Genomic DNA, 55,483 nt, shown 5'->3' with positions numbered 1-55,483 from the left:
ATGCCATCGGGTTACCCGTTGCTCTTTAATTGCATTAACGGTTTACCCGTCATTTCGTCTGGTTGCGGTAAGCCCATCAGGTACAACATGGTTGGTGCGACATCGGAAAGACGACCATTCGCCACTGGCGTAGCGTCGCGGCCAACGTAAATAAATGGCACCGGTAAGCTGGTGTGGGCGGTGTGGGATTGACCTGTATGGGCATCTGACATTTGTTCAGCGTTGCCGTGATCCGCGGTAATCAGACATTCGCCACCATTGCGTTGCAATGCGTCGACTACACGACCGACACAATGGTCGACGGCTTCACAGGCTTTAATCGCGGCATCAAGTTTGCCCGTGTGGCCAACCATGTCACCATTTGGATAGTTACAAATAACGACGTCGTATTCACCGCTATCAATCGCGTCGACTAATGCGTCAGTCAAGGCTTCTGAACTCATTTCCGGTTGCAAATCATAGGTAGCAACTTGCGGAGATGGGATCAAAACCCGCTTTTCACCGTCAAATTCTTGCTCACGTCCACCGCTAAAGAAAAATGTGACGTGGGCGTATTTTTCAGTTTCTGAAATACGCAACTGGGTTTTGTCATGTTGCGCTAACCAGTCGCCAAGCACGTTGTTCAGGCTTTCCGTAGGGAATGCCACGGGTGCTGGAATATCCGCTGCGTACTCTGTACACATCACGAACTTTGCCAGCGCTGGGTGTTGTTTGCGGGTAAAACGGTCAAAGTCGACTTCCACAAATGCGCGGGTAATTTCACGTGCGCGGTCGGCTCTAAAATTCATAAACACGACGCTGTCGCCATCGGCAATCGGCGTGCGTTCGCCGACCCAACTAGGTTGCACAAATTCGTCGCTTTCGTCCCGTGCGTAAGCGGCTTCAAGGGCAGAACTTGCATCGTCAAAGTAAAAGTCAGCCTGCGCTTCGGTCATTAATCGGTAGGCGCGTTCAACCCGGTCCCAGCGATTGTCACGATCCATTGCAAAATAGCGGCCGCATAGGCTCGCAATACGGCCTTTACCCAAACGCACAAACGCTTGTTCAAAACGTTCGATGCTGGCACCCGCAGACCTTGGCGGTGTATCACGGCCATCAAGAAAGCCGTGCACTAACACGTCGTTTGCGCCTTGCTCAATGGCCAGCTCGGCCATCGCTAACAGGTGTTCCTCATGGCTATGCACGCCGCCTGGGGATAATAAGCCCATGATATGTACGCGCCCACCTGCAAGCTTCGCCTGAGTGACGGCATCAACTAAAACCTCATTATTAAAAAAGCTGCGGTCATCGATGGCTTTACTGATCCGGGTGAAATCTTGGTAAACCACGCGACCGGCGCCCAAGTTAACATGACCAACCTCAGAGTTACCCATTTGCCCTTCGGGCAGGCCGACTGCCATGCCGGAGCCATCCACCTCGGTCCACGGGCGTGTTTGGTAGAGGTGGTCAAGCACTGGCGTGTTAGCGAGGCTAATCGCATTGTCTGGCGCGTCTTCGCGAAGTCCCCAGCCGTCCAGGATAAGCAATGCGAGGGTTTTCTTGCGTGCAGGCGTCGACGAATTCATAAGCAGCCTCTGTTGTGGGTCGATGAGTGAACTGATTAGACAGAATTTATATGATAGCTCAACATTTTACTGCAAAGTGGTTATTTAAGCACCCATAGAATCTGATATTTTACTGGTAACTAAGAATTGAGTCGGTATACTTTGGGGCTCGATTTTTTGCCCGCGGCATACACAAGCACGACAAGTTTCAACGGGAGTTGCAGCAGTAAAATGAATGAATTTATAGCCTTTGCCACAGACCACTACATTTTGAGCACTTTGTGGCTGTTAGCTTTCTTCTTATTGGTGAACAACTTGGTTAAGTACCGATTGTCATCTATTAAACTGCTCAAACCTCAAGAAGCCACTATCACCGTCAACCGCGGTGGTTTGTTCGTCGACGTTCGCAGTGACGAAGACTTCGCTCAAGGTCATATCCAGGGCGCACGTCACGTGTCATTGCAACAAATTAAAGCGGGCGAAATAAAAAGCCTTGAAAAGTATAAAGACGCCCCCATTGTTGTTGTATGCCAGCATGGTAACAGCGCTAAGCAGGCGGCTGGAGCCCTAGAGAAAGCTGGGTTTTCGCAAGCCTCAGTACTTCAAGGTGGCATGTTTGCCTGGAAAAACGCAAGCTTCCCAGTTGTGAAATCAAAAGCAACGGGTAAAAAATCTTAAAACAACTTTTAACAACATTTAAGCAGGAAATTATTATGGCTGACGAAAACCAACAAGCGCAGCAAAACGGTGCAGCACAAGGCGAACAACAGCAACCACAGTTCGCAATCCAACGTATTTTCGTAAAAGACGTGTCTTTCGAAGCACCTAACGCACCAGAAATCTTCCGCAAAGAGTGGACCCCACAGCTGTCTGTTGACATGAATGTGAACAACAAAAAGCTGGACGAAGGTGTATATGAAGTCACGTTGACTCTGACTGCCAAGAACACCGTCGGCGAAGAAACTGCATTTTTATGTGAAGTAGCCCAAGCCGGTATTTTCACTGTGTCTGAGGAGATGCCAGAGCCGAACAAAGCGCACACTTTAGGCGCATTCTGCCCGAACATTTTGTTCCCTTATGCGCGTGAAACCATCAGCAGCTTAGTGACTCGTGGTACTTTCCCACAGTTAAACTTAGCGCCAGTCAACTTTGACGCTGTGTTTGCACAACACGTGCAACAGCAACAAGCGCAACAACAAGCTGCTGAACAAAAGCAGGACGCGTAAGCGAGTATAATTGTGTCGAAATCGGTAACGAATGACGCAATTACCGTATTAGGGGCGGGGTCTTACGGCACCGCCCTTGCTATTTGTATTGCGCGCAAAGGTGTTCCCCTCACCCTATGGGGGCGGAACTCAGATGATGTCAGCCAGATGCAGCAAACACGTGAAAATTCACGCTATTTGCCAGGCATTGAGCTGCCCGAAAGTATTCATGTTGACGCAGATTTAGCCCACGCAGTGGCTGGTTCAGACACCATTTTGGTGGTGGTTCCAAGCTACGGTTTCGCTGAAGTGCTTGAACAAATTAAGCCGCACTTGCGCCCTACGGCGCGAATTGCGTGGGCGACCAAGGGGCTCGAACCCGGCACCGGACGTTTATTGTCGGACGTGGCGACTGACGTACTAGGTACCGAACGTGCGCTTGCAGTGCTATCAGGCCCGACATTTGCCAAAGAAATGGCACAGGGCATGCCAACTGCGATAGCGGTCGCGTCTAATCAGGAAGGCTTCGTCAACCAGCTTTCTGAGGTGTTGCATTGTGATAAGTCATTTCGGGTATATTCGAATGACGACTTTACTGGCATGCAGCTGGGTGGCGCGGTGAAAAATATTATCGCGATTGGCGCTGGTATGGCCGACGGTATTGGCTTCGGCGCAAATACGCGCACCGCGTTAATTACCCGCGGCTTAGCGGAATTAACGCGCTTAGGATTAGCCGTAGGCGGTAAACCAGAAACCTTTACCGGCATGGCAGGCTTAGGTGATTTAATCTTAACCTGCACCGACAACCAGTCACGCAACCGGCGCTTTGGCATGGCATTAGGCCAAGGTAAAAGCGTACAGCAGGCAATGGACGACATTGGCCAAGCAGTAGAAGGTTACCGCAATACCAAAGAAGTGTTTGAACTGGCTAAACGTTATCAAGTTGAAATGCCAATCGTCGAGCAAATCTACGCGGTGCTGTATGAGGGCAAAGACCCGATGCAGGCTTCGCAGGATCTACTCGCACGTTCGCGCAAGTCCGAAGGGCTGTAGCCACAGCCCTTCTTACGCTTCCTTGCGCCTACCTACAGCATGCCGCGCTCGGCAAATGACACCGTGCCTTCTGCCCCGATTACAAAATGATCTAACAGTGCCACATCGATAACTTTTAACGCGTCCTGAATGCGTTCGGTGACACGCTGGTCCGCGATACTAGGCTCAGCCACACCCGACGGATGATTATGCGCAATAATCACCGCAGCAGCGTTATGTTGCATCACCACCTTGACGATTTCCCGCGGGTATACCGGTGCCGCATTGATGGTGCCAAAAAACAGCTCCGCGTAATGCAATAAGCGATGCTGGCTGTCTAGTAGCAGTACTGCAAATACTTCCCGGGTTTGATGGCGCAATTGCGCGGCTAAATAGTCGCGCACAAGTTGGGGGCGGGTAAACCCTTCACCGCGCGCTAGTGTCGTGGCTAAATAGCGTTTGGCTAATTCCAGAATAACCTGAAGTTGAATAGCGCGCGCAGGGCCGATGCCGTGAATCCCCTTCAACTGCTGCTCGTTCATGGTCAGCAGGGCACTTAAACCACCACTTTGGTGCAGTATTTGGCGGCTCCAGGTGAGCACATCCTGGCCGTTGCAGCCGGTACCGAATAAAATTGCAATCAGTTCTGCGTCACTCAGTGCGCTGGCCCCTAATTGACAAAATTTCTCTCGTGGCCGTTCATGTAGCGGCCATTGCTTTAGTGACAATGTCATGGCAAACCATCCGTGGTTGTAGTGGGTGCTTACCAGCGCTGAATACGCTATTTAGCCCGCATATCAAGATAGTTAAGTTGCTGCCAAAATGCTGTGTTACATGCTATCTTAAGCGCAAAATACGACATATCAGCAAGGCTTTGAGGCTTAGGGCTCAATATGGAAAAACTACCACACAAGCGGGTGATACTGGCTGTTACCGGGGGTATCGCTGCATATAAGACCCCAGAAATAGTGCGCCGTTTAAAAGACCATGGGCTAGAGGTGCGCGTGGTGATGACCACGGGTGCTAAGGCGTTTATCCAGCCCTTAACCCTGCAAGCGGTGTCAGGACTGCCAGTTCATGATGATTTGCTTGACCCTGAGGCAGAGGCTGGCATGGGCCACATCGAATTGGCCAAGTGGGCAGATTTAATTGTGGTCGCGCCGGCGACTGCAAGTGTCATGGCGGCACTTGCCCATGGCCACGCACAAGACTTATTAGGCACTATTTGCTTAGCAACCGCGGCACCCATTGCAATTATCCCTGCAATGAACCAGCAAATGTGGGCTGCAGCGCCGACACAACGTAATCTGCAGCAATTAATGGCCGACGGCAAGCTGGTGTGGGGCCCTGGCGAAGGTTCACAAGCCTGTGGCGACGTGGGTGCTGGGCGTATGCTGGAGCCGGCCGAGATTGTCGCCCATGTGCTGCAACAACTGGAAACTCGGCAGCCGTTGTTGGCTGGTTGTCATGTCATGATTACTGCCGGGCCGACTCGCGAAGCCCTTGACCCGGTACGTTATATCAGTAACCACAGCTCGGGCAAGATGGGCTTTGCCATTGCCCAAGCAGCACAACAAGCCGGCGCTCACGTCACCTTGATCAGTGGTCCGGTGCAATTACCGACGCCGCTTGGCGTGACCCGCATTGATGTTGAGAGCGCACTCGATATGCAGCAAGCGGTAGACGCTCATATTGGCGAACAGGATGTATTTATTGGCTGTGCAGCGGTGGCTGATTACCGTGCGGCAGAAGTCGCCGCACAGAAAATTAAAAAGCAAGGCGAAGTCGATGACACGCTGACCCTGACGATGGTCAAGAACCCTGATATTTTAGCTAGTGTCGCCGCGCGTAAAGACGCCAATGGCCGACCGTTTACCTGTGGTTTTGCTGCTGAGACTCAGCGAGTCAGTGATTATGCCCAAGCGAAGTTGGTACGCAAAGGCATCGACATGATAGCGGCTAATGACGTGAGTCAGCCGGAGCAAGGCTTCAATAGCGAACTCAACCATATAGAGCTGTTCTGGCAGACAACGGATGGCACGGATGGCTACCGGGATTTAGGGCGTGCGACCAAAGTGGCGTTGGCACAGCAACTCATCGCAAGTATAAGTGAACAACTGAAGAAGTGAGACAAGCATGAAAAAAGCGGTCGAGGTGAAGCTTTTAGACCCCCGAATTGGACGCGATATTGAATTGCCTAGCTATGCGACCCCTGGTTCGGCAGGCATGGATTTACGCGCCTGTATCGACAGTGAACTGACTATTGCGCCGGGCCAAACCGTATTAATTGGGACTGGCTTAGCCATGCATATTAGTGATCCTAACCTAGCGGCGACAATATTGCCGCGTTCAGGGCTAGGGCACAAGCACGGCATCGTGCTGGGTAACCTTGTGGGTCTGATTGATTCTGATTACCAAGGCGAGCTAAAAGTGTCGGTATGGAACCGCGGCGATACCGCCTACAGTGTTCAGCCGGGTGAGCGTATTGCTCAGTTAGTGATTGTGCCTGTCGTGCAAGTTGAGTTTAATGTGGTTGAAAATTTTGCCGATAGCGAAAGGGGTGAAGGTGGTTTCGGGCATTCCGGTAGCCACTAAAGTATTGTTGGTGAACAGATAGCAAGACCTTGTGCGTACTACACAAGAGGGTCGTTAAGGGCCCCAAAACGAGCCGTCAGCAACGCCACGGCTAACGCATGAGCAACACGATTCAGGGATAACAAGGGACCACCAGATGTCACAACAAGCACGGTCAGAGCAAAAGACCAATCGTCGCGAGTCTATTTTACAAAGCCTCACTATGATGCTGGAAAAAAGCCCAGGCAAACCCATCACGACGGCGGCATTAGCAGCTGAGGTAGGGGTGTCAGAGGCCGCACTTTATCGTCATTTTCCGTCTAAAGCGCGGATGTTTGAAGCGTTATTGGATTATATTGAAGATATCGTGCTCGGCGGCATTAACCGCATTATGGAGCATGAGAAAGATTCGCTAACCCGGGTGCGCTTATGTGCGCGCTTGCTGCTTGATTTTGCGACCACCAGCCCAGGCATGGCACGTATATATACCGGCGATGCGTTAAGCGGCGAACATGAGCGGTTACGTCAACGCGTGGCGGGCATGGCCGATAAGGTTGAAGCACAATTTAAGCAAATTTTGCGAGAGCGACGGTTACGCGATGGTTTTCAAAGTGAGTTAGACGAGGGAATTTTAGCCAACTTGGTACTAGCTTTTGTAGAGGGTAAGATCGTACAATTCGTGCGCTCGGGTTTTACCCGCAAACCAAGCGATCATTTTGATCAGCAATGGTCACTAATTGAACAGCAACTAAAAAAATAAGCGGTTTTGCTTGCTTTTACCGCTCAAATTTTGTATAAATTGCGCCCTCGAATTTAAGGCAAGGCCACCGCGGCGAAAGGCGAGCTTGCAAGCAATTTTGGAGTAATTGAGAATGTCACGAGTATGCCAAGTTACAGGTAAGCGACCTGTGGTTGGAAACAACCGCTCACACGCGCGAAACGCAACGCGTCGTCGTTTCCTGCCAAACCTGCAAACTCACCGTTTCTGGGTTGAAAGCGAGAAGCGTTGGGTGAAGTTACGTATTTCTACTAAAGGAATGCGTATTATCGATAAGAAAGGCATTGATGCTGTATTGGCCGGTTTACGTGCCGATGGCGTTAAAGTCTAAGTAAAAGGAGCACATTACGATGCGCGATAAGATCCGTTTAGTATCTTCAGCTGGTACAGGCTTCTTTTATACCACTGATAAAAACAAACGCACCATGCCTGAGAAAATGGAGATCAAAAAGTTTGATCCTAAAATTCGCAAGCATGTGATTTTCAAAGAAGCGAAAATCAAATAAGCGATTGTTGAAAACCCGGCCCCGGCCGGGTTTTTTGTTTTGTGCGCACAATCAGGTATAAAAATTTGATGACCTCAGCAAATTTACGCTTTCAAGCTTACGTAAAACCGCTATTTCTATTAGCGATGCTAAGCTATGTGCCGCCATTCCTCTGGTTTCTTGTGACTGGGCAAGGCATTTATCAGCACGGATATCACGTGCTCTTAGTGCTGTTAGCGTCGGGACCGGCGACCGGTGCCAGCGTGCGTTCAGCGCGGTTAGCTACTTTCCTGATTGCATCATTATGTCTTAATTTCTTCATTTTATTGCTGGACGCATTTGGTCTGCGTTTAAATATGGCGATTTCATTTGGTGCGCTGGTGTTACTGGCCCTTAGTGTGATGACCTATTATGCGTTGTGGGGCATTGTGTTGTATTTACGCTGGAAGCATAAACGCTAACCTCACATTTAGCGGGGTGGGTCGATGACGCCACTAATCGATGCGTTAAGACGGAACCAGCCAGACACACTGTAACGATCACGCCTGCCAACTTTGACTTCATGTACAAAGCGATCACTTAAGAAAATCACCATAGTACCTAACGTCGGTAATATTTCCTCAAGCACTTCGCCACGCTCAGCATAGATAACCAATTCGCCGCCGTCACTGCGCTGCCATTCAGGGTTCAAGTACAAAACGGTGGTGAGAATTCGGTTACTGCGCCCCTTGAAAGCGTCCAAGTGCTTTTTATAGTATGCCCCGGGTTGGTAATGGGCGAGGTGCGCTTCGTAGTCAAACAGTCCCATAAAAAGCTCGCGGTTCAACCCTTCGCGTAAATCGCTCATTTTACTTAAGTAGGCATGTTCTAAGTCGTGTTGTGAGCTTAACCAGTGGATCCTGTCGCCCCGAACGTTAGTATTAATGGTCTGTTGCCCGCCGCGTCCAACCGCAGCAAGCTGCCACTGGGAATCGTGTAAGGTTTGCGCATATTGGTATAAGTTCAAAGCTTCCGCTGAACTTAAAAACTGTGGCACAATCAGATAACCACGCTCGGCAAGGCTATCTGCGATACTAACGATATTCAAAAGCGGTTTTCCTTTTGTCGAAACGGCGCACAATATATAGTGTTACGCGTACCAAGTGAACAGGCTTACTATGAAAAGACACCACGAACAGAAACGTACCATACTCGGCGTCACCTTGACTAAGCGTGGCTGGAATAACGTGGTAATCTACGCCGTGCTCATCATGATGTTTACCTTTTATTTTATGGGCAGCGACGAAGGCTCTGAAGAGTCTTTCCGGCCATTTGCGGTCTATAACATTGTCGAATTACGCGACCGTACCCACGACTTAGTGCGGGTGGGTAACCAATGGGAAATGCGCGAAGGTCAATTAACTAGCTCTGAGCAAAGCCGGTGGCTGGATGCGTGGCAAAATTTAACCTTGAAGCCATACGGTGGTTTACTGGCTGGTGACGAATATGCAGTAGAAGTTAGCGTGGCAGATCAGAACGGTAGTATGCGTATTGTTGTGTTCTACCAGCCTGACAAGGTACTGGTGGCACTGCCAGGCTATGACCAAGTGTTCAAAGCAACCCATGAAGCCGCACGTGATTTAAGACCTGCACGTTAATTCAAGCTCATAACGCCCAAACCGAATGTAGTAAAAACCAATGCCTGAGTTACCAGAAGTAGAAGTCAGTCGCCTCGGCGTGACACCACATCTCGCCCAACAAGTCATTCGCCGTGTCGAGCTACGGCAGCCTAAGTTGCGCTGGCCTATCCCCGATGCGGTGCAACTTGCGGTTGACCAACCCATCATCAATGTCCGGCGTCGCGCTAAATATCTACTGATTGACACGCCTGTGGGTAGTTTGGTGATTCACCTTGGTATGTCGGGTGCTCTGCGCGTGCTGCCAAGCGATCAAGCGCTGTTAAAGCATGACCATGTTGTCATCCACCTAAGTAACGGCCAATCGTTGCGCCTGAACGATCCTAGGCGCTTTGGCGCACTTTTATGGCAGCCTCCGGGTGAGCAGATTAGTGTGTTTGCTAAGCTAGGCCCTGAACCGCTCACCGATGAATTTAATGGCGAGCGTCTGTATTGCTTGTCACGCAATAGAAAAAGCCCAGTTAAAGCATTTATCATGGACAACGCGATCGTGGTGGGGGTTGGCAATATATACGCCACGGAAGCATTGTTTGCAGTTGGTATTGACCCGCGTAGGGCAGCAGGTCGAATTAGCGCGGCGCGCTATGCTGAGCTGGCTGAAGCGATTAAGGTTATCTTGGCGCGCGCTATCCAACAAGGTGGGACTAGCTTGCGCGATTTCACCCAAGCAGACGGTAAACCAGGCTACTTCAAACAAGAATTGCTGGTGTACGGGCGCAGCGGTGAACCTTGCGTGCAATGCCAAACTACATTATTGAGCGTGATAATAGGGCAGCGAACCTCAGTTTACTGCCCTAGTTGTCAGCGTTGATTCTCTTCGCGCCACGCCGCAAGGCGTGCAGCGAATTCTTCTTCAGTTAGGTAGCGCGGGTGATAGGGGCCAATCGGCACGCGCGCAAATGCGGTGCGGTTGAGTTCACGCGCAATCGGAATATAGTCTTGCTGGGCGGTATTTAACGCGGTTTCCAATAACGCACCTAACAAGCTGGTATTCTGGCTACCAGTATTTTCCGTAATACTACCTGAATACTCCCACAGGATATTCCCGCTGTGAGTCGACACCAATTCGTACTCAACACTGACGGTGACTGAGCCCGTAATCACCACGTAGGATGTATCCCAGCGTGTGACCCGCGTGCGCAATACCATGTCAGCACCGAACATTTGACGAAACAGAGCTAAATCAACATTGTCCAGCTGCGCGCCGTCTATAATCCCTTCGTTTTGCATAATGCGTTGGGTCAACAGTGAAGGGAATACATAAAACCCTGCCCGCGTTAGCGGTACAGCTAAGCTGGTGTAATACAGCTCCGAGGCTTGCGCCGCAGTGGTTTGGTTGGCCGGCGGCAAGATCAGCACGCTGCGCGTATAAGGCTCACTAAAGCGTGATTGATCGACAGGTGGCTGAGCACTAACGCAAGCATTTAACACCAATACCGTGAAGGCAACAGTGAACGTGCGTAGCCAAGACGTTCTATTGGTTAGCATTGGTGTCAGCATCTAGCGCCTCCTGTGCTTGATTGTCATCCGTGGCTTGCTCTGGTGATGTGCTCGGTGTGGGCATCGGAGGCACTACGACATCAGGAAACCAACGGTGTATATACACGCGAGACTCGGGGTAAAGCCGATATTCACGGATTACCAGTTCAACATACGCTGCTTGGTTACCGGCTTCTGCTTCCAGCACTGCCAGTTCAAGCATGGCCCCTGGTGGCGGCGCCCAACCACGTTGGTCGCTGACACTTACCACGTTGCGCAAATTGCCAATATGCTGCTGTGACACTCGATCAGTGGGGCTATTGGCCAAGGTGTAAAGCGAGGTTTCGTAGTTACCCCAATACATGCCAGTGCTTGGGGGTTGTGCCGCACACGCACTTAAACCAAGTGTAACAAGTGCGACTACGAAAACTCGCAGTTGCCTTGAGGGATTGTTATCCACCATATTAAGGCACCCGAATTGCAATAGTATTACCGCGTCCAACATACAATTCGCGGTTAACGACTACAGCACCATCTCGGGTAATGCGGATGCGTTGTGGGCCAGGCTGCAGTTCAAATACAGCAACGCGTTCATTATCAAGCCGAAACGTGCGGGTTTGACCTTCGCGCAGGCGAATTGGGGCTTGTTCATTAATACTCAATTCAGTGCCCATAAAGTTGCCGCTTAACCGAATGTAGGCGCCATCATCCGCTTGCTGCGTGGTGCTTTCATAACTGCTGGTGCAGGCTGCTAAGAACATGAGTAGGGCGCTGACTAAACTTACTCGTAACCAGGTTTTCATGACGTTGCTCCTTAGCTTCGCACTTATTCAGCGCGAATCACTAATTGGTCGTAGTTATCTACATTGACGCTGGTTTGAATCAGGGACAACTCGTTGTCGCCACGCCCGATAAAGCCAGTCACCCGCACGTCACCTAAGCGCTCAGGTGGCAGTTCAATGTCCAGACCCGTTTGCGGGTTGCGCACGCTTTCGCCACGACGATATAACACCAATTGGTCGCCAACGTTCAGGCCTTGGGCCTGGCCGCCAGTCATTAATAACGAACCGTTCTGCGAGCCAACAATGTATGCCTGCCAAGGACGGTCTAATAAGTTTTCCATCAGATTGCTAACCAATTGAGAAATGGCAGCGGACACTGCGCGGTCGGCTAACTGAGTATCAAAGGCTGCGCGCTCACCCACGCCAAAGGTTGTACTGGCTTCGGCGCGAGATTGCCCGGTGGCTTCTTGAGAGAAAACGATTTGACCATTCGTCGTGTCAACTAAGCGGACATTCACAGTCGCAGTTGCTTGTTGCACGCGATTGCGGGTAAATACTCCGGTTTCGCTGACGTTGCTGTGACCAAATTCAGATACTGAGCCCACAATCAAATAGTCAGCCCCGACACGATTGGGCTCTAAGTTGGCATAGTTTTGCTCGGCAATGACTTGGTTTAAGTCAGTGCGCTCAAGCATAATGAAGCGACCGGTTTCAGTTAAGCGTGCGGCCAGCATGTCGCTGGTTTGTTTGCCTATACGATCGAAATTGCTATCCACAAAGAAGCTGGTGCCGCGACGTGTTTCGTCGCTGAAGCGCGCAATCGCAACGCGTCGTTTCAAGCCCTGATAGGGTTCTTCCTGGGCTAAACTCGGGCTCACTTGTGGGCCTTGGTTGACGCCTGGGTTGGTACGCTGGTTGGTGGAAGTTGCACACGCACTAAGGGCGATACTGAGCCCAAGTACGCAACCGAGGCGTACAGTGCGCGACGCCATGGTTTGAGTGAAAGTCTGCATAGAAATGCGGCGCATAGAAAGTTTCCTCTTTAAATCAGAGCCAATCCGCTGGCGGTGCCGAAACACAGGGCGACGTATTAAACTCAAGCATAAGTTTGAAGTATAGAAAATGTAAACAAATTTTGTGGCCAAATTCGAGTATCTTTACCAGCCGATAACAAAATATATCGCGGCATTCGCGGTTATTTAATCACTCAGTCAGCTCATCACTTAGTCCTTCGCTTTTGAGCTTGGGTTCAATAGCCAAGTTAAAAATTCGTCTGGCTGATTTAAAAAGGGGGTATGTGCGCTTTGGGTAAAAACTTTTGCAGGCACAAGCGTATTTGGTTGCACACTATGGTCAATGGCAGCTGCGACGGCGATTGGAACTAAGCTATCAAGACGACCATAGGCGCGGTACCACGGTATTTGCAGCGTTGAGAACTGATTCAGTTGGTCGCGCAAATCCACTTCAGCGAGCCACCGTAAGCCTGCGGCCAATGCGTCAGGGGCTGCGTCAGGCTGGCTCAATATACGCTGCTGCAATGCCTTAATATCCTCTTTCGCACTTGGGCTTCCCATGGCTTGTACTGCCAGAAAGCGTTTCACCGTTTGCTGATAATTGCGCGCCAATTGCTGCTGAAACTGGACCAGCACTTGGGCATCAATACCCGGCCATTGTTGCTCTGGTTTGGCGACAAAGCACGGCGAACTAGCGACTGTATAGACACTTGCCACCAGCTGAGGATGACGAAAGGCGATGAAACTGGCAAGCAAGCCGCCGAGTGACCAACCAACCAGGTGCACGGGGGCGTCATTGGATGTTTCAATTTGCCGTGCCAAAGTGTCGGCACTGGCATTGATATCGGCGAGCTCGGCGCGCCAAGGTGCACCACCAAAGCCAGGAAGATTAAGTGCTATACCACTTACTTGTGGTGGCAAAGCCCCGATAGTCGGTGCCCAAACGGCTTGGTTCAGACCCCAGCCGTGTAAAAAAACAAATTTTTGCGTCATTCGCGTATCCCGTTATTGCTTAATCCTGATTAACCTCTAAGTAGGCTAATTCAACAAGAGCAGTGGGTATGGTACATGATTGGCGCGCCTTAGGCCGTGAATTTAGTGTGCGTATGCGGCGCACCGCACAAGGTTATTGCTGGCTATGTGGGTATGCTAACGCTGTAATCTGCGGGTGTTGTACTACTTGTTTTGCCGACTTACCGCGTTTAGCGCCGGCTAACCTTCGTCCCGCAGGCGCATCAGATCATTGTCTGTATTGGTTGGCGGCTGCTTCCTATCAGCCGCCTGTTGACCGCTGGCTGCAACAATTTAAGTTTCAGCAGCAGCCTGCATTAGCCAAACATTTCGCCGCGCTAATTGCCGCTCAAGCCTTGGCGTTTCACAAGCAGCAACGAATGCGATTACCACAATGTTTAACCAGCGTCCCGATGCCAAATCAGCGTTGGCGGCAGCGTGGCTATAATCAAGCTGCGCTGCTTGGCCGCGAAGTAAGCCGCATGCTGGGGATTCCGTATCAAGACTGCGTCAGTATTCAAGGCCACAAAGGCGAGCACTTTACAGCCCAGCATCGCCTATCGGCGTCGGCACGGGCGCAAGCGATGCAACAACGCTTCATCGTGCGAGAAGCGGATACCTTTGCGCACTTAGCCTCGTTAGAACACGTTGCGGTCATTGATGATGTGATTACTACGGGCAACACAATAAGCGCTGTGGCATTGGCATTGCTGGAGGCAGGGGTGGGGATGGTGAGCGGGTGGGCACTTGCGTACACACCCGCAGAACAAGTAAAGGGTTAGTGTGCGTGCGCTTCTTCAGCCGCTGCCGCTTCATCCTCTGAATTGACAGTGCCCATGGCGTACTGCGACCAGAAAATAGCGTTCGCCATTAACTTTGAAGTACCCCAGAAATAGCCACGGAAGTTTACGTTGTCGGCAAAGCCAACCACGCGTCCACTGCCAAGGCGGTGAGCGACAATGGCCGCACGCTCTTTAATTACTTCACGATTGCCTTCAGACACGTAGCCCGCAAGTACTGGTGCATCGGTGTAGCGCGCCACGTCGATAAAAGGTGCGCTGTCGGCGCGCATGGCCATCGTGCTGTCTTTAAACACTGGTAGGCTAGTGCGTGTAAAACCAGCAGCGAGTGGGTGTGACAGGTCAAGCTCAGTGGCAAAAATGGCGCCTGCCACACGTTGCTGAGCAAAATAGTCGTTACGGTCTGCGTAGCTCAAGCCACGCGCATTAAACTGGGCATCAAACTCAGCTTGTTCCACAAAGTGGGCGCCTAAGAGGCCGTTATTCGACATCCAGCGCGCACCGCCTTTTTGACCAATCAAGGTACCACCAGCGCGCACCCACTGTTGCAGCCTGGAGGCTAGCGCATCACTGAAGCTATAGCGTCCGTTGACCATAATAATGTGGGTGTAGCGACTCAGGTCGATACGGTCCAGGCGCTGTGTTTCTACTTTAGTGACCGGTAAATTGACGTGACGGTCAAGGTAGTACCAAGCTTCACCTGCTTCCTGCACAGGCACACCATCCCCGACCACAAGCAACACCTCTGGCTTATTCACTGGGTCGATGCTGCGACTGCCGATGTCCATACCGGTGCTCGGAGTTAAGCCACGACTAATGGTATGCACAGGGATTTGGCTTTGGTTGCTGTAGTTGGCAACCCACTGCTGCACTTGCGACCAGTCATGCTGTTGATAGGCACGGGTGATTAACACGGTTCCCGCTGGGAAGTGCTGCTCACCTTGGGGCGTACTAATGGTCATAGCTTCGGCGGCTAAACGCGCGTGCACACCTTGTTGTAGCAATTGATTGAGCAATCGCGGCGCGAAATAATGCTCCCAGCTAAACGCGTAACCTACGTTGGTGTTTTGTAATTCGCTTGGCTGCCAAGGCGAGTCGCCCTGATAGGCTTGCTCTGCAATTCTAAAGCGGCGGTTATGGCTCACTTGGCTGAACGGAATGTTGAAAGCCTTTGGAAGTGTCCATGCTGACACGTCGTAGAAGGTGTTGTCGGGGAAGTCTTGACGCGTGCTAAACGCACCTTCAAGCAGGCGGAACTGGCGTTGGCGCGCTGGAATATAAAAATCTCGACCAGCGACGTAATCTTCGCCGTTGGCGCTAAAGTCTTCACTGACCGCGTAAGCCTCAATGTTGTGCTGGCGCAAAATGCTTAATAATTCTTGCATGCGCGCTGGGTCAGCAGCGTCGCCTTGCAGCATGTAACCATCGAAACCGGCACTGCGTGCCATGTCCATACTATCGCGGTAAAAGCGCTGCATAAATCCATTCAAACGATCACGATTCTCAACGGAACCGCGTACTGTCGACAGCGAGGTTAAGAATTGATTGCGAATGGTGAACGGGAAAGAGATTTCACCATTGATTGATTCTTGTAAATGGCCACGTGATGACCCTTGCTCGAATAAAATGCCGATAGTGCCTTGAATGTCCGGGTAGCTTGAGCCTTTGCCATAGTAGAAATCATCAAATGATTCCTCGGTGTAATATAAGCTATGTACATCATCCAAAATATCGGCGTGATACTCTGCGAGGAGCTCGGTGAGCTCGACATTCTCGTCCGGTGTCATCGGGTTTTTCCGTGACGGAATACCTGGTTGGAAGAAGTAGGTCGAATCGGTGCCCATTTCGTGATGGTCGGTCAGTACATTGGGCATCCAGCGTTGATACGCCGCGATGCGTGCGCGCGACTCTGGGTGCTGCAGTAATAACCAGTCGCGGTTAAGGTCAAACCAATAATGATTCTGGCGACCACGCAACCATAATTGCTGCAATTCAATGTTTTGGCGGTCGCTCACCAGGTTTTGGCTTTTAAATTGGTTAGCCCACTGTGCAAAGCGGCCGAGGCCATCGGGGTTCATTGCCGGCTCTATCAGTATCACGGTATTGTCTAACCATGCATCAATTTCAGGTCCTTGAGCCGCAGCTAGATAGTACGCGGTTAATAATGCGGCATTTGCTCCAGAAGACTCGTCACCGTGCACGCTGTAACCCAGATATACCACCAAAGGCGCGTCTTCAGGGCGGACATCACTTTGTGCATCGGTCAAGCGCATGTGCTCGCGGCGCATATCTTCAATACGGTCACGATTTTCAGCGGCAGCCACCTTCACCAGAATCAGCGGGCGGCGCTCGTGGCTAAAGCCCATGGTTTCTACTTGAATGCGATCCGAGTGTTGGCTAAGCACCTGCATGTAATGCACAAGTTGATCATGACGTACATGCCATTCACCCACTTGATAATGAAGTACTTCTTCGGGTGTAGGAATACTCGGGTCAAGCACTGTACCTTCTGGAAGATAATAGTCTAAATCATATGTCTGCTGTGCTTGCGCGCTGACGCTTAATGTCAGCAAGCAGATGCTGACCAATGCCATCCAGCTGCTGCGTAGAAAGTGATGCATGGTTTCCCCCATGAAACGACGCCTAAGACAATTAGGCTGATAAATAGTGAGCCTCGACGCTAACAGAGGGAGTGGAAATCTACCAGCCGATTACTATGCATCGCTGTTTGTTTGCGATAAAATAAAACCTAGTAAATTACTCGGGTATTCTGTTTCGGGCGATTTTGGTCGCGCAAACACCCTTACTCATGAACGCAATCGATTTAGCCATCGACAGCATAGAGGTTGATATGATTAGTATTTCAGCATCCGCGCAGGCACACTTTCGAGATCTGCTCAGCCAACAGCCGGAAGGCACCAATATTCGTGTGTTTGTGGTCAATCCAGGTCAAGCGAATGCAGAGTGTGGTGTGTCTTACTGTCCACCAGAATCAGTAGAAGTCAGCGATACACGCTTGCCGTTTGAAGGCTTTGATGCCGTCGTCGACCAGCAGAGCGCGCCCTTTTTAGAGCAGGCGGAAATAGACTTTGTCGAGCAAGACTTAGGTTCGCAGCTGACTTTAAAAGCACCAAACGCGAAAGCGCGCAAAGTCGCTGACGATGCGCCACTAATTGAGCGTGTTGAATATGTGATTCAAAGCGAAGTAAACCCCCAGCTAGCCAACCATGGCGGCCAAGTGATGGTCACAGAAATTACCGATGATGGTTTTGCAATTTTACAATTTGGTGGTGGTTGTAACGGCTGTTCGATGGTTGATGTGACGCTTAAAGAAGGCATTGAAAAACAACTACTTGATAAGTTTCCGCGTGAACTTGTTGGGGTTCGGGATGTGACAGAACATAGCCGCGGCGAACACTCGTACTACTAAGTTGTATAACTTTGCGAAGTCTTTACCTTGGTTAAAATCTTATACATTTCATTTAGTTACATTATAACAAGTTAATTTCTTGTTAGTTAAGTAGAAGGCGTGTGATCCTGATCACTTTGTACTCGCGTAGTTAAGTTTGCTGAACCAACTACATGAATCAACGAGGTATAACCCATGATCAGAATCACACGAATTTTTGCTGTTTCTGCCGTCGCTATGGCACTTGCAGCATGTAATAGTAGCAGCGAGCGCGTTGAACTAACGCCAAACCCACCCACACCACCTGTCGCTGATGGTACTGCGGAATTACGCATCCATCATACATCAGCCAATGCCCCTGCTGTCAATGTGCTTGCCAATGGCGACGTATTAGCGGGCCTTGAAAATGTCGACTATCAAAAGTCATCTCCACTACTTGAAGTGCCTGAAGCCACATACAGTGTGCAGGTCGATGGTATTTTGCCAGGTGGCGACGTAACAACCGTGATTGAAGGTGACTTCGATCTGGAAGACGGCGTGCGTTATGACATCTTTGCACTGGGTAATCTAGGCGCCGACGCACCGTTCGAGTTCGGTCCATTTATCATCACCAATTCAGTGTCGCCTGTGGCAAGTGGTGAAGCTCGCCTACAGGTATTGCACGGTGCGCCAGTCGATGTGCCAGTGGATGTTTATTTAACAGCACCTGATGCGGATATCGCAGAAGGTGGCGCAGACTTCACGTTATCGTATCAGGATTTCACTGACCAAGTTAGCGTGCCTGAGGGCGATTACCAAGTGACCTTGACGGTGGCTGGTGAGGCGAGCAGCGTATTATTCACGTCACCTACTTTAAGCTTGCCAGCAGGTGCGGATTTAATGGTGGTAGCCACGTTAAATACTGCGGCTAATTCTGATGATGCACCGATTGCCTTGTTGATTGCAGATGGTGAAGGTTCAAGTGTGGTGTACTCGACCACAACGGGCGCTGACATCCGTGTAGTACACGCCATTGGTGATGCACCAGCCGTTGATGTGTATGCCAATGAAATTGCTGGCGACCCAGTCGTAGCCAACTTAGCTTTCCCTGGTGCTACGGATTACTTAAACGTACCTGCTGATGACTACGAGTTCTTGGTGACCGTCACAGGTGAAACGGACGCGGTGCTAAGCCAAGAGTTTTCACTTGTAGATGGTTTGCAAGCAAGCGTATTCGCAGCCGGCGAACTGGGTGAAGAGACCGCAAATCTACAGGCTGTGGTGTTAGATAATCGCCGTGTAGCCACCGAAGCGCGCCTGCGCCTTATCCACGCATCACCATTTGCAGGACCAGTTGATATCTACGTGACTGCAACTGCAGATATCTCTGATGCAGAGCCTGCGTTTGCTGGTGTACCTTTCAATGCCGAAGAGCTGGTCACAACAGGTAATGTAGCACTTGCTGAAGGCACTTACTTTGTGACCATTACGTTAGCGGGTGAAACTGACGCAGCATTAGGTCCATTGGAAGTCGACCTATCAACCAGTGGTATTTACACCGCAGTTGCTGTGGGTAATACCGCTGACAACTTGGGTGTGATTCTGTTAGATGATTTAGCACCGACTGAGATGTAATCAAGATTGATTTCGACATGCCCATGTCATTCATAGGCCACCGTAAGGTGGCCTTTTTTTGTTTATACGGCCGCTATGTTGCTATCGATAGCATGCGTCGGCGATGCAGCAGCCACCACTGCCATGCGCCACGGCTTACCATAAACACGCAGAGTGCGAACCAAAGACCATGGTTTTGCCAGCTAAGGCTAAGCCACCAAGCTGGTATAAAGCCCAATAACGCGGAAAGCAGCATAGAATCGCGCATCGCCTTACTTTGGGACAAACCAATATAAATGCCGTCGAACAAGTAACTCCAGTGCGCCACTAGAGGTAACACAATTAGCCACGGCAGGAATTCGCCAGCGCGTTCGCGCACCTCAGGAATGTTGGTGATAAGGCCGATAATTGAATGGCCGAATAACGCAAAAATCAGGGCGTAAAGGGTGGCAAAAAGTCCGGACCAAAATAAACACAGCTTGAACCAGCGCTGCATGCTATGACCGTCACGCTGACCCTTGGCTTGCCCAACTAATGCTTCGCTGGCATAGGCAATACCATCTAAGCCGAGTGAAATGAGCATCAGAAATTGCAGGAGTACTGCGTTAGCGGCAACGGTAGTAGGTCCATAATAAGACGCATAAGCGGTCATCATCGCCATACATAGCTGCAACACCAGCGAACGTATAAAGATGTCACGGTTCATACCCAGCAGAGCGCTAAATTCATGGCGCTGCAAACGCGGTAAAGTACGCAGTTTCAGTCCTAAACTTCGAGTCACCCAGTACAGCCCTGCAATCGCGGTGACCCATTCAGCACAGACGGATGCCCATGCGGCGCCACGCACATTCAAATCAAGGCCAATCACCAGCACAACATCGAGGATGACATTCACTGCATTGGTAAGCACCACCAGCACCATCGCCGCTTTAGCTTGTTGACGCCCTAGCAGCACGCCAAGGATAACCAGCACAGCAAGTGCTGCTGGCGCGCCATATAAACGAATGCTGATATAGTCAGTGGCGAGTTGCTGTAGTTCAGGGGTTGCTTCGACAAGTTGCCACAACAGCCACAATATAAGCGGCTGCATGGCGAGCATCACCACACCTAACACGAGCGCTACTGCTAAGCCTTGGACAAACCCTCGTTGTTGACGCGGCGTATCTTGCGCGCCAAAAGCCTGCGCAGTTATACCTGTGGTCGCCATGCGCAAAAACACCGCCAATAAATAGACGAAGTTAATCGCCATAGCGCCAATTGCGACGGCACTCAAGTAGATAGCGTCTGGTAAATGGCCTATGATAGCAGTATCAACAAGCCCTAACATTGGGGCGGCAATGTTCGAGATAATCATCGGTAACGCAATCGCGAACACTTTGCGATGATCAGCTCGATGCCGAGTATCAAATATATTTAACAAGGGGGATAACCAATGCGAGGATTTGGACGCTGGAGTACCGTAATCGGGGCCATAGTGACTTCCGCTAGCTTATGGATGACATCAGCGTTGGCTTGGGCCAATGGTGACGCTGAACCGAGTGTTTCTATTTTAATGTACCATCATGTGAGTGAGTCAACACCGCGCTCAACCTCAGTATCGCCCGACGAACTGCGTGCGCACCTAACCTACCTGCGTGACAACGAGTTTAACGTGATTTCACTCACGGATGCTATTGCAGGTATTCGCGGCGAGCAAAGTTTGCCAGACAAAGCGGTGGTATTGACCTTCGATGACGCCTACGAAAACATCTATAGTGCCGGGCATCCGATTATGCAGGAATTTGAGATGCCATGGACACTATTTGTGACCACAGATCCTGTGGGTGATCGCCCTGGTCGCTATATGAGCTGGGATCAAATTCGTAGTTTGCACGACGATGGCGTCATTATCGCCAACCACAGCTTGGATCATGCGCATATGCCGCGTCGCCAAGGCTTCGAAGACGAGGCCACTTGGCGCCAACATATGGCTGAAAATATTTTACAAGCTGAACAAAAAATTCTGGATGAGGTGGGAGTAAGCTATCGCTTATTCGCCTTTCCTTACGGCGAATACGATAATGAGTTGTTAGACATCGTGGAAGAGCTCGGCTTTACTGGCTTCGCTCAGCATTCGGGCGGCTTTGGTCCAAGTTCAGACTTTCGTGCGATTCCGCGCTTTGCGGCTGCCGGTATCTACGCGAACTTAAATACCTTGAGCACTAAAATGGCAGCCTTGTCGTTTCCTATCCAAGCGGTTCGCTACCAGGATACCTTGTTGAGTTACGATAATAATCGCCCAGTGCTTGAGATTGAGTTTGAAGTGCGCGATTTTCGCCCGTCCCAAGTCACCTGCTTTATTCGTAATCAACCTCATGACATTGAGTGGGTGAATGACAACACCATGCGGGTGCAAGCTGAAGAGGCTGTGAATGTTGGCCGTTCACGCTATAACTGCACAGCGCCCAGTATCAGTAAACCTGGGCGCTTTTATTGGTATTCACAGCAGTGGATACGCATGGATGAAGAAGGCAGTTGGCCGGGCTAAGTTAATTCAGCCTAGCTAATCCAGCCTAGCGCTCAAGATAGCGCAGCATTCGGGTAAAATCCCGCAGCATCAGCTGCGGGTTAACCGTTGGGATCATGCCAGGCTCGTGACTGGCACGAAACACCGCTTGTTGATGGCCCTGGGGGTTAATCAAGATAATCGCCGCACTGTGATTAACTAGATAATTTGTCTCATCTTCGTCGGGAATACTGTACATCAGGCCAATATTGCGCACGAAGGGGAATAAGTCTTTGTGCTCACCACGAATACCGACAAACGGGAGCCGTTCAGCGTCTTCAAACCCACGATTGAAAAAACCGACATAGTTACGCAGGCGCGGAATGTCATCGCGTTGTGGGTCAACCGAAACCATCCACACTTGCACTGGGGTATCGGTTGCCGCGGCAATGTCACCCCAACTTTGTTGCAATTGCGCCATGGTGGTTGGGCAAATATCAGGGCAAAACGTATACCCAGTAAAAATAACCGTCCACTGCCCGAGTAAGTCGTCATTAGTAACGGCTTGGCCACGTTCGTTGTCGCCGGCCGTACTATGTAAACTAAACGGGTCAATACTACGTTGAGTTTGGTATAGCAGTGAGGTTTCTAGTTCTGGTGGGCCAGGGTTGGCGATACGTTGGTAACTCCATACGCCACCCACTAGAACAGCCGCTAACAGGGCGGCCAATAAGACACGTAACATCATGAGAATAAATAGTGATCCACTAATAAAAGAATAAACAACGCCATCAAATACCAAATCGAGTACTTAAACATATTGAATGCCGTCAGCTTTTTAGGCGCGTACTTTAAGCGCCATGCGTAAGCTAAAAAGCCGATATTCAATGCGCTTACCCCAATCAGGTACAACAGCCCGGACATGCCAATCAAATAGGGCAGCACGCAGACTACAGTTAACAAGATGGTGTATAAAAAGATACAGGTTTTAGTGAAATCGATACCATGTGTCACAGGTAGCATGGGAATATCCGCTTTCGCATAGTCTTTAGCGCGGTGCACCGCAAGGGCCCAGAAGTGCGGTGGCGTCCAGGTGAATATAATCAGCACCAGTAAAATGGCATTGGCGTGAATTTCCCCAGTTACCGCAGTCCAGCCTAATAGCGGAGGCGCAGCGCCAGCTAAACCACCAATAACAATATTCTGTGGTGTCGCGCGCTTTAAATACATGGTGTAGACGAATGCATAGCCGACTAAGCTCGCCAGTGTCAGTAGTGCAGTGATGCGATTCACCATCAGCTCAAGTACGATATAACCGAGTGCGCCGATAATGGCTGCAAAGGCAAGCACGCGCGCTGGTGACAGCGCCCCAGTGGGGAGCGGGCGGCGCAATGTACGCGCCATCTTGGCGTCAATATGACGGTCAACTAAGTGATTAATTGCAGCAGCCGAGCCCGCCATCAAACCAATCCCAACCAGTGCTGGCAACATAATATCCAGCGCTACCCATGTATCTGTGGCCAGACACATGCCGACCAAAGCAGTGAGCAACAGCAACGCAACGACTCGAGGTTTGGTCAGCTCTAAATATTCGCGCCAGCTGGCGCGTTTAGTCAAATTGGCAGCAATAGCCTGCTGTTGTGAACCTTGGTGTGACATAACGACCTCTTATTATTATGTTTTGCGGGCTAAGTTGTAATTCAGGCCAACCAGCGACAGCAATAACAGGGCACCGAAAGCATTGTGTGCGACGGCGACTGCTAGCGGCAAACTAAATACGACATTGCTAACACCCAGTGCAAGCTGAATAACCAATAACAAGGTTATAACAAAGGCACTACGTTTGAACAATGCCGATTGTGCCTGACGCCATAATTTAAACAGTAAAAAGCCTAGCACAACTGTGGTAATTAGCGCGCCCAAGCGATGCAATACATGCATGGTCATGCGCTCAGCATAGGAATGCACACCAAATTCATAGGTTGCAGCTTTAGGTAAGCTAAATGCGCCGGCGAAATTTAAACGTTGTACCCATGGGCCTTCGCAGACCGGTAGTTCGGTACACGCAAGTGCGGCATAGTTGGCTGCGACCCAGCCTCCCAGCGCAATTTGGCCGACGACCACCAGTAAACTAAAGAGCGCAAGAGAACGTAACTCGCGCAGCTTTGGGTCACCGCCTAGCATGTGGTAGGGCGTCTCGCGTAAGTACAATAGATATAGCAAAGAGAACGTCGAAAAGCCGCCAAGTAAGTGCAACATCACAATCACGGGTTGCAGCATCATGGTGACTGTCCACATTCCAAGTGCAGCTTGCCAGCAAATCAAAATGAGCAGAAAAATAGGTAGCTTAAACGGTTGATGTCGGGTTGCGGCACGCATACGACGGCGAATCGCGACGATGGCGATCGCAAGCACCAGTAGGCCTAAGATACCCGCCGCGTAACGGTGGATCATTTCATTCCAGGCTTTTTGTGTGTCCAAAGGCGCTTCGGGAAAGGCTTCAACTGCGACGGCTTGGCGGGTTTCACTTTGTGGCACCGTGAGGAAACCGTAGCAGCCAGGCCAATCAGGGCAGCCTAGGCCTGCATCGGTTAAGCGCGTAAATGCGCCAAGTACAATGACTATAAAACAAAATGCTAATGAAAACTTAACTAGATTGCGCATGCTGATTTACCCCACGCGTGACATTTTTAATAGTTTTTTTAAGTCATCGAGCATATCGCGACCCACTTGAATGGCTTGGTTACGCTCGCTACTGCCATCATATCGCATCATCACAAAGCCGAGCGGATCAATGATAAGTAGGCTACCTTCAGGCAATTCACTCAGCTGTGCATGCAGTTTTGGCAGCACCAGGTACTGCATACGGCTGTCTGCAGACAATTCAGGCAAACCAGTGACTTGCTCGCTACGCTGGATCGCTACGGGGGTTACGCGGCTACTATCACGTCCCAGGGCTAAGTCGGTTTGGTTTATCACATACAAGCCGTTCACACACTGCTCGTCACAGGCGTCAGGCACCCGATACGCTAAACGCCAATGCTGTGGCATTAATTGGTTTTCCTCAGCCGTGGCTTCAATTGGGGGCGATAGTAATTCACCCTTGTTGGTTACGCCTGGGGTGTACCAACCCATTTTTAGGATAATCTGCGCGCCGAGTAACGGAATCGCAAAGCAAAGAAACACACCAATAAACAGGCGTCGATTATTTCGCTTACGCGTTATTTCAGCATCATTGTTAGGGTGTTGTGCATCACTTTTTATCATTATTATGTGTCTCCTGAAGTGATGAAGAGGGAACGGACCGGCGGCTTGCGACTAAAAATACCACCAGCGCCGCAATCGCGAGTCCAAACCACTGCACGGCATAGGCGTAATGGCGATGGGGTTCGCTAATAACGACCGGCCAGTCGCGGGTAAACCCATACTCGATATCTTCGTCGAGCAAAATACTAAAGTCGGTGAGTGCCAAACCTGTCTGCTGGCGAATGGACGCTAACTCGAGATATTGAATACGCTGCGGTAACGTATCGCTAAACTGCTGTTCGTTAAGCAAAAAGGGGCGCGCTGCTGGGATATTTAGGCGACCTTCGACGTTAACTCGGCCTTCGGGTAAAGTAATTTCAGGCAAGGTACTGCGTGTGCCGGGCAACTGTACCCAGCCCAAATTCACTGGAACCTTCGGCATTGAGGCTTGGTTATCAGCGTCAGCGCTTAACAGCGCGACGACATGGTAGCCGACGCGTCCATTGGAGGTTTGGTTGTCGATCAGAAAATAGTGGCCAGACTGAAACTGACCATGAACAGCGACACGTTGGTCTTGCTGCCATTCGCCTTGCTCGATGAAGGCTGGCGTAATGTCCGTTGCTGGCAGGCTCGCTGCACTTGCGTGCTGATCAAGAATGGCTTGTTTTTCCTGGCCACGGTCGATTTGCCAAAGACCTAGCTTGACCAGAATGACGATAGCAAGCAAAGTAACCACACATGCACCTGGATGCAGACGAAATTGCTTGTTGTCCGTGTTAGCGGATGATCTGCGACTCAGGCCAAGGAAAGACATAATAAACAACCTGGAGACAATCGCGTGTTAAACGTCATATTAAAAATAATTCTTGTCGCGCTACTGCTATACATCATTTACAACTTATTCAAAGGGCTATTTAGCCTGTTACGGGCGGATGGTGAACGCCCACCAATGTCTTACTTTTTAGGGCGTCGAGTGCTGTTTTCAGCCCTGGTGATGATACTTATTATCCTGGCTCTTGCATTTGGGGTAGTGACCCCGAACCCGCGCCCCTATTAATTGGGAGCATGAGAAAAGCCGCAGACCATGATCTGCGGCTTTTTGCGTTACAAAATATAGACGAATAAAAACAAAATGACCCATACCACATCGACAAAGTGCCAATACCAAACGCTGGCTTCAAAGGCGAACTGGTTGTCTTTGCTAAAGTGGCCTTTCAGCACCCGAGCGAACATCACGATCAACATAATCGCACCTAAAGTCACGTGTAAGCCGTGAAAGCCTGTCAACATGAAGAAGGTATTGCCATAAATGCCTGATTGCAATGTGAGCCCAAGGTCACGGTATGCGTGGACATACTCGTAAATTTGTAAGCTTAAGAAAATTAAGCCCAAAGCAATGGTGATAGCTAACCATAGTTTCAGCGCACCGCGCTTGCCATGCTCTAAGCCGTGATGGGCAAAGTGCAAGGTAACCGACGACGTAACTAAGATTAAGGTGTTAATAAGTGGTAAGCCCCAGCCCATCGCCTGGGTTTCAATGCCACCTGGTGTTGTTGTTAGTGGCCAGATAGCTTCAAAGCCAGGCCATAATACTTCACCAGTCATCACATTGTTGCTGGCGCCGCCAAGCCATGGCACAGCAATCATGCGGGCATAAAACAAGGCGCCGAAGAATGCTAAGAAGAACATTACTTCGGAGAAAATAAACCAACTCATACCTTGTCGGTAAGAGCGGCTCATTTGCGCGCTGTAAAGGCCTTGCTGCGACTCGTTGATTTGGTCGCGGAACCAACCAACCAGCATCACGATTAACACCACGATACCAGCCAATAAGAACCAGTGGCCAAAACCAGCTTCTTGATTCGACCATTCAATCACATAATGCGCTGCGCCGTAGGCAATTAAGCCTAGCGCAACCGCACCTACCAAAGGCCAGATACTTGAATCTGGCACATAATACTTCTCATGTTGGGTATTACCTGAACTCATTGGTGTATCCTCACTCAGATGTGTCGACAACGACACGACCCTGTGCAGCAGCCTCTGTCATGTCGTACATCATGTACGACAGGGTGAGCGTGCGAATGTGGTTAGGAATGTCCGGATCCAAATAAAACTGCATGGGCATCACTGCGGTATCACCGGCAGCTAATGGCTGGTTTTGGAAGCAGAAACATTCTGTTTTAAGCAAATACGGAGCGGCTTCGCCAGGTGCGACAGACGGTAGTGCCTGACCTGTCATATTGCGACCAGTACGATTAATTGCTGTGAAATTGACGGTTTTGGTTTCACCTGGATGCACCTGCATACGGCGCACTTCAGACTCGAATTGCCACGGTAAACCACGGTTAACTCGAGTATGAAATTCCACGGTGACCAAGCGCGAGGTGTCAATGAGGCTGCCTTCGCTAACGGCCGCAGCGGTATTGCTGGTGCGGCCGTTAAATCCGGTAATTTCACAGAACTTTTCGTACAAAGGCACCAGCGCGAAACCGAACGCAAACATAGCGACTACGGTAACCAACAGGCGCGTAATCATTTTGCTGTTATCGACTTTAGGACGTTGCTGAGTGCTCATAGCATAGCTCCTTAGCGTACCGGTTCTTCAATGGTCGGTGGGGTGTCAAAGGTATGGTATGGCGCCGGAGACGGCACCTCCCACTCAAGACCTTCAGCGCCTTCCCAAGGTTTCGCTGGTGCTTTGTCGCCTTGTTTCGCCATACATTTAAGTACCACGGCAAGGAAAATAAGCTGCGAGAAACCAAACAGGAATGCACCGACACTTACCACTGCATTAATATCGGCAAACTGTAGCGCGTAATCTGGAATGCGTCGTGGCATGCCAGCTAAGCCAACAAAATGCATCGGGAAGAACAGAATGTTGACTGAAATGACCGAGCACCAGAAGTGCAGCTTGGCTAAACCTTCATTTGGCATATAGCCTGACCATTTAGGCAGCCAGTAATACGCCGCCGCCATAATCGAGAACACCGCACCGCTGACCAACACATAGTGGAAATGCGCCACCACGAAATAGGTATCGTGATACTGGTAATCAACCGGGGTCAACGCCAGCATAATGCCCGAGAAACCACCAATGGTGAACAGAATCACAAAGGCTAGGGCAAATAGCATTGGCGGCTCGAAGGTCATCGCGCCGCGCCACATGGTACTTACCCAGTTAAACACTTTTACCCCAGTAGGTACGGCAATAAGCATGGTCATGTACATAAAGAACAGCGATGCAAAGACCGGCATACCAGTGGTAAACATGTGGTGCGCCCATACCAGGAACGACAGGCCTGCAATCGCTGCGGTGGCGTAGACCATGGATGCGTAACCGAACAAAGGTTTGCGTGCGAAGGCCGGAATAATCGCAGAGACAATCCCGAAGGACGGTAAAATCATGATGTACACTTCAGGGTGGCCAAAGAACCAGAATAAGTGCTGGAACAATACTGGGTCACCACCACCGGCTGCGTCAAAGAAGCTAGTCGCAAAGTACTTGTCTGTAAGTACCATGGTGACTACACCCGCGAGTACCGGCATGACCGCAATCAGCAGGAATGCGGTAATAAACCAAGTCCACACGAACAATGGCATGCGCATGTAAGTCATACCGGGTGCACGCATATTCATGATGGTGACAATGACGTTAATCGCCCCCATGATCGACGAAATACCCATGATATGAATGGCAAACACGAAGAGTGCGGTCGAGTCGGTACTATAGGTTGTCGACAATGGAGCGTAGAACGTCCAACCAAAGGCTGGGCCGCCACCCGGCATCAACATCGATGACATCAAAATGATGAACGCGAATGGCAGGATCCAAAAGCTCCAGTTATTCATCCGCGGTAGCGCCATATCAGGCGCACCGATCATCATTGGTATCATCCAGTTGGCTAAGCCAGTGAATGCCGGCATGACAGCACCGAAGACCATGATCAGACCATGCATGGTGGTCATTTGGTTAAAGAAATGCGGGTCTACAATTTGCATTCCCGGTTGGAATAGCTCGGCACGAATAACCAAAGCCATCGTACCGCCGACAAAGAACATCAGAAAGCTGAATAATAAATACAGCGTTCCAATGTCTTTATGGTTGGTGGTAAATAACCAACGCTTTATACCAGTCGGCTTGTGGTCATGATGGTCGTCATGATCAAGATGTGTATCTACAACAGTGCTCATGGCCATCCTCCCTTAATTATTATTGCCTTGGATAAAATTATGAATATCAGCGGCTTGAATTTCGTCGCCGGTATCGTTGCCCCAAGCATTGCGCTCGTAGGTAATGACGGCGGCTAACTCACGCATACTGAGCTGGCTACGGTAGGCTTGCATGGCACTACCGCGAACACCGTTCACGACTACGTCGATATGTTCATCAATGCCGTTCGGGTCAACTGAAACACCTTCGCCAGCGAGGGCTGGGAATACACCAGGTACGCCACGGCCGTTGGGTTGGTGGCAGGCAGCGCATTGCGCTACATACACAGACTCACCCAAGCTCATTAGCTCGCTCATGTCCATTTGCATCTCAAGAAGGCGTTCTTCTTCGGCACGTTGCTCAGCAAGACGCGTTTCTTCGTTGGTAATCCAACTCTCGAAATCGTCTGGCTCCATCGCAATGACAACGACCGGCATAAACGCATGGTCTCGGCCACACAGTTCAGCGCATTGGCCGCGGTAAATACCGGGCTCTTCGACACGTGTCCATGCTTCGTTGATATACCCTGGGTTGGCGTCCTTTTTGACTGCGAACTCAGGCACCCACCAACTATGGATAACGTCGTCGGAGGTAATCAAGAAGCGCACTTTGCGCTGGGTAGGAATGACCAGAGGACGGTCAACCTCAAGTAGGTAATTCTGGCCTTTCTCAAGATTGCCGTACACTTGCTCGCGCATGGTGGCCATGTTACTGCGATAGCGTACATCGTAATCGAAGTATTCATAGTCCCAACGCCATTGGGAACCTGTCACTAAAACCGTCAGGTCTGAGTCATCCGTATCTTCCATATCGATGAGTAGGAAGGTAGCCGGTAGGGCAAGGGCAATCAGAATTAAGAAAGGAATAATAGTCCAAGCGATTTCCACTTTGACATTGTCATGGAATTTCGCAGGTTGCACACCACGCGACTTGCGGTGGCGAAACATGGACCAGAACATTGCAGCAAATACGATGACGCCAATAACTGCGCACACATAAAATGCGTACATGTGCAGGCTATAAACGGACTGACTTACATCAGTCACGCCACGCGTCAAATTTAACTGCAGAGTTTGAGCGTATGCAGCTGGTGTCATCAAAACCAGCGCGGCGCAAAGCACGCGATACAGACTCGCTTTCACTCGACATCTCCTCTTAGTCTTTTGCTGCTGCACTGCATGGGGTGCAGTGGCAACGCCAGAACAAAGAGGTCAGCAAGAAATGGAACAGCTATTCCCCAGAAATCGCAGTCCTTGCCTAACCCTTTGTTGTCGTTTTAATTATTATCTCTGCTTTATGCAGATGTTAGGTAAAGGTTATTGGCATTTGCACGTCTGCTTTAAGACATCCGCCTTAAAAAGGCGCAAAAAGAACTACATGGCGTGTAAAAGCTATTTGGGACATATTGTCGCAGATCAAAATAGCATCATCTTTGTTAATAAAAAAGGGGGCTGATGTGAATAGCCCCCTTTAACTGATTCATAGCTGTTTATTGGTTACTTAATGTAACGCTATCGGTGAAAATAAATCATTGTAAATCATTACTTTAGCCTGAGTGTGCTTGCGTGCTAATTGCAGTCTTAGGGCATCGCGTTGAACGCACTGGTCGAGCCACGCAACCACCAGCGCACTGTTGTCTAGCAACATCGCTTGTTCCGCGGCAAAGGCTTTGCTGGCTGCATCGCTAGGACGAATCCAGCGCACGTGGCGTAAATTGACGCCAGCTTGGGCGAGCATGTGTAACACATGGCTTACACTGGTGTTGCTTGGTTGACCAATTAAAGTCACCCAACGCTGGTGTTGCTCAAACTGCGTCGACACGTCTGATAGGGCAGACAATAAGCCTTGGGTGTCAAAGCTGTCGCTGTTGGCGCAAAAATGGGGGGCTTGATTAGGTAAGGTCCACAAGCCTGGGTGACGATGTTGTTTGTGTGTTGGGTTCATAACCAGCCTCCGTTACGAATCACACCTACAGCTAACCCTTCAATGGTTAATGGTTGAGTCGTTAAATCTACATAAATAGTTGAAAATTCGTCGTTCTCTGGGTGCAACAGCACGGTGCTGCCTTGGCGCTCAAAACGCTTAACGGTCACTTCGTCGTCAATTCTGGCCACCACAACCTGGCCGTTGCGAGCCTGATTGGTCTTATGCACCGCCAACAAGTCGCCGTCCAGAATGCCTATTTTCTGCATGCTCATGCCTTTAACACGTAGCAAGAAATCTGCAGCGGGCTTAAACAGCTGTTGGTCAACTTGCACGTGGTTTTCAATATGCTCGGCGGCTAGAATTGGTTCGCCCGCCGCGACTTGACCTATCAAAGGCAGGCCTAACTGCTCAGGTTCGTCGCTATTGTCATGCTGCACCAAGCGGATGCCGCGAGACATGCCAGGTAGCATTTCAATCACACCCTTTTTAGCTAAGGCTTTCAGATGTTCTTCTGCTGCATTCGCGGAGCGAAAACCTAAGCGTTGTGCTATTTCAGCACGGGTCGGCGGCATGCCCGTCGCGTCAATCGTGCTTTTAATCAGATCTAATACTTCGCTTTGACGCGGTGTAAGGGGGCGTGCGCTAAGAACTTGAGGTGTACGAGTTGAGGCCATAATAAACCCTGTTTTTCTATACAGTATGCTGTGAGTATATACAGTAATTTTTGCAGTGCAAGCCTATTGCTGTATTTTTATCCATGTTCTTGCAAACATGTAGGGGTTGCGACAAATGAAGGATGAAGTGGTATCCTTGACCCTATCTTTTATCCCTTTAGATGGCGCCTTATGAGCTTTAAACGCTATTTATATGCAATCTGCAAATGGCCAGTGCGCTGGCTCACCAAAGCCGAAACAATCTTAGACCCGCACGACAGCGTGGCGTCTGACGCAAATCATATTGTTTACGTAATGAAATCACCGAGTTTGTCGGATTTGGTGGTGTTACAGCGTGCCGCAAAGCAGCATCAGTTGCCAGACCCACTTAGCCCGCTGACGATTGAGGGGCAAACCTTCGATCGTGTGTTATTCGTTGAAGACCCTAAGCGGAAGTTAGATTATGCCGCTGAGCAGCCGTTTGGCCAGTTGCTGGCGCTCCATCAACAGCACCCTAAGCATAACGTACTAATGTTTCCAGCCGCCTTATTTTGGGGGCGTAACGCAGGGCGCGAAGAACCAACTGGTGTGGTGAGTGCTGATATTGAAGTGCGTAGTTTATGGAAGCGCTTTATGGTGTTGTTGTTTGCTGGTCGCAATATCATGTTGCGTATCAGTCGGCCAGTCAGTCTGCGTCTAATGGCAGACAAATATGGCAATGACGCGAATTTGGGGCATAAATTATCACGCGTAGCGCGTACGCACTTTAGCCGTTTGCGCCACGCGGTGGCGGGGCCTAAGTTGTGGTCGCGGGACGAAATGATCCGCTCATTGCTGCGCACGCCAGTGCTGCGCCAAGCCATTGAAGACGAGGCGCGAAGTAAGAAAATTACCACCGAACAAGCACACCAACGGGCTCAGGATTACCTTGAAGAAATTGCCGCTGACTACCGTGAAGGGTTAGTCCGTATTGGCGATCGTGTGATGACCTGGCTGTGGAATCGCTTATACAACGGTATTGATGTGCGACACGCCAGTGTTGTGCGTGAACTGGCACACGATGGGCATGAAATCATTTATGTGCCGTGTCACCGTAGCCACATGGATTACTTGTTACTGAGTTATGTGATTTATAAGCAAGGTTTGGTGCCGCCGCATATAGCTGCGGGGGTCAACCTTAACTTTTGGCCTGCAGGCCCAATTTTCCGTCGCGGCGGCGCGTTTTTTATTCGTCGCAGCTTCCGTGGTAACAAGTTGTATTCCATCGTGTTTCGCGAGTATATGGGCAGATTGTTCCAAAAAGGGTACTCAGTTGAGTACTTTATGGAAGGTGGGCGCAGCCGTACGGGGCGCTTGCTGGCGCCAAAGACGGGCATGTTAGCGATGACAGTCCAAGGGCAGTTACGCGGGATTAGCCGTCCTATCAGTTTAGTGCCCGTATATATCGGTTATGAACATGTGATGGAAGTGGCTACCTACCACAAAGAGCTGCGCGGTAAATCCAAGCAAAAAGAATCGGTGTGCCAAGTATTTGGCATTTTGCGCAAATTGCGCAATTTCGGCCATGGCTATGTCACCTTTGGTAAGCCTGTACGCTTAGACGAATACTTAGATGCAGAACAGCCGAATTGGCGCGAATCGAGTACGCGCGGTATTGAAGAACCTGCCAAGCCGAGCTGGTTAACGCCGCAGGTGAATAAACTGGCCGATATTCTGATGCGCAATATTAATGACGGCGCTGTGGTGAACTCAATCAATTTAAGTGGTTTGGCGCTATTGTGCGCTGAAAATCGCTCACTGACGAAAGAAGAGTTGATTGCGCAGTTTGACGGGTATTTGGCGTTACTCAAAGGTGTGCCATATAGCCCTTATGCGGTGGTGCCGGACACCACGGGCGCTACGCTCTGGCAGCAAGCGGTTAAAATGGATAAATTCGAAGTAACCCAAGATGCTGTCGGCGAATTGGCGAGCTTAAATAGTGAGCAAGCACTCACTATGACGTATTATCGTAATAACGTCCTGCACCTGTTTGCGGTGCCTGCGTTGGTGGCGAATTTTGCGTTGGCTAAGCAGCGTTTTGTGGCCGCAGATGTGAGTGATTTTGTCACCACGTTAATGCCGATGTTGCGCTCAGAATTGTATCTAAGTCAGGATGCAGGCGATGTGCCGGTATGGGTCGCTGCGATTTGTGAACAACTGGTCAGCCAAGGCTGGTTGCGTCAGGCCGAGGGTGGCTATAGCGTGCCTGAACACGATACCCAAGGTTACTTCCAGCTACGCCTGTTAGCTAATGCGATTAACGAGACTTTAGCACGCTACGGTATTGTGATGGAGTTGCTGAAGAGCTTTGATAATCTCTCGCGCGCTGACCTTGAGCAACATAGTGAAGCCTTAGCGATGCGGCTAGGCTCGATGCATGGCATTGACGCCCCAGAGTTTTTCGACAAGCGCTTATTCAGCACCTTAGTTCAGGTGCTAAAGCAGGAAGATTATTTGCTGGTAAACCAACAAGGTGATTATGTCTCCAACGCCACGACTTTACAGTTGAGTGACACCATCGACAGTTTGTTGCCTAGCCCAGTGGTGCAGACCATTAAGCAATCAGTTAAACGCTTGAAAGAGGCTGCTGCATAGCAGCCTCTTTCATGGCTAGGTAACTTAAAGTAAGCTGCCTAGCCATGGCACGTCAGGTAACCAAAAGTGCAGGGCAATACCAATCGCGATGATCATGCCGACATAATGGTTTTGGCGAAATGCACGCATGCACTGGTCCGGCTCGCGTCCGCTGATCATCCACAATTGCCACACGAACATAGCGGCGGCAAGTGCAACGCTAATCCAATAGTAGGGTGCTGCCGACATCATCCAACCCACTAAGGCCAATAGTGCAATGGTGAGGGTCTGCAATAAAGCAATGGCGATAAGATCATAGCGTCCAAACAAAATCGCGGACGACTTAATCCCAACTTTCAAGTCGTCTTCACGATCTGCCATGGCGTACTGCGTATCGTAAGCCACCGTCCACACCAGGTTCGCTGCAAATAGCACCCAAGCTATCAGCGGCACCCGGTACTCGACAGCGGCGAAAGCCATGGGTATCGCCATCGAAAAAGCTGCGCCCAAAATGACTTGGGGTAAATGGGTAAAACGCTTGGCAAACGGGTAGGCGGCAGCCAGCGCTAGCGCCACGGCGCTTAAACCGACGGTCAGCCAATTTAATGTCAGCACCAATAAGAACGCTAGCAAAACTAAGCCAACAAACAGCACTAAAGCCTCTGCCGAGGTGACTTTACCGCTGGCCAGCGGACGTTCGCGGGTGCGTTGCACATGGCGGTCAAGTTTGCGGTCTGCAAAATCGTTAATCACGCACCCTGCTGAGCGCATTAAGAATACACCCGCAGCGAAGATCGCGACCAAACGGATAGAGGGGTCGCCTGCACCTGCAACGAGCAGAGCCCAGAATGTCGGCCAAGCCAGCAGCCAAGTGCCTATAGGTTTATCCATTCGCATTAGCGCGCGGTAGTGACGCAATCGACTCATGTTGATTCCTTTTGTCTTAATTCAATATTAATTGCCATTAGTCGCCATAACTCGGCGCTGCACTTAAAAATACCTCGGCAACCAACACCGGTTGTTGCTCCACCATAAATACACGTCGGCGTCCCCATAATGCTTGCGCGGTGGCGCCGCGCTGTTGGTCAAGTTCGACTACTTTAGACTGTAGCGGAAAATGAGCAAATTCAAACGCCCCTGAATAAATATTTGGGTGGCTAAACAAGGCTTCACCTAAAGGACTATCGCCAATATGCTGCAAGTCATAGAGTAAACCTTGAGTGGCCTGAGGAATAATACTACGCGCAAACACCCAAGCCGAATCACCATTACCCAGAATAACTTCACGGCACTGGCAGGCATCCGCGGCGCCAAGCTGCATCAATGCGCGTTCATCCACGGCAACTTCCGCTGGTTGGTGGCTGAGCACCTCAACATGGAAACTAGCGGTGTGTTGGCGTAGGCGCGCCGTCAATGATTGCGGCGATTCTAACCAGTCGCGCATCCGCTCACTGGGTTGCACGGCGGCTTGGGCCAAGTCCGTCGCCCACTGAATATCAGAAAAAATTGTTGTTGCCACAGTAGCTTCAATGCAGTTAATGATATGATAATCATATCAGATATAAGTTCTACGGGCATGCGGCCGATATAACGTGCTGATGCTGAGTAACTTGAGGAGTGACACATGGGTTGGCGAATTAACGCGACGATACTGGCGGTCAGCTTGATGTTGATGGACGCTCCTTGGGCGCAAGAGGGCCCCACAAGGCAGATGTACTATCCGTTTGACCCCGATATCACCACCAATTTTGTCAAGTTGGAGCAAAGTCGCCATTTAGGTTATGTGCGCGTCGGAATTGAAGCTGTATTGATGGAGCCTAGCGATATGAGCTTGCTGGAGCACCATGACCCATTACTGCGGGACGCCTTTATTGAAATATTTGGGCGCGCGCAGGAAGGTAAAGTGCGTTCACTCACCGGCCGTGAAGAGCTTCGTCAAGAATGCATTGCTCGCGCCAAAGAACTACTTGAACGCGAAACTGGGCGGCCAATTATAAAAGACCTCATTTTCACCACGTATTTGTATCAGTAGACACGTATCAGTTAAACCCGGTGCGCTGGAAGCGGTAGCCCAAGCCGATTAAAGCGCCGCTGATCAAGCCCATTAAGTGGGCGTCGTTAGCCATATTGACCCATAGCACTTCGGTGTAGCCAAGCAGCAACCAACCTATCATAAACACCAGTAATGCCGGTGGCAGCGATAACGCCGATTGACGCCGCCAGCCATACACAGCGCAAAAGCCAAATAGCCCGTACACAACCCCAGATAAACCGCCGAACAGCGGGCCTGTGGTGTACCACTGCAGCAGGTTGGCGCTGATACCGCATACCAGCAATAATAGCACTAAGGTTTTGCCACCCAGTGTGAGTTCGATACGCCCACCTAGGTACCACCACCAAAAGATGTTAAATATTAAGTGGGTAGCGGACATGTGTAGCAGGGCGGGTGTAAATAGACGCCAAGGTTGACTAAAGTCGAGCTCTGACGAGCCGGGTGGCGTAATAATTAAGGCACCTAAAGTAGCTTGCATGGACCAGAAGAACTGTGCAGCTGCCACTGCCAGCACGGCAAGGGCGACCATAAAGGTGACCAGTCCAGCTTGTGAAGTCAGTGTGCGTAACGTCGGCTTAAGTAAGCCGCCACTTGGCGCAGCATCAGGCATCGCAGCAGGGTCGTCGATATACTCGCTCAATAACGCTTGCGCCAGCGGTTGCTGGTGTTCTTGTAGCAACCACATGTCGAGCTTTCCTGCACGCTCTGAGACAGTCACTGCAACACCGTTGCGCAACATGAAATGGCGCAAGCGCGCCATGTAAGCTGTGTCCTGACTAGAGGTCAGTCGTATCATTGGCAATTCCGCTGTTGCGCTATGGTGCACATTACGTGTATTGGGTAGCTACCTGCTCTGGGTAATCCTGCGCCCAAGCTGTGAAACCGCCATCCATGCTATACACTTCGTTAAAACCTTGCTCGGCCAAATACTGCGCGGCACCTTGGCTGCTGACGCCATGGTAACAAACCACAATCACCGGGCGCTGAGTATCGGTATTAAGAACAAAGTCATGCAAGTTTGCATTATTAAGCATGACTGCGCCCAACATATGGCCCGCAGCAAATGACTGCGGGTCACGAATGTCAGCCACCACAGCGTCGCGCGCCGCCATTAGGTTGCGCGCTTGCTCAAGTGATATACGTTGCATCGCTGGCATTAGGCTTCCCAATCCAGAATAACTTTGCCCGACTTACCGGAACGCATGATGTCGAAACCTTCCTGGAAGTTGTCGACGGGCATGACATGGGTAATCATGGGGCTCAAGTCTAAACCAGACTGAATCAACGCGGCCATCTTGTACCAGGTTTCAAACATTTCACGGCCATAAATACCTTTAATGACCAAGCCTTTGAAGATGACTTCATTCCAGTCGATAGCCATGTCTTTCGGCGGTATACCTAGCAGCGCAACTTTGCCACCATGGTTCATCGCTTTAAGCATGCCGTTAAAGGCAACACCAACGCCAGACATTTCAAGGCCGACGTCGAAACCTTCGGTCATACCAAGCTCTGCCATGACGTCCTTTAAGTTTTCGCGTTGCGAATTAACGGTGCGGGTAGCGCCCATTTTTTTGGCTAAATCGAGACGAAAATCATTGATGTCAGTAATCACCACGTGGCGTGCACCAGCGTGTTTGGCGACCGCTGCCGCCATCATACCAATTGGGCCTGCGCCCGTGATTAACACGTCTTCGCCGACCAAATCGAAAGACAGCGCCGTATGCACAGCGTTGCCGAACGGGTCGAAAATTGCAGCCATATCGTCGCTGACTTCGTCTGGCAATTTAAACGCATTGTCTGCTGGAATGGCCAAATACTCGGCGAATGCACCAGCACGGTTGACCCCAACACCCATGGTGTTGCGGCACAGATGGCGGCGCCCGGCACGACAATTACGGCAATGGCCGCAGGTAATATGGCCTTCGCCGGATACGCGATCACCGACTTTAAAGCCGCGCACACCATCACCGATTGCAGCCACCACGCCAACATACTCGTGACCCACTGTCATACCAACTGGCACGGTGTTTTGTGACCACTCGTCCCAATTGTAGATATGCACATCGGTGCCACAAATGGCGGTCTTTTTAATCTTGATTAGGATGTCGTTGTAACCGATTTCTGGTTTGTCGGCTTCACTCATCCACATGCCTTCTTCAGGCTTTAACTTCGCTAAAACTTTCATCGTACTTCCTCACGCATGCGCAGGGGATAGATTATATAACGCCCAATTCCTTGCCGATACGGGTAAAGGCATCAATGGCACGATCAATTTGTTCAATACTATGAGCCGCTGACATTTGGGTACGAATACGCGCTTCGCCTTTAGGCACAACAGGGAACGAGAAGCCAATGACGTAGATGCCTTCTTGTAATAAGCGGTCTGCCATTTCAGAGGCTAATTTGGCGTCGCCAAGCATCACAGGAATAATCGCATGGTCAGCACCGGCTAGAGTAAAGCCAGCCGCCGTCATTTTGTTACGGAAATGCGCGCTGTTACGCAGCAGTTTTTCGCGTAAATCGCCACCATCGCTTAGCATCTCAAGGACTCGAATAGATGCGGTAACAATCGATGGCGCCAAAGAATTCGAGAACAAGTACGGACGCGAACGTTGACGTAACCAATCAATTACCTCTTTTTTACCGCTGGTAAAGCCGCCAGATGCGCCGCCTAAGGCTTTGCCTAGCGTACCGGTAATGATGTCAACGCGGTCCATGACTTGATGATATTCGTGGGTGCCGCGACCATTCTGGCCAACAAAACCTACGGCATGGGAATCATCGACCATCACCATAGCGCCAAATTCATCGGCTAAGTCACACACACCTGGCAAGTTGGCAATCACGCCGTCCATCGAGAAAACACCATCCGTGGCAATCAGGATATGGCGAGCGTTATCGGCTTTGGCTTTCTCAAGCTGCTCACGCAGTGCGCTCATGTCGTTATTAGCGTAGCGATAACGCTTGGCTTTACACAGACGTACGCCGTCGATAATTGATGCATGGTTCAGAGCGTCAGAAATAATCGCGTCTTCTGGGCCCAATATGGTTTCAAATAAACCGGCATTGGCGTCAAAGCATGATGAGTAAAGAATGGTGTCTTCCATGCCAAGGAAGTCACTTAATTTTTGCTCCAGCGTTTTGTGGATATCTTGGGTACCACAAATAAAACGCACGGAAGCAACACCGAAACCGTGTTGGTCAAGGCCGTCTTTTGCGGCTTGAATTAAGTCAGGGTGGTTGGCAAGGCCAAGGTAGTTATTGGCACAAAAGTTTAGAACTTTATGCTGATTTACCTCGATTTCCGAGAACTGTGACGACGAAATCACGCGCTCTTTCTTATACAGCCCTTCGCTTTTGACGTCTTCGATTTGGTCACGGATTTGACGGTAAAAATCATCTTTCATGCTCAACCTCAGTGCGGAATATGCTCAGAATAAAGCTATATTTTACGCGTCGTTGGGCAAATTATCATCCTTTCTTTCACAGCACCGACCTTTCCCTGTTATCATTTGTATACACTCGAACTCGTGACACCCTGTCAGTACGTTTCAGGACATCTTTACTATGCATACAAGAGCCATCTACCCAGGCACCTTTGACCCAATTACTAATGGCCATAGCGACCTTATTGAGCGTGCGGCGAACTTATTTCATCATGTGGTGGTCGGTATTGCCGCCAGCCCAAGCAAAAAGCCGCTATTTAGCTTGCAGCAGCGGGTGGACTTGGTTAAAGCCGTGACTGCACATTTACCCAACGTGACCGTGGTTGGCTTTTCTGGCTTGTTGGTCGAATTTGCATTAGAGCAAGAAGCAACGGTTTTAATTCGCGGGCTGCGGGCGGTGTCTGATTTTGAGTACGAGTTCCAACTTGCCAATATGAATCGGCGTTTGCACCCTGGTTTAGAGTCGGTTTTTTTGACCCCCGCGGAAGAAAATTCGTTTATTTCTTCGACCTTGGTCAAGGAGGTTGCGCTGCATCATGGTGACGTGACTCAGTTTACTGATGCCCGTGTTGCCGCAGCGTTACAGCAGGCGCTGCATGGCGCCAAGCAAGGAAGCGCAGGATAGGCTATCTTTTTGGGCGGAAAACCGCTATAGTTCCCGCCCAAAATTTGACCGTTATCGTTGCGGCGAGCGGCCAAGATTTTTACAAACCCACTTTCACATTACAGACTGTCCCGCAGGAGTCGTATCATGACCGATCTGGATCTGAGCCAATATGGCATCACAGAGGCCACGGAAATCGTTTATAACCCATCTTATGATGTGCTGTTCGCAGAAGAAACACGCGCTGACTTAGTAGGTTATGAAAAAGGCATTGTCACCGAATTAGGTGCGGTCGCAGTAGATACCGGTATTTTCACCGGTCGTTCACCCAAAGATAAATATATTGTGCGTGATGACACCACCAAGGATACGGTGTGGTGGTCAGATCAAGGTAAGAACGATAACAAAGCGATTGACCAAGACACCTGGAACCACTTGAAAGGCTTGGTGACCAAACAGCTGTCTGGTAAACGCTTATTCGTCGTTGATACGTTCTGTGGTGCGAATGAAGATACCCGTTTAGCGGTACGTTTTATTACCGAAGTGGCTTGGCAAGCGCACTTCGTTAAGAACATGTTTATCCGTCCGTCGGATGCAGAACTGGCTACCTTCAAGCCTGACTTTATCGTGATGAACGGTGCTAAATGCATCAACCCAGATTGGCAGAAACAAGGTCTTAATTCTGAAAACTTCGTGGCATTCAACCTAACGGAGCGCATTCAGTTGATTGGCGGTACCTGGTACGGCGGTGAAATGAAAAAAGGTATGTTCTCAATGATGAACTACTTTTTGCCATTGCAGGGTATTGCATCCATGCATTGCTCGGCGAACGTCGGCGCTGAAGGCGACGTGGCAATTTTCTTTGGCTTATCGGGCACCGGTAAAACCACCTTGTCGACTGATCCGAAGCGTCAATTGATTGGTGACGATGAGCACGGCTGGGACGACGATGGCGTGTTTAACTTTGAAGGTGGTTGCTACGCGAAGACAATTAACTTGTCGCAAGAAGCTGAACCTGACATTTACAATGCGATCCGCCGCGATGCGTTACTTGAAAATGTCACCGTTGGCGACGATGGCAAGGTAGATTTCGATGACAATTCGAAAACTGAAAATACCCGCGTGTCTTACCCGATTTACCACATCGACAACATCGTGCAGCCGGTGTCTAAAGCTGGCCACGCAAAAAAAGTTATCTTCTTAACGGCGGACGCATTTGGTGTGTTGCCACCAGTAGCCAAGCTGACCAAAGAACAGACGAAGTACCATTTCCTGTCTGGTTTCACCGCTAAATTAGCAGGCACTGAGCGCGGTATTACGGAGCCAACACCAACGTTCTCAAGCTGTTTTGGTGCTGCGTTCTTAAGCTTGCACCCAACCCAATACGCTGAAGTTTTAGGTAAGCGCATGGAAGCAGCCGGCGCCGAGGCCTACTTGGTGAACACGGGTTGGAACGGCACTGGCAAGCGCATTTCAATCAAAGCGACACGTGCGATTATCGACGCGATTCTGGATGGTAGCATCGAAGACGCTGAGTTTGTTGATTTGCCGTACTTCAACTTGGCCATTCCTAGCCAGTTAGCGGGTGTTGAAGACAGCTCTATTTTGGACCCACGCCAAACTTACACTGACGTGGCAGAGTGGGACGTGAAGGCGAAAGACCTTGCTGCGCGCTTTATCGCTAACTTTGAAAAGTTCACAGACAATGAAGAAGGTCAGGCATTAGTTGCCGCGGGTCCGCAATTATAACCTGCATGACGTTTGACATACTCTGATACACAAAAAGCCGACGCAAGTCGGCTTTTTTTATGATTTTTCGCCATCAAACAGGCACACTATGCGCAAAAATGTTAACAACACATAAAAGGTTACCCTGTGCAAATCACTCTCTCTCACTTGATTAAAGAGTATGCGACCTTGCGGGCGGTGAATGACGTATCATTCCAAGTCTCCGAGGGAGGCATTATCGCGTTGCTGGGTCCAAATGGAGCCGGTAAATCGTCATTGGTGCGTATGTTGGTAGGCTTGACGGAGCCTGATTCTGGCAGCATTGAAGTGACCTACCAAGGCCGCACGTATCCGCACTTACCGGAAGGGACATTTGGCTATTTGCCGGAAGATCGCGGCTTGTACCAAGACCGAACTTTAAAGCAAAACCTGATTTATATCGGCCAATTACGTGGTCTTGATAAAAAGGAAATTCAGCAGCAGCTGGACCACTGGTTGCAACGCTTCGAGTTAACCGAACGCGCCAACGAGCAATTAAAGCAATTGTCGAAGGGTAACCAGCAAAAAATTCAGCTCATCGCGACTTTACTACATAAACCGCCCATGGTGATCCTGGACGAGCCGTTTTCAGGCCTCGACCCAGTTAACCAAGAGCACGTGCTAACGGTATTAAAAGAGCTGAAAGCAGCGGGCGTGACTATTTTACTCAGTGCCCACCAAATGGATTTAGTGGAGCGCCTGGCAGATGAATTCGTGCTGATGAACCGTGGGCAGGTGATTGCTCATGGTCCAATTGATGCGATTCACCAGCAACTTGCGGACAAGCAAACTATCCAGTTTAGCTTCGCTAGCCCTGTGGAGCCTGCGGCGTTATCTGCGTTGCCGCTGGCCGGCTTGAGTGCACAGGCAGACAACACCCAATTTACTGCCGAGGTAGGGCTTGAACAGCCACTGCATGAATTGTTGGCACAAGTTTCACAATTAGGTGCTTTACAAGAATTCCGCCGTCAACGTAAACCGCTACATGACTTGTATTTGTCTGCGGTGCGTAGTTCCGCTGCCACGCAGGAGATCCGCAAATGAAAACGACCTATTTAAGCCGTATCACCCGTGTCGCGAAGTTCGAGTTCTTACGTTTCTTTAAGTGGAAACAAGAATTGCTGACGGTTGGTTTGATGTGTTTCGGTTTCTTAATCGCTATCTTATGGCCGATGATTATTGCATTCTTCGAGTCGGAGCAGCGCATTGCGGTGTTTGCAGAAGGGCAGTTGCCAGACGTCGCGCAAGTTGAATTTGTGCGCTTGCCACCTGTTGATCGCCAGCGCGCGATTGATGCCATCGGCGACGAATATGACGGCGTGCTTGAAGTCGATGGATTTAGCATGACGTTGCACGTGGAAAAGAGCGCAGGTTGGCAGGATAGCGTTCGACCTCGGCTGCGTGATTGGATGCAGACACGTAAGTTTAATGCCTTAGATCTCGACCAGGAACAACGTGATTTCTACCATGAAGATATTCCGATTCAGATGCTCTACACCAGCCGTGCCGATGACGAAGATGCAGAAGCTGCGGAAACAGAACGCCGTGGTCGTGGGTTGATTACGGGCGGTATTTTAATGCTGCTGTTTATCGGTGTGATTAACGGCTTTGCGTTAATGATGTCGTCTATCACCCAGGAAAAGATGACGCGCGTCACCGAGCAGTTGCTTACTTTGTTGAACCCGCAAGAATGGATGGACGGAAAGATCCTCGGCATCACCTTACACAGCTTGAAGTCTATGGTGTTGACAGGGGGCTTACTGCTGCTGCTACTCAATGGCATGCATATGGCGATGGTGGGGGGCTTTATGTCCTTGCCGTTGACCTTCTGGGTATTCTTAAATGCACTGTTCTTCCTGATTGTCGGGTTGCTATTAGTGAATAGCTTTTTGGCCGGCTTTGCCGCCACCATTGATGACCCGAACCATTCGTCTCGCTCTACGGTGATGTTTATACCTATGCTGCCGGTATTTTTGAGCTTCTCGATTGTCGGCTCAGCCGACAGCGCAATGGCGACATTCTTGAGTATTTTCCCACTAACCTCGTTTGCGGCGATGCCAATTCGGGTCGCTGAGGTTGGCGTACCTTGGTGGCAATGGGTGCTGTCTGTCAGCTTAATGCTTGCCACTTTATACTGGGCTCGCCGGCTTGCTGCGAAGCTGTTCCGTCACGGCATTACGATGTACGGCAAAGAGCCAAGCTGGAAGGAAATCTGGCGGGTGATTATCAACACGTGATGACATCACAACGACCGCCGTCAGCGCCATCCATTGGCGCTGACGTATTCGATCACACCTCGTTACACAATTGGTATAGACAAAATCAATGATAATGATTATCATTGATTTTCCAGTTATGCTAATGAATAGGTGATGTATGATCCGTGAAGTTCTTGCCATGACGGCCTTGATTTGGGGTGTGAACCTTCCTGCCGCTGCACTTGATGCAACCTCAGACAACCGCTTAGAGCACTATCAGGCACTGCCAGCTGAAACTTTAGAGCAAGCAGTTACCAACTTACGCAGTCACAACGACCATCTGCAACGTATTGTCGATCAAGCGCAATTAAGCGATGAAGACTTGGTGAAGGTGCATGAGCTGACGTATACCTTGGAACTAGCCCTTGAACGTCTGCAGGACGAGTTATCCCACACAGCCGACGTGCTGGAAGAAGTGCACTTAGGCTCGGAAACGATGGACAGTAACCGAGTACGTGATAATGCGGCGCGCTATTTAGAGGTGATGCAACAGGTGCTGCGTTAACGCTAATAAGTCAAGTTATGGATGACGACTTGTATCAAGCGTATTAATGGTGCGGTAGTGCAAAGAAGTGTAAAGAGCAAGGTAAAGATACCCCTCTATCGCTCATAAATTCGAATAATTGTTCTATACTCGCACCATTCATCCACCCATTTATTTGTGAAATTATAACAATGACGACTAGCGACTTAGATCTTTCTCAAATAACCGAAAAATCAGCTCAAGCTGCCGGGCTGCTTAAGCTGTTAAGTAACCAACACCGCCTACTTATTTTATGCCACTTAGTGGAGGCGGAGCTGTGTGTGAGTGAATTGGAATCAAGGCTGGATATTTCACAATCTTCGCTATCGCAACACTTGGCGCGCTTGCGTGAGCAAGGCATTGTGGACTTCCGCAAAGAGAGTACGACAGTTTACTATCGTTTAGCCGATCCAAAAGCTGCGAAGGTTTTAGAAACCTTGCACGAGCTGTTCTGCAAATCTTAATTACTCCCTTTGACGTACGTCAACGCAAATCTGGGTGAATAACGTACACTCGACGCTTAAGTTATGAAAGGAGTCGTCTCTATGTGTACCTTTTCACCCACACCCGTCCCCCTAGTCTACACCTGTGCAGGTGCCTCTAATTTAGCGCAATTAGCCAATGACATTGGACTATGGCTGCATCAACAGGGGTATGCGCAAATGTCTGCTATTGCAGGGGTCGCCGGACAAACCACGGACCATCTTGAAGCCCTGTACAGCGGCCGTAAAGTGATTGCGATAGATGGATGTCACCGTCAGTGTGTGCGTCGCTGCTTAACCTTACAGCAGACCCAAGCCGATTGGCATGTTCAATTGGACAAGCATGTGCAAGTGCAACACCGCGACGGCAGTTGCAGCTTACATGACACTTTCAAGGCGATGCGCGTGGTCGGGGAAACGCTAGGTGTTGCTGTCGACGAGCATTTTGCCGACCACCTGCAGGCACCGCTTAAATCACCTTAGAAAATTGGCCCGAATTGCGCTGGTAGGCATCAAAGCAGGCGCAAATTAAGCGCACCCATAATTGTCCCTGCTCGGTGACTTGAATGCGGGTCGGCGTAACGACCACCAAGCCGTCGGCGATGAAAGGTTCAAGGGCTTCAAATGCGTCGCGTAAGTCATCGTGGGCAGCTATTTGCCAAGCGTTACCAAAGGCGACTAGATCAAGTTCAAAATGACAAATCAGCTGGCTAATGGCTGCAGCGCGGATCTGGTCATCGCGGCTCAACTGAAACCCGCGATCAACCGCTAACTGCTGCGCATCGACTGCCGCGTAATAGGCCGGTAAGTCTTTTTGATGCTGCCAGATGACGCCATTTACTTGGCTGATGGCGGTGACCCCAAAACCAATTAAGCAGTCGGACCCATGCGTGGTGTAGCCTTGGAAGTTACGCTGCATGTTACCTTGGCGTTGTGATTTGGCTAAGTTGTCGGTGGGTAGAGCAAAGTGGTCCATACCGATAGATTGATAGCCGGCCTGACTTAAACGCTCAATGGCTCGCAACAGAAGCTGCTGCTTTGCAGGACCTGCGAGTAAATCGTGAGTGGCGATTTTGCGCTGGGCGGCGAAGCGATTGGGCAAATGGGCATAACTAAACAAGGAGACTCGGTCGGGGCGTAAATTAAGCAGAGTCGTTAAAGTATGCTCGAAGTTCTGCGCGGTTTGCAGTGGCAAGCCATACACTAAATCTAAGTTAATCGATTCAAACTGTAATGCCCGTGCGTGCTCGACGAGTTCTTGCACCATACTAAGAGGCTGCACGCGGTTAATTGCCTGTTGCACAATATGGTTGAAGTCTTGTACACCAAAACTCACGCGGTTGAAGCCAAGTTCGCGCAGTAGTGTAAGTTTATCAAGATCACAGCTGCGCGGGTCAATTTCAATACTGACTTCACTGTCAGCTTGGGGCACAAAACCGAGGTGCTGGCGCAACAAAAACATCAAACGAGTAAGTTGCCCGGCATTTAAAAATGTCGGTGTGCCGCCGCCTAAATGTAAGTGTTGAATGCCGCGGTGGCTAAGTAAGGGGGAATACATATCAAACTCGGCTGCAAGTGCATCCAGATAACGGTCGGCTTTGTGCTGGTGCCTGGTCACGATTTTATTACAGCCACAGTAATAGCAAAGCTGATGACAGAATGGCACATGCAAGTACGCACTAAGCGGGGCATCGCTCGTCAAAAGTGCCTGCTTAACAGGCGCAGATGGAAAGTCACTGCGTAACTCTAAAGCGGTCGGGTAACTGGTGTAGCGGGGGCCGTGCAGGTCATATTTTTTGGCTAATGTAGGGTCCCAAGATAGCGCTTGCATGTAGCATCCTCCAGTTGTCTTACGTAGCAGTGGAGGCATAGTGTAGTCATCGCGCAAAGCCATGCATTTGATACATCGCAAGGAATCGGCTCGCGAACAAAAGAAAGCCCACCGAAGTGGGCTTATTGTATGCAAACTGACAACGCTTACAGTGCGTCAGCGTGCGGTAACTCGTGGTCAGGAATGCCTTCGTTTTGCTCAACCAAATAGAAGTTCATCCAACGCATCAGGCGCATGGCGTAATCAAGTTGCGAACCTACGCGCGTATTACCATGGCCTTCGCCTGGGTAGAGCACAAGGCGCACTGGCACATTGCCGTGCACTTTAAGGTAGCGGTAAAGCTCCATCGACTGGCTCGGATGCACGCGGGTGTCTTCTTCACCGTGCATGATCAAAATCGGCGTGCGTGCTTGTTCCGCCCAATAGATCGGGCTGCGCTCCAGGTACCACTGCCATTTGTCCCAAGGGTAGCTGCGGGCATGAACTAAATTCATCTCATTGGGAATATCGGTGGTACCAAACTTAGATAAGTTATTGCTGATACCGACGAACATTACAGCGGCGGCGAAATGCTCGGTCTGTTTGGTGGCACCCCAAGCTGATGCATAACCACCGTAAGACCCACCAGTAATACCAACACGCTCAGGATCCGCTAAGCCTATGTCAACTAAGTGCTCTTTGGCATCAACGATGTCGTCAAATTCTTTACCCGCATAGTCATTTTGACCCAGCTTTGAGAATTCTACGCCACGCCCGGTGCTGCCACGGTAATTAGGGAAGAAAGTAGCGAATCCTTGTGCTGCGCTATACCAAGTTGGGCTTGAATAGCGGTCATTCCAACCATTACGCACATGCGCTTCAGGGCCGCCATGCACATCGATAATCACAGGCACGCGCTGGCCTTCCTGATACCCTAATGGGTACACCAACACACCCTCAAGCTCAACGCCATCACGAGCGGTGTGACGTATGGTTTCCTGTCGGGGCTGTTCGACGTCCGCCAACCAAGGGTTTGAGTCGGTTAAGCGCTCGAGGCTGCGACTGGTTAGGCGGTATACCTCAGTCGGGTGAGCTGGGGAATGGGCAAGCAGAGTCAGGTGACCATTGGTATCAAAACTGATTAAGTTCTGCACAATAACCTGGCCAGGCTCAAGCAAGGTTGTGTACTCATTACTGCGCACGTTATAGCGCAATAGCTCTGTTTCGGTGCCTACTTCGCCCAAAATAATCAGGTGCTGATTATCTTGCCATAGCATGTCACGGACATGACCTAAATAACCAGGCAGTAGGTCGCGGGTGCTACCGTTGCGTAAGTTCGCTAGCAAGATACGTCCGACCGCAGGGTCGTGTTGATCTTCTGCACCGAGTACTGCTAGCTGAGAGCCGTCGGCAGAAAACCGCGCGGCACCTAATTTACCTTCGGTGTCTAAGGCCACCACTTGGCTACCCGAGAAATCGTAAATGGCATACTGGCTAAGCATTAGGTCGTCATCGACAAACGGCGTTGGTGCAGTGCGTAACAATACTTGCTCGTGGCCTGGGCGCATGGTCGCGCTTAACACATGGGCGTCAACTGGAATATGACGCGCTTCATCTTCATCTTCCGCCATGGGGTGCACGAATACCTGGCCAAGACGCATTTCTTCCTCAAACACACGCGCTCGGAAGCCTTTACGGGCTAGCTCTTGTTGCTTTTCAGGACCTGCTTCGCGCGTGGTAAAGACTATAGTTGGTTGGGTGTCACTCAATGAATAGCTGTTCACTGGGGTGTCGTGGGCGTATAAGCGCCAAGACTCGCCCCCGCGCAGCGGAATGCGATACAACGTGTTGTGCTTATCGTCATCACGATTCGTCACAAAATGAATAAACTTTTCATCGTAGCTAAAGCGAATTTGGCTAACGCGGACATCGCCGGTGATGAATGGCACATGCTCGCCATCGGGGGTAATGACAAAAAGCTCACTGTAGGCTGGGCCATCATCGTCTTCGTAAGCCGTGCGCGGGCGTACCCGGGTGTAGGCGGTATACGCACCGTCATTGGTGGTGATTGCGCTGGTCACACGCTGCAGCTGCACAATGTCTTGTAGGCTGATGTCTTGCAGGCTGATGTCTTTGGCTTGGGCCATCGTTGCGGTCATCGAGATGGTTGCAACTGTGGCGCCGAGGCATATACTCAAAAGCTTCGCCATAGTGATTCCCTGTTGATTTGCATGATTATCGTTACAGGGCACTCTAACCCGCTGGGTTGTAAAAAGGAATAATGATGACGTTTAAGCGTAGCTATGTTGCGACCACTGCCATTGCGCTGACCGCAGTACTTAGCGGTTGCCAACAAACACCACCCACAGGCCCGGATTACGGCGGCCCGCGAGCAGCGTACAGTGAGTGGACTTGCCACGGAGAGCCCGTGCTAGCGCAGTTCTATGGTGCGCGTGTGGTGATTAGCGATAGCCAAAGTTCGCGCTGGCTTGACCGTGGTACCCAGGTTGGACAAGTGTTTCGTGGCAATGGGCATAGTGTGCGTTTTCGTGACGACAGTATGCAATGGACGCGTGGCGACGAAACCTTAAGCTGTACCCCACGAGACTGGCCGCAAGCGTGGCAAGAGGCCGCCGCTGCTTCGCCTAAAGTGCATTTTAGAGCGCAAGGGCCGCAACAAAGCTGGGTATTTCAGTTGCAAGGTAAGGACGTCAGCATACAAGCCAGCGACGACTTCGGTGATATTGAGAGTCGCCGGTTACCGGCAGGTGAGGGCGACTATTACCTCGATATGTGGACATTTAACATTCAAACCCAGCAAGACCGCATGCGCATCCAAATTCTTGATGGTTTATGTCGCAATCAGCGCGACCAAATACCGTACCCATCAAGTATTCAAATTAACTGGAATGATCAGGTTTTGCAGGGATGTGGACGCTGGCTGGCAAAGTCTGGATATCGTCCATAAACGTAGCGGCACCGCGCACTATCATGCGCACCTGAACAATGGTTTGCTCCATCAATAACTGGCATTGGGTGGCGTCAAGGTCGAGTGCATCGGTGCCAGCACTAAACACTACCCGCACGATGGCATCGGCTTGCAACTCGGCGATCAAGCGGGGCAGCTCGCGTTCAGCGACCAAATAGTCGGCAAGCTCTGATTTAAAATGGTCGATTTCACGTGCCACTGCGTCACGAAATTCCCGCGAGGTGCCACTGCGCTCTTGTAACAGTAACCGGAACACACTGGTATGGTGAGTGACAAAGTACATGAAGGTTTCAAGTGAAACGCGGATAATGGAACCGCCACTCTCAATTCGCTGTCTACTTTGACGTAGCAGCTGGCGCAGGGCCAAACCGCCTTCGTCCACTAACGTGAGCCCAAGTTCTTCCATGTTTTGGAAGTGGCGATAAAACGACGTCGGCGCGATTTGGGCTTCCCGAGCGACTTCGCGCAGGCTCAGGCTGGAGAAAGATATTTCTGCAGACATTTGATTTAATGCGGCGTCAATCAAGGCGCGTCGGGTTTTTTCTTTTTGTCGGGCGCGGACACCAGCCATATCAAAGCCTTAGTGAATTGTTCAGTAACAGGGCGCCTAGTTTAGCAAGTTTTGCTTGTGTCTGTCACTCGACTAAGTTACATTGGGCGAACACATGTAAGCCGAAACTGGCCGCATGGTTTTTAAAATAAAGGTTTTTATGCAAGCAAATATGCAGACAAATACGCAAGCCAGCGCGCCAAAGAAGGCGCCATTAATTTGGCTTAACGTTTTAGTATTCAGTATTACCTTCGCTGTGGCTGCCATTGGCGTTCCGCTATATGCGCTGACCATAGGTATTAGTGCGGGTGTGTGGTGGGCGGCTTTAGGTTTGTTCATTTACTCGGGGCTCTCCATTACCGCCGGTTATCACCGCTTATGGTCGCATCGCACTTACGATGCGCATTGGACCGTGCGGCTGATTTTCGCCCTTGGTGGCGCTTTGGCACTACAAAATAGTGCCTTACACTGGTCATCCGATCACCGTGAGCACCACAAACACGTAGACCATGACGACAACGACCCCTATTCGGCCAGTCGTGGTTTCTGGTATTCGCATATTGGCTGGATGCTACGCGAGTATCAGCCTGACAAATATTATGACTACAACAACGTGAAAGACATGCAGCGCGATAAAATCGTGATGTGGCAACACAAACATTATCTGGCGTTGACCTTGCTGATGAATATCGGTGTGCCAATACTCATTGGTGTATTGACTGGCCAAATTATCGCGTCGTTACTTGTGGCAGGTTTCTTACGCTTGGTAGTGAATCATCACACCACATTCTTTATTAACTCGTTAGCGCACATTTGGGGCAAGCGTCCTTTCACTGAGCGTAACTCGGCGCGCGATAATGGCGTATTGGCGTTCTTCACCTTTGGTGAGGGCTACCATAATTTCCACCATATTTTCTCTGGTGATTATCGAAATGGTATCCGCTGGTATCAGTATGATCCGACCAAATGGTTGATTCGTGGCATGAGCTATGTGGGTTTGGCGAATAATTTAAAGCGTGCTTCTGACTACCAAATTGAAAAGGCGCGTATGGATGTGATGTGGTCGCGTTTGCAAGAGCGGCGTCAAACCACCGCCGAGTGGATGCAGCACGAGTACGATGCGCTAATGGAGAAAACCAAAGCGTATTATATGTCGCGTAAAAAGCTGCTGGATGCAAAAACGCAGGAAATTAAAGACCAAGTATCGCACTCAGCGCTGGTCGAACAGTATCGTGATATGAAGCGCAGCTTTAGAGTTGAGCGCCGACGCTGGAAACGTATGGTGCGCGCAGCACTATAGGTTTTCTTGCAGCGTATTTACACATCAGTTTTGACGTTCCATTTTAAAATACCGAGCCATGGCTCGGTATTTTTTTGCGTTATAGTGTGCGTGAGTATTGACCCAAACCACGCCTGAGTAAGCGTTAAATAAGTGTAAGGTACTTTACTAACTCGCAAAGCTGTTGAATAATTAACCTAATTAAATATTCGTTCACTGTGGACAAGGTGCTAAACGCAATATGCTGGTGAATTACTTTGGGCCTCGGCCTGCTAACTTACTTAATCAGTCTTCGGATGCCCTCAGTAATGGGCGTGCGGGTATGGCTGTGGGTGAGCAGCAAGTAAATCAGGCAAGTCGTGAAATCGCACGAGAGCCCCTGTACCAGCAGCAGCGCGAGCAGGTGCTCGAAGCTGGTCGGCCTGCCACAGACGAAACGGGTCTGCAAATCGACTTTAATCGCCAGCCTCTTACCCGTCAATTAATTAATCTTACTGAAGGCGAGATGGTATTCAAAGCCAATGCACGTTCTATTGAGGCGGCGCAAAGCATGTTCGATAGCTTACTGCGCGCTTCAGATTCAGACCCAACGCGTTCAGACTCAAGTCAGCGTGAGCGGTCAGGGGAGCGCGTATGATTACCACACCTATGGTGAGCTTTTTACCGACTACGGCTGCGCAACCTACCGATGTGTTACGACGCGATAATGCCGTACGCGAGGTCGTTGCACCGCTTAAGCCGATGGAAGCATTTCATCGCGAGCGTGGTCTCGGCTCCGACTCAGAGCGCCGTGCGCAAAGTCAGGAACGTTCGTACGCACAGCAGCTTGCCCAGGCACGTCTTGAAGCTGGTTTTCCTGGTTTTCTGCGTCGCAGTACGTCGTCCCCGGACAATCAGGTCCGAGAGGAGCCGGTTCGTCCAGCACAACAGCGGATTGGTCGCGATACCAGCGAGCCGACGTGGGAAGATGTTGATGCCGATGATATTGCTGACACTGAGGCCACAAGAACTGACGCGTTAAGCGCTGCGCAGCAACGTGCAGAGCTTCATAGTGCAGAGCGCGAGGCTGTCCAGCTTGATTTCGATTGGCCAAGCGACCCGCTTAACCGTGCGTACTCAAGCAGTTCCTATGCAAGTCGCTTTGATGATGGAGCTGGTAGCCGTCCTGTCGGGATGGACGCCGCAGTATTTGCCCGTGCTCAGCGCATTGAGCAATTTTACCAAGGTAGCTTCAGACCGAATGAGCAATTCTTGTTAGGCGTTGCTTAACCTCGCGCTCTGACTCGCAGCCTTGCGTCTTCGGGATGATTTAACCCTATGCCCAGAGTGACTCGATGACCCAGTACCAAGCTGGAATTGTGAGCGCACTTAACACCACCCCATACCCAATAATCGCTGACACCAAGCGAGGCTTTAACCCTGCGGCCATCGCAATGGCACCGGCGGTAATCATCGGCGGCATCGCAGCTTCTAATAACGACACACGTAGCGCAAGGCCATGTAAGCCAAGTGCCAGTGCAACCAATACTGCAATCGCCGGCAATGCAATCAGCTTTAACGTTAAGCTGGCAACGAAGGGGCTCACGTCGTTTCGGGGTATTTTAAAGTGCAGCTGCAGGCCAACCGCCACCATCACTGCGGGCACTAAGGTCATCCCCAACCAACTTAAACCAGTTTGCAATGGGCCGGGGTATTGAACCCCTGTCGCCAATACTATGAGCGCGATAATGAGTGCGACAAAGGGTGGAAAAGTTACCACTTTCTTGGCGATAGCAGCCCCTTGTGACAGTCGGCTCGCTTCCTTTTGGGAATTGTTGCGCCCAGGACGGCCGAAAATGGCTGCTAAGGTGGTGGCAATCACTGCCAGGCCAATAAATGATCCGAACTGGTCATATAAAACGGCATACGCAAGCCCACTTTCACCATAAAAGCTGCGCACAATCGGGAAACCTAAAAACGAGGTGTTTCCCAATGGAACCACAATTAAAAGCGCCCCCATAACTTCGCGCGACCAGCCGCACAAGCGCGTCAATATCACCACACTGAGCATACTTAACGCGAGCATGAGCCAAGGGGTGAGTATCGGCACCCATAATGAGGCGTCGATTTCTAACTTGGGTAGGTGAAGTAACACCATCGCAGGCATGGCGACATACAATACGTACTGAATTAAGCGCGGCGCCAAACTTTCAGGCAAAGCAACAAGGCGCTTAAGAATGACCCCAAGCGCCAAAAAGCCTAAAACAATACTAAAGCCGCCCACCGCTTACTTCTTTTTAGCGTTGGCAAACGCAGCGGCCAGCGCATTACCCATCGCCGCATTGCCAGGTGCTCCGCCGCCAGCAGTAGCGCGCTCATTGCGCTTGTTGGCGCCACCTGAGCGGCCTTGGTGCGAGCGGTTACTGCGTGGTCGGTTGGCGTTGTTGTCATTCACCGCGGCTTTGTCCGGGGTTGGTAGCTCATCATCTAAGCGCATGGTTAGGCTGATACGCTTACGTGGCGCATCAACTTCCAAAACTTTCACTTTGACCACGTCGCCGGCTTTAATTACATCATGGGGATCTTTAACGAAATCATGACTCAAGGCGCTAATGTGAACCAGGCCGTCTTGATGCACACCGATATCCACAAAAGCGCCGAAGTTGGTAATATTGGTGGCAACACCTTCCAACGTCATACCCGGCTTAAGGTCACTGATAGTTTCAACGCCGTCTTTAAACGTGGCGGTTTTGAATTCAGGGCGCGGGTCACGGCCCGGCTTCTCAAGCTCTTTGATAATGTCAGTGACGGTCGGCAAACCAAAGGTTTCATCAATATAATCTGCCGGGTTCAACCCACGTAAAAAGCTCACGTCACCAATAATATCGGCCACCGCACGTTGGTTGGATGCAGCAATGCGCTCTGCTACTGGGTAAGCTTCTGGGTGAACCGCTGAGCCGTCAAGTGGGTTACCCCCTTGCATGACACGCAAAAAGCCAGCTGCTTGTTCGTAGGATTTCGGTCCCATACGGGCGACTTTAAGTAACGCCTTGCGGCTATCAAATGCGCCTTCGCTGTCGCGATGGGCAACAATGTTTTGTGCCAATATGCGACTTAGCCCGGAAATACGGCTTAGCAGTGGAGCAGACGCAGTATTTACGTCGACGCCAACTGCGTTAACACAGTCTTCTACCACCGCATCCAAGCTATCAGCTAATAATGACTG

At 50.4% G+C, this 55,483-nt stretch carries 62 protein-coding genes (2 of these 62 cut by a window edge); 29 read left to right on the top strand and 33 right to left on the bottom strand.

Annotated elements, in window-relative coordinates; translation table 11 throughout:
• Positions 1–7, bottom strand: the 5' portion of a protein-coding gene (locus CWE07_RS03685; protein WP_111568731.1) for a murein hydrolase activator EnvC family protein. The gene continues 1,145 nt to the left of window position 1, outside the view; the window shows 7 of its 1,152 coding nt (coding positions 1–7); its start codon is at positions 5–7; its stop codon lies beyond the left edge, outside the window.
• Between the two features lie 4 nt (positions 8–11).
• The gene (gene gpmI, locus CWE07_RS03680) at positions 12–1,565 is read right to left on the bottom strand and encodes a 2,3-bisphosphoglycerate-independent phosphoglycerate mutase (RefSeq protein ID WP_111568732.1); all 1,554 of its coding nucleotides are present in this window, start codon (positions 1,563–1,565) and stop codon (positions 12–14) included.
• A 210-nt stretch (positions 1,566–1,775) separates the two neighbouring features.
• Between gpmI and CWE07_RS03675 the strand changes: the two genes are divergently transcribed.
• Genes CWE07_RS03675 through gpsA form a run of 3 tightly spaced genes read left to right on the top strand, consistent with a single transcriptional unit; the run spans position 1,776 to position 3,802 of the window.
• Positions 1,776–2,222 (top strand): rhodanese-like domain-containing protein, encoded by a 447-nt coding sequence (locus CWE07_RS03675; RefSeq protein ID WP_111568733.1) that lies wholly within the window; start codon positions 1,776–1,778, stop codon positions 2,220–2,222.
• Positions 2,223–2,257: 35 nt separating this feature from the next.
• Positions 2,258–2,770, top strand: a complete 513-nt coding sequence (gene secB / locus CWE07_RS03670) for a protein-export chaperone SecB (RefSeq protein WP_111568734.1) — start codon at positions 2,258–2,260, stop codon at positions 2,768–2,770.
• Positions 2,771–2,782: 12 nt separating this feature from the next.
• Positions 2,783–3,802, top strand: coding sequence for an NAD(P)H-dependent glycerol-3-phosphate dehydrogenase (gene gpsA, locus CWE07_RS03665; RefSeq protein WP_111568735.1), 1,020 nt, complete (start codon positions 2,783–2,785; stop codon positions 3,800–3,802).
• A 32-nt stretch (positions 3,803–3,834) separates the two neighbouring features.
• On the opposite strand, the gene radC is transcribed toward gpsA, so the two are convergent.
• A complete protein-coding gene (gene radC, locus CWE07_RS03660) occupies positions 3,835–4,509 on the bottom strand; it encodes a RadC family protein (RefSeq protein WP_111568881.1) in 675 nt (224 codons plus the stop codon).
• A 165-nt stretch (positions 4,510–4,674) separates the two neighbouring features.
• Between radC and coaBC the strand changes: the two genes are divergently transcribed.
• From coaBC to CWE07_RS03630, 6 genes are all read left to right on the top strand, one after another.
• The gene (gene coaBC, locus CWE07_RS03655; RefSeq protein WP_111568736.1) at positions 4,675–5,910 is read left to right on the top strand and encodes a bifunctional phosphopantothenoylcysteine decarboxylase/phosphopantothenate--cysteine ligase CoaBC; all 1,236 of its coding nucleotides are present in this window, start codon (positions 4,675–4,677) and stop codon (positions 5,908–5,910) included.
• A 7-nt stretch (positions 5,911–5,917) separates the two neighbouring features.
• On the top strand, positions 5,918–6,376 hold the full coding sequence (gene dut / locus CWE07_RS03650) for a dUTP diphosphatase (RefSeq protein WP_111568737.1): 459 nt from the start codon (positions 5,918–5,920) through the stop codon (positions 6,374–6,376).
• 136 nt (positions 6,377–6,512) lie between these two features.
• Positions 6,513–7,115, top strand: coding sequence for a nucleoid occlusion factor SlmA (gene slmA / locus CWE07_RS03645; protein WP_111568738.1), 603 nt, complete (start codon positions 6,513–6,515; stop codon positions 7,113–7,115).
• Positions 7,116–7,227: 112 nt separating this feature from the next.
• Positions 7,228–7,464 carry a 50S ribosomal protein L28 gene (rpmB, locus tag CWE07_RS03640; RefSeq protein ID WP_111568739.1) on the top strand — a complete coding sequence of 79 codons (237 nt, stop codon included), beginning with the start codon at positions 7,228–7,230 and terminating at the stop codon, positions 7,462–7,464.
• A 19-nt stretch (positions 7,465–7,483) separates the two neighbouring features.
• Positions 7,484–7,639, top strand: coding sequence for a 50S ribosomal protein L33 (gene rpmG, locus CWE07_RS03635; RefSeq protein WP_111568740.1), 156 nt, complete (start codon positions 7,484–7,486; stop codon positions 7,637–7,639).
• Between the two features lie 68 nt (positions 7,640–7,707).
• Complete coding sequence (locus tag CWE07_RS03630) at positions 7,708–8,079, top strand: hypothetical protein (protein ID WP_111568741.1); 372 nt, start codon at positions 7,708–7,710, stop codon at positions 8,077–8,079.
• 8 nt (positions 8,080–8,087) lie between these two features.
• On the opposite strand, the gene CWE07_RS03625 is transcribed toward CWE07_RS03630, so the two are convergent.
• A complete protein-coding gene (locus CWE07_RS03625) occupies positions 8,088–8,705 on the bottom strand; it encodes a 2OG-Fe(II) oxygenase (RefSeq protein ID WP_111568742.1) in 618 nt (205 codons plus the stop codon).
• A 70-nt stretch (positions 8,706–8,775) separates the two neighbouring features.
• Here CWE07_RS03625 and CWE07_RS03620 point away from each other — a divergent pair, with 70 nt between their 5' ends.
• Both CWE07_RS03620 and mutM read left to right on the top strand, forming a co-directional pair.
• Positions 8,776–9,255 (top strand): hypothetical protein, encoded by a 480-nt coding sequence (locus CWE07_RS03620; RefSeq protein ID WP_111568743.1) that lies wholly within the window; start codon positions 8,776–8,778, stop codon positions 9,253–9,255.
• Between the two features lie 40 nt (positions 9,256–9,295).
• On the top strand, positions 9,296–10,105 hold the full coding sequence (gene mutM / locus CWE07_RS03615) for a bifunctional DNA-formamidopyrimidine glycosylase/DNA-(apurinic or apyrimidinic site) lyase (RefSeq protein WP_111568744.1): 810 nt from the start codon (positions 9,296–9,298) through the stop codon (positions 10,103–10,105).
• Here the strand turns inward: mutM and CWE07_RS03610 are convergent.
• From CWE07_RS03610 to bioH, 5 genes are all read right to left on the bottom strand, one after another.
• Entirely contained in the window at positions 10,096–10,794 is a 699-nt protein-coding gene (locus CWE07_RS03610) for a GNA1162 family protein (RefSeq protein ID WP_111568745.1), read from the bottom strand. The genes mutM and CWE07_RS03610 overlap by 10 nt on opposite strands.
• Positions 10,769–11,236 (bottom strand): DUF4810 domain-containing protein, encoded by a 468-nt coding sequence (locus CWE07_RS03605; RefSeq protein ID WP_157983211.1) that lies wholly within the window; start codon positions 11,234–11,236, stop codon positions 10,769–10,771. The genes CWE07_RS03610 and CWE07_RS03605 overlap by 26 nt, the downstream gene beginning before the upstream one ends.
• Before the next feature lies 1 nt (position 11,237).
• Positions 11,238–11,576, bottom strand: coding sequence for a YgdI/YgdR family lipoprotein (locus CWE07_RS03600; protein ID WP_111568747.1), 339 nt, complete (start codon positions 11,574–11,576; stop codon positions 11,238–11,240).
• Between the two features lie 23 nt (positions 11,577–11,599).
• Positions 11,600–12,583, bottom strand: coding sequence for a CsgG/HfaB family protein (locus CWE07_RS03595; RefSeq protein ID WP_241974031.1), 984 nt, complete (start codon positions 12,581–12,583; stop codon positions 11,600–11,602).
• A gap of 195 nt (positions 12,584–12,778) precedes the next feature.
• Positions 12,779–13,561: a pimeloyl-ACP methyl ester esterase BioH gene (gene bioH, locus CWE07_RS03590; RefSeq protein ID WP_111568748.1), complete on the bottom strand. Its 783-nt coding sequence runs from the start codon at positions 13,559–13,561 to the stop codon at positions 12,779–12,781.
• A gap of 68 nt (positions 13,562–13,629) precedes the next feature.
• Here bioH and CWE07_RS03585 point away from each other — a divergent pair, with 68 nt between their 5' ends.
• Positions 13,630–14,361 carry a ComF family protein gene (locus CWE07_RS03585; RefSeq protein ID WP_111568749.1) on the top strand — a complete coding sequence of 244 codons (732 nt, stop codon included), beginning with the start codon at positions 13,630–13,632 and terminating at the stop codon, positions 14,359–14,361.
• Here CWE07_RS03585 and CWE07_RS03580 read toward each other — a convergent pair.
• Positions 14,358–17,000, bottom strand: a complete 2,643-nt coding sequence (locus CWE07_RS03580; protein WP_241974029.1) for a M14 family zinc carboxypeptidase — start codon at positions 16,998–17,000, stop codon at positions 14,358–14,360. The two genes, CWE07_RS03585 and CWE07_RS03580, sit on opposite strands and share 4 nt — an antisense overlap.
• Positions 17,001–17,230: 230 nt before the next feature.
• Between CWE07_RS03580 and nfuA the strand changes: the two genes are divergently transcribed.
• Together nfuA and CWE07_RS03570 are read left to right on the top strand one after the other, a co-directional pair.
• Positions 17,231–17,809 (top strand): Fe-S biogenesis protein NfuA, encoded by a 579-nt coding sequence (gene nfuA, locus CWE07_RS03575; protein ID WP_111568884.1) that lies wholly within the window; start codon positions 17,231–17,233, stop codon positions 17,807–17,809.
• A gap of 174 nt (positions 17,810–17,983) precedes the next feature.
• Positions 17,984–19,402, top strand: coding sequence for a DUF4397 domain-containing protein (locus CWE07_RS03570; protein WP_126818971.1), 1,419 nt, complete (start codon positions 17,984–17,986; stop codon positions 19,400–19,402).
• Positions 19,403–19,475: 73 nt separating this feature from the next.
• Here the strand turns inward: CWE07_RS03570 and CWE07_RS03565 are convergent, their stop codons facing one another.
• Entirely contained in the window at positions 19,476–20,801 is a 1,326-nt protein-coding gene (locus CWE07_RS03565) for an MATE family efflux transporter (protein ID WP_241974027.1), read from the bottom strand.
• A 12-nt stretch (positions 20,802–20,813) separates the two neighbouring features.
• Here CWE07_RS03565 and CWE07_RS03560 point away from each other — a divergent pair, with 12 nt between their 5' ends.
• The gene (locus tag CWE07_RS03560; protein WP_111568750.1) at positions 20,814–21,908 is read left to right on the top strand and encodes a polysaccharide deacetylase family protein; all 1,095 of its coding nucleotides are present in this window, start codon (positions 20,814–20,816) and stop codon (positions 21,906–21,908) included.
• Positions 21,909–21,933: 25 nt separating this feature from the next.
• Here the strand turns inward: CWE07_RS03560 and CWE07_RS03555 are convergent, their stop codons facing one another.
• The 5 genes from CWE07_RS03555 to CWE07_RS03535 are packed head-to-tail and all read right to left on the bottom strand — an operon-like array spanning position 21,934 to position 25,926.
• Entirely contained in the window at positions 21,934–22,614 is a 681-nt protein-coding gene (locus tag CWE07_RS03555; protein ID WP_111568751.1) for an SCO family protein, read from the bottom strand.
• Positions 22,611–23,525, bottom strand: coding sequence for a heme o synthase (gene cyoE / locus CWE07_RS03550; protein ID WP_111568752.1), 915 nt, complete (start codon positions 23,523–23,525; stop codon positions 22,611–22,613). Before cyoE ends, CWE07_RS03555 begins: the two co-directional genes overlap by 4 nt.
• A 15-nt stretch (positions 23,526–23,540) precedes the next feature.
• The gene (locus CWE07_RS03545) at positions 23,541–24,530 is read right to left on the bottom strand and encodes a COX15/CtaA family protein (RefSeq protein ID WP_111568753.1); all 990 of its coding nucleotides are present in this window, start codon (positions 24,528–24,530) and stop codon (positions 23,541–23,543) included.
• Positions 24,531–24,536: 6 nt separating this feature from the next.
• Positions 24,537–25,133: a hypothetical protein gene (locus CWE07_RS03540; protein WP_111568754.1), complete on the bottom strand. Its 597-nt coding sequence runs from the start codon at positions 25,131–25,133 to the stop codon at positions 24,537–24,539.
• Positions 25,120–25,926 (bottom strand): SURF1 family protein, encoded by an 807-nt coding sequence (locus tag CWE07_RS03535; RefSeq protein ID WP_111568755.1) that lies wholly within the window; start codon positions 25,924–25,926, stop codon positions 25,120–25,122. The genes CWE07_RS03540 and CWE07_RS03535 overlap by 14 nt, the downstream gene beginning before the upstream one ends.
• Positions 25,927–25,950: 24 nt before the next feature.
• Between CWE07_RS03535 and CWE07_RS03530 the strand changes: the two genes are divergently transcribed.
• Positions 25,951–26,169 carry a DUF2909 domain-containing protein gene (locus CWE07_RS03530; RefSeq protein ID WP_111568756.1) on the top strand — a complete coding sequence of 73 codons (219 nt, stop codon included), beginning with the start codon at positions 25,951–25,953 and terminating at the stop codon, positions 26,167–26,169.
• Positions 26,170–26,216: 47 nt separating this feature from the next.
• On the opposite strand, the gene CWE07_RS03525 is transcribed toward CWE07_RS03530, so the two are convergent.
• The 6 genes from CWE07_RS03525 to lexA all read right to left on the bottom strand — a co-directional run bounded on the left by CWE07_RS03525 (position 26,217) and on the right by lexA (position 31,925).
• Complete coding sequence (locus CWE07_RS03525) at positions 26,217–27,101, bottom strand: cytochrome c oxidase subunit 3 (protein WP_111568757.1); 885 nt, start codon at positions 27,099–27,101, stop codon at positions 26,217–26,219.
• Between the two features lie 10 nt (positions 27,102–27,111).
• Complete coding sequence (locus CWE07_RS03520; RefSeq protein ID WP_111568758.1) at positions 27,112–27,690, bottom strand: cytochrome c oxidase assembly protein; 579 nt, start codon at positions 27,688–27,690, stop codon at positions 27,112–27,114.
• A gap of 11 nt (positions 27,691–27,701) precedes the next feature.
• The gene (ctaD, locus tag CWE07_RS03515) at positions 27,702–29,306 is read right to left on the bottom strand and encodes a cytochrome c oxidase subunit I (RefSeq protein ID WP_111568759.1); all 1,605 of its coding nucleotides are present in this window, start codon (positions 29,304–29,306) and stop codon (positions 27,702–27,704) included.
• A 12-nt stretch (positions 29,307–29,318) separates the two neighbouring features.
• Positions 29,319–30,422 (bottom strand): cytochrome c oxidase subunit II, encoded by a 1,104-nt coding sequence (gene coxB, locus CWE07_RS03510; protein ID WP_111568887.1) that lies wholly within the window; start codon positions 30,420–30,422, stop codon positions 29,319–29,321.
• 403 nt (positions 30,423–30,825) lie between these two features.
• On the bottom strand, positions 30,826–31,269 hold the full coding sequence (locus CWE07_RS03505; RefSeq protein ID WP_111568760.1) for a hypothetical protein: 444 nt from the start codon (positions 31,267–31,269) through the stop codon (positions 30,826–30,828).
• On the bottom strand, positions 31,266–31,925 hold the full coding sequence (lexA, locus tag CWE07_RS03500) for a transcriptional repressor LexA (RefSeq protein WP_111568761.1): 660 nt from the start codon (positions 31,923–31,925) through the stop codon (positions 31,266–31,268). The genes CWE07_RS03505 and lexA overlap by 4 nt, the downstream gene beginning before the upstream one ends.
• Before the next feature lie 171 nt (positions 31,926–32,096).
• On the opposite strand from lexA, the gene plsB reads away from it, so the two are divergent.
• The gene (gene plsB, locus CWE07_RS03495; RefSeq protein WP_111568762.1) at positions 32,097–34,538 is read left to right on the top strand and encodes a glycerol-3-phosphate 1-O-acyltransferase PlsB; all 2,442 of its coding nucleotides are present in this window, start codon (positions 32,097–32,099) and stop codon (positions 34,536–34,538) included.
• A gap of 24 nt (positions 34,539–34,562) precedes the next feature.
• On the opposite strand, the gene ubiA is transcribed toward plsB, so the two are convergent.
• Together ubiA and CWE07_RS03485 are read right to left on the bottom strand one after the other, a co-directional pair.
• Complete coding sequence (ubiA, locus tag CWE07_RS03490; protein WP_111568763.1) at positions 34,563–35,444, bottom strand: 4-hydroxybenzoate octaprenyltransferase; 882 nt, start codon at positions 35,442–35,444, stop codon at positions 34,563–34,565.
• 37 nt (positions 35,445–35,481) lie between these two features.
• Positions 35,482–36,036, bottom strand: a complete 555-nt coding sequence (locus CWE07_RS03485) for a chorismate--pyruvate lyase family protein (protein WP_111568764.1) — start codon at positions 36,034–36,036, stop codon at positions 35,482–35,484.
• A gap of 105 nt (positions 36,037–36,141) precedes the next feature.
• On the opposite strand from CWE07_RS03485, the gene CWE07_RS03480 reads away from it, so the two are divergent.
• On the top strand, positions 36,142–36,549 hold the full coding sequence (locus tag CWE07_RS03480) for a flagellar basal body-associated FliL family protein (RefSeq protein WP_111568765.1): 408 nt from the start codon (positions 36,142–36,144) through the stop codon (positions 36,547–36,549).
• 7 nt (positions 36,550–36,556) lie between these two features.
• Here CWE07_RS03480 and CWE07_RS03475 read toward each other — a convergent pair whose 3' ends face one another.
• Genes CWE07_RS03475 through CWE07_RS03460 form a run of 4 tightly spaced genes read right to left on the bottom strand, consistent with a single transcriptional unit; the run spans position 36,557 to position 39,977 of the window.
• Positions 36,557–37,366, bottom strand: a complete 810-nt coding sequence (locus tag CWE07_RS03475; protein ID WP_126818970.1) for a rhomboid family intramembrane serine protease — start codon at positions 37,364–37,366, stop codon at positions 36,557–36,559.
• A gap of 31 nt (positions 37,367–37,397) precedes the next feature.
• The gene (gene glpE, locus CWE07_RS03470) at positions 37,398–37,727 is read right to left on the bottom strand and encodes a thiosulfate sulfurtransferase GlpE (protein ID WP_111568767.1); all 330 of its coding nucleotides are present in this window, start codon (positions 37,725–37,727) and stop codon (positions 37,398–37,400) included.
• Positions 37,727–38,755, bottom strand: a complete 1,029-nt coding sequence (gene tdh / locus CWE07_RS03465) for an L-threonine 3-dehydrogenase (RefSeq protein WP_111568768.1) — start codon at positions 38,753–38,755, stop codon at positions 37,727–37,729. Before tdh ends, glpE begins: the two co-directional genes overlap by 1 nt.
• Positions 38,756–38,786: 31 nt before the next feature.
• Positions 38,787–39,977, bottom strand: a complete 1,191-nt coding sequence (locus CWE07_RS03460) for a glycine C-acetyltransferase (RefSeq protein ID WP_111568769.1) — start codon at positions 39,975–39,977, stop codon at positions 38,787–38,789.
• A gap of 160 nt (positions 39,978–40,137) precedes the next feature.
• On the opposite strand from CWE07_RS03460, the gene coaD reads away from it, so the two are divergent.
• From coaD to CWE07_RS03425, 7 genes are all read left to right on the top strand, one after another.
• Entirely contained in the window at positions 40,138–40,641 is a 504-nt protein-coding gene (gene coaD / locus CWE07_RS03455; RefSeq protein ID WP_111568770.1) for a pantetheine-phosphate adenylyltransferase, read from the top strand.
• A gap of 126 nt (positions 40,642–40,767) precedes the next feature.
• Positions 40,768–42,369: a phosphoenolpyruvate carboxykinase (ATP) gene (gene pckA / locus CWE07_RS03450; protein WP_111568771.1), complete on the top strand. Its 1,602-nt coding sequence runs from the start codon at positions 40,768–40,770 to the stop codon at positions 42,367–42,369.
• A 126-nt stretch (positions 42,370–42,495) separates the two neighbouring features.
• Positions 42,496–43,431 (top strand): ABC transporter ATP-binding protein, encoded by a 936-nt coding sequence (locus CWE07_RS03445; RefSeq protein ID WP_111568772.1) that lies wholly within the window; start codon positions 42,496–42,498, stop codon positions 43,429–43,431.
• Positions 43,428–44,624, top strand: a complete 1,197-nt coding sequence (locus CWE07_RS03440) for an ABC transporter permease (protein WP_111568773.1) — start codon at positions 43,428–43,430, stop codon at positions 44,622–44,624. Before CWE07_RS03445 ends, CWE07_RS03440 begins: the two co-directional genes overlap by 4 nt.
• A 139-nt stretch (positions 44,625–44,763) precedes the next feature.
• Positions 44,764–45,150 (top strand): DUF6746 family protein, encoded by a 387-nt coding sequence (locus CWE07_RS03435; protein ID WP_198679877.1) that lies wholly within the window; start codon positions 44,764–44,766, stop codon positions 45,148–45,150.
• A 170-nt stretch (positions 45,151–45,320) separates the two neighbouring features.
• Complete coding sequence (locus tag CWE07_RS03430; protein WP_111568774.1) at positions 45,321–45,632, top strand: ArsR/SmtB family transcription factor; 312 nt, start codon at positions 45,321–45,323, stop codon at positions 45,630–45,632.
• 81 nt (positions 45,633–45,713) lie between these two features.
• Complete coding sequence (locus tag CWE07_RS03425; protein WP_157983210.1) at positions 45,714–46,133, top strand: putative zinc-binding protein; 420 nt, start codon at positions 45,714–45,716, stop codon at positions 46,131–46,133.
• Here CWE07_RS03425 and hemN read toward each other — a convergent pair.
• A complete protein-coding gene (hemN, locus tag CWE07_RS03420; protein WP_111568776.1) occupies positions 46,120–47,481 on the bottom strand; it encodes an oxygen-independent coproporphyrinogen III oxidase in 1,362 nt (453 codons plus the stop codon). The genes CWE07_RS03425 and hemN overlap by 14 nt on opposite strands.
• A gap of 146 nt (positions 47,482–47,627) precedes the next feature.
• Entirely contained in the window at positions 47,628–49,670 is a 2,043-nt protein-coding gene (locus CWE07_RS03415; RefSeq protein WP_241974025.1) for an alpha/beta hydrolase family protein, read from the bottom strand.
• Between the two features lie 71 nt (positions 49,671–49,741).
• Here CWE07_RS03415 and CWE07_RS03410 point away from each other — a divergent pair, with 71 nt between their 5' ends.
• The gene (locus tag CWE07_RS03410) at positions 49,742–50,428 is read left to right on the top strand and encodes a hypothetical protein (protein ID WP_126818969.1); all 687 of its coding nucleotides are present in this window, start codon (positions 49,742–49,744) and stop codon (positions 50,426–50,428) included.
• Here the strand turns inward: CWE07_RS03410 and fabR are convergent.
• Entirely contained in the window at positions 50,361–51,020 is a 660-nt protein-coding gene (gene fabR, locus CWE07_RS03405) for an HTH-type transcriptional repressor FabR (protein ID WP_111568778.1), read from the bottom strand. The two genes, CWE07_RS03410 and fabR, sit on opposite strands and share 68 nt — an antisense overlap.
• A gap of 151 nt (positions 51,021–51,171) precedes the next feature.
• On the opposite strand from fabR, the gene CWE07_RS03400 reads away from it, so the two are divergent.
• From CWE07_RS03400 to CWE07_RS03390, 3 genes are all read left to right on the top strand, one after another.
• Positions 51,172–52,299: an acyl-CoA desaturase gene (locus tag CWE07_RS03400; protein WP_111568890.1), complete on the top strand. Its 1,128-nt coding sequence runs from the start codon at positions 51,172–51,174 to the stop codon at positions 52,297–52,299.
• A gap of 220 nt (positions 52,300–52,519) precedes the next feature.
• Positions 52,520–52,915, top strand: a complete 396-nt coding sequence (locus CWE07_RS03395) for a hypothetical protein (protein ID WP_111568779.1) — start codon at positions 52,520–52,522, stop codon at positions 52,913–52,915.
• Positions 52,912–53,547, top strand: a complete 636-nt coding sequence (locus CWE07_RS03390) for a hypothetical protein (protein ID WP_111568780.1) — start codon at positions 52,912–52,914, stop codon at positions 53,545–53,547. The genes CWE07_RS03395 and CWE07_RS03390 overlap by 4 nt, the downstream gene beginning before the upstream one ends.
• A 46-nt stretch (positions 53,548–53,593) precedes the next feature.
• Here CWE07_RS03390 and CWE07_RS03385 read toward each other — a convergent pair whose 3' ends face one another.
• Both CWE07_RS03385 and CWE07_RS03380 read right to left on the bottom strand, forming a co-directional pair.
• Entirely contained in the window at positions 53,594–54,541 is a 948-nt protein-coding gene (locus tag CWE07_RS03385; protein ID WP_111568781.1) for an AEC family transporter, read from the bottom strand.
• 3 nt (positions 54,542–54,544) lie between these two features.
• Positions 54,545–55,483, bottom strand: the 3' end of a protein-coding gene (locus CWE07_RS03380; RefSeq protein ID WP_111568782.1) for a Tex family protein. Its footprint extends 1,425 nt past the window's final position; 939 of the gene's 2,364 nt are visible here — the last part of the coding sequence; its start codon lies off the right edge, out of view; the stop codon is at positions 54,545–54,547.

The organism is Aliidiomarina maris, from assembly GCF_003987335.1.
Classification (GTDB): Bacteria; Pseudomonadota; Gammaproteobacteria; order Enterobacterales; family Alteromonadaceae; genus Aliidiomarina; species Aliidiomarina maris.
The sequence above is the reverse complement of the archived record's forward strand: the minus strand, read 5'-3'. Positions and strand labels throughout refer to the sequence as shown.

What these genes read in the sequence shown, in the direction of transcription:
- ctaD (WP_111568759.1), bottom strand. Translation starts at nt 29,306, where the DNA reads ATGAGCACTGTTGTAGATACACATCTTGATCATGACGACCATCATGAC.
- coaBC (WP_111568736.1), top strand. Translation starts at nt 4,675, where the DNA reads ATGGAAAAACTACCACACAAGCGGGTGATACTGGCTGTTACCGGGGGT.
- mutM (WP_111568744.1), top strand. Translation starts at nt 9,296, where the DNA reads ATGCCTGAGTTACCAGAAGTAGAAGTCAGTCGCCTCGGCGTGACACCA.
- CWE07_RS03595 (WP_241974031.1), bottom strand. Translation starts at nt 12,583, where the DNA reads ATGCGCCGCATTTCTATGCAGACTTTCACTCAAACCATGGCGTCGCGC.
- CWE07_RS03545 (WP_111568753.1), bottom strand. Translation starts at nt 24,530, where the DNA reads ATGCGCAATCTAGTTAAGTTTTCATTAGCATTTTGTTTTATAGTCATT.
- dut (WP_111568737.1), top strand. Translation starts at nt 5,918, where the DNA reads ATGAAAAAAGCGGTCGAGGTGAAGCTTTTAGACCCCCGAATTGGACGC.
- coxB (WP_111568887.1), bottom strand. Translation starts at nt 30,422, where the DNA reads ATGACACCAGCTGCATACGCTCAAACTCTGCAGTTAAATTTGACGCGT.
- CWE07_RS03520 (WP_111568758.1), bottom strand. Translation starts at nt 27,690, where the DNA reads ATGAGCACTCAGCAACGTCCTAAAGTCGATAACAGCAAAATGATTACG.
- CWE07_RS03395 (WP_111568779.1), top strand. Translation starts at nt 52,520, where the DNA reads ATGCTGGTGAATTACTTTGGGCCTCGGCCTGCTAACTTACTTAATCAG.
- cyoE (WP_111568752.1), bottom strand. Translation starts at nt 23,525, where the DNA reads ATGTCACACCAAGGTTCACAACAGCAGGCTATTGCTGCCAATTTGACT.
- CWE07_RS03435 (WP_198679877.1), top strand. Translation starts at nt 44,764, where the DNA reads ATGATCCGTGAAGTTCTTGCCATGACGGCCTTGATTTGGGGTGTGAAC.
- fabR (WP_111568778.1), bottom strand. Translation starts at nt 51,020, where the DNA reads ATGGCTGGTGTCCGCGCCCGACAAAAAGAAAAAACCCGACGCGCCTTG.
- CWE07_RS03630 (WP_111568741.1), top strand. Translation starts at nt 7,708, where the DNA reads ATGACCTCAGCAAATTTACGCTTTCAAGCTTACGTAAAACCGCTATTT.
- CWE07_RS03415 (WP_241974025.1), bottom strand. Translation starts at nt 49,670, where the DNA reads ATGGCGAAGCTTTTGAGTATATGCCTCGGCGCCACAGTTGCAACCATC.
- CWE07_RS03555 (WP_111568751.1), bottom strand. Translation starts at nt 22,614, where the DNA reads ATGATGTTACGTGTCTTATTGGCCGCCCTGTTAGCGGCTGTTCTAGTG.
- CWE07_RS03440 (WP_111568773.1), top strand. Translation starts at nt 43,428, where the DNA reads ATGAAAACGACCTATTTAAGCCGTATCACCCGTGTCGCGAAGTTCGAG.
- CWE07_RS03535 (WP_111568755.1), bottom strand. Translation starts at nt 25,926, where the DNA reads ATGTCTTTCCTTGGCCTGAGTCGCAGATCATCCGCTAACACGGACAAC.
- rpmG (WP_111568740.1), top strand. Translation starts at nt 7,484, where the DNA reads ATGCGCGATAAGATCCGTTTAGTATCTTCAGCTGGTACAGGCTTCTTT.
- CWE07_RS03540 (WP_111568754.1), bottom strand. Translation starts at nt 25,133, where the DNA reads ATGATAAAAAGTGATGCACAACACCCTAACAATGATGCTGAAATAACG.
- rpmB (WP_111568739.1), top strand. Translation starts at nt 7,228, where the DNA reads ATGTCACGAGTATGCCAAGTTACAGGTAAGCGACCTGTGGTTGGAAAC.
- hemN (WP_111568776.1), bottom strand. Translation starts at nt 47,481, where the DNA reads ATGCAAGCGCTATCTTGGGACCCTACATTAGCCAAAAAATATGACCTG.
- lexA (WP_111568761.1), bottom strand. Translation starts at nt 31,925, where the DNA reads ATGGCCTCAACTCGTACACCTCAAGTTCTTAGCGCACGCCCCCTTACA.
- tdh (WP_111568768.1), bottom strand. Translation starts at nt 38,755, where the DNA reads ATGAAAGTTTTAGCGAAGTTAAAGCCTGAAGAAGGCATGTGGATGAGT.
- CWE07_RS03675 (WP_111568733.1), top strand. Translation starts at nt 1,776, where the DNA reads ATGAATGAATTTATAGCCTTTGCCACAGACCACTACATTTTGAGCACT.
- CWE07_RS03580 (WP_241974029.1), bottom strand. Translation starts at nt 17,000, where the DNA reads ATGCATCACTTTCTACGCAGCAGCTGGATGGCATTGGTCAGCATCTGC.
- CWE07_RS03410 (WP_126818969.1), top strand. Translation starts at nt 49,742, where the DNA reads ATGATGACGTTTAAGCGTAGCTATGTTGCGACCACTGCCATTGCGCTG.
- pckA (WP_111568771.1), top strand. Translation starts at nt 40,768, where the DNA reads ATGACCGATCTGGATCTGAGCCAATATGGCATCACAGAGGCCACGGAA.
- CWE07_RS03620 (WP_111568743.1), top strand. Translation starts at nt 8,776, where the DNA reads ATGAAAAGACACCACGAACAGAAACGTACCATACTCGGCGTCACCTTG.
- CWE07_RS03505 (WP_111568760.1), bottom strand. Translation starts at nt 31,269, where the DNA reads ATGAACCCAACACACAAACAACATCGTCACCCAGGCTTGTGGACCTTA.
- CWE07_RS03475 (WP_126818970.1), bottom strand. Translation starts at nt 37,366, where the DNA reads ATGATACGACTGACCTCTAGTCAGGACACAGCTTACATGGCGCGCTTG.
- CWE07_RS03390 (WP_111568780.1), top strand. Translation starts at nt 52,912, where the DNA reads ATGATTACCACACCTATGGTGAGCTTTTTACCGACTACGGCTGCGCAA.
- CWE07_RS03460 (WP_111568769.1), bottom strand. Translation starts at nt 39,977, where the DNA reads ATGAAAGATGATTTTTACCGTCAAATCCGTGACCAAATCGAAGACGTC.
- slmA (WP_111568738.1), top strand. Translation starts at nt 6,513, where the DNA reads ATGTCACAACAAGCACGGTCAGAGCAAAAGACCAATCGTCGCGAGTCT.
- CWE07_RS03480 (WP_111568765.1), top strand. Translation starts at nt 36,142, where the DNA reads ATGGGTTGGCGAATTAACGCGACGATACTGGCGGTCAGCTTGATGTTG.
- CWE07_RS03400 (WP_111568890.1), top strand. Translation starts at nt 51,172, where the DNA reads ATGCAGACAAATACGCAAGCCAGCGCGCCAAAGAAGGCGCCATTAATT.
- CWE07_RS03425 (WP_157983210.1), top strand. Translation starts at nt 45,714, where the DNA reads ATGTGTACCTTTTCACCCACACCCGTCCCCCTAGTCTACACCTGTGCA.
- glpE (WP_111568767.1), bottom strand. Translation starts at nt 37,727, where the DNA reads ATGCCAGCGATGCAACGTATATCACTTGAGCAAGCGCGCAACCTAATG.
- CWE07_RS03605 (WP_157983211.1), bottom strand. Translation starts at nt 11,236, where the DNA reads ATGGTGGATAACAATCCCTCAAGGCAACTGCGAGTTTTCGTAGTCGCA.
- CWE07_RS03525 (WP_111568757.1), bottom strand. Translation starts at nt 27,101, where the DNA reads ATGAGTTCAGGTAATACCCAACATGAGAAGTATTATGTGCCAGATTCA.
- gpmI (WP_111568732.1), bottom strand. Translation starts at nt 1,565, where the DNA reads ATGAATTCGTCGACGCCTGCACGCAAGAAAACCCTCGCATTGCTTATC.
- CWE07_RS03560 (WP_111568750.1), top strand. Translation starts at nt 20,814, where the DNA reads ATGCGAGGATTTGGACGCTGGAGTACCGTAATCGGGGCCATAGTGACT.
- coaD (WP_111568770.1), top strand. Translation starts at nt 40,138, where the DNA reads ATGCATACAAGAGCCATCTACCCAGGCACCTTTGACCCAATTACTAAT.
- plsB (WP_111568762.1), top strand. Translation starts at nt 32,097, where the DNA reads ATGAGCTTTAAACGCTATTTATATGCAATCTGCAAATGGCCAGTGCGC.
- CWE07_RS03600 (WP_111568747.1), bottom strand. Translation starts at nt 11,576, where the DNA reads ATGAAAACCTGGTTACGAGTAAGTTTAGTCAGCGCCCTACTCATGTTC.
- nfuA (WP_111568884.1), top strand. Translation starts at nt 17,231, where the DNA reads ATGATTAGTATTTCAGCATCCGCGCAGGCACACTTTCGAGATCTGCTC.
- CWE07_RS03585 (WP_111568749.1), top strand. Translation starts at nt 13,630, where the DNA reads ATGGTACATGATTGGCGCGCCTTAGGCCGTGAATTTAGTGTGCGTATG.
- CWE07_RS03610 (WP_111568745.1), bottom strand. Translation starts at nt 10,794, where the DNA reads ATGCTGACACCAATGCTAACCAATAGAACGTCTTGGCTACGCACGTTC.
- CWE07_RS03570 (WP_126818971.1), top strand. Translation starts at nt 17,984, where the DNA reads ATGATCAGAATCACACGAATTTTTGCTGTTTCTGCCGTCGCTATGGCA.
- ubiA (WP_111568763.1), bottom strand. Translation starts at nt 35,444, where the DNA reads ATGAGTCGATTGCGTCACTACCGCGCGCTAATGCGAATGGATAAACCT.
- CWE07_RS03430 (WP_111568774.1), top strand. Translation starts at nt 45,321, where the DNA reads ATGACGACTAGCGACTTAGATCTTTCTCAAATAACCGAAAAATCAGCT.
- secB (WP_111568734.1), top strand. Translation starts at nt 2,258, where the DNA reads ATGGCTGACGAAAACCAACAAGCGCAGCAAAACGGTGCAGCACAAGGC.
- bioH (WP_111568748.1), bottom strand. Translation starts at nt 13,561, where the DNA reads ATGACGCAAAAATTTGTTTTTTTACACGGCTGGGGTCTGAACCAAGCC.